This is a genomic window from Emticicia sp. SJ17W-69 (assembly GCF_051209875.1).
Lineage (GTDB): Bacteria > Bacteroidota > Bacteroidia > Cytophagales > Spirosomataceae > Emticicia.
Genome location: NZ_JBNTQY010000001.1, coordinates 5,740,857 through 5,798,527 on the forward strand (window position 1 = coordinate 5,740,857; position 57,671 = coordinate 5,798,527).

39 protein-coding genes and 1 tRNA gene (2 of these 40 cut by a window edge) are annotated in these 57,671 nt (G+C 33.7%); 14 read left to right on the forward strand and 26 right to left on the reverse strand.

Features of this window, described 5'->3' with window-relative positions; translation table 11 throughout:
- Nucleotides 1-785, reverse strand: partial view of an MATE family efflux transporter gene (locus ACQUQZ_RS23565; protein WP_435357573.1) — the 5' portion only. Its footprint begins 583 nt before the window's first position; 785 of the gene's 1,368 nt are visible here — the first part of the coding sequence; its start codon is at nt 783-785; its stop codon lies beyond the left edge, outside the window.
- A gap of 190 nt (nt 786-975) precedes the next feature.
- Here ACQUQZ_RS23565 and ACQUQZ_RS23570 point away from each other — a divergent pair, with 190 nt between their 5' ends.
- On the forward strand, nt 976-1,758 hold the full coding sequence (locus ACQUQZ_RS23570) for a hypothetical protein (protein ID WP_435357574.1): 783 nt from the start codon (nt 976-978) through the stop codon (nt 1,756-1,758).
- A 91-nt stretch (nt 1,759-1,849) separates the two neighbouring features.
- Here the strand turns inward: ACQUQZ_RS23570 and pyk are convergent, their stop codons facing one another.
- The gene (gene pyk, locus ACQUQZ_RS23575; protein ID WP_435357575.1) at nt 1,850-3,298 is read right to left on the reverse strand and encodes a pyruvate kinase; all 1,449 of its coding nucleotides are present in this window, start codon (nt 3,296-3,298) and stop codon (nt 1,850-1,852) included.
- Between the two features lie 447 nt (nt 3,299-3,745).
- Between pyk and ACQUQZ_RS23580 the strand changes: the two genes are divergently transcribed.
- Both ACQUQZ_RS23580 and secA read left to right on the forward strand, forming a co-directional pair.
- Entirely contained in the window at nt 3,746-4,888 is a 1,143-nt protein-coding gene (locus tag ACQUQZ_RS23580; protein WP_435357576.1) for a 2-isopropylmalate synthase, read from the forward strand.
- Nucleotides 4,889-5,245: 357 nt separating this feature from the next.
- Nucleotides 5,246-8,569, forward strand: a complete 3,324-nt coding sequence (secA, locus tag ACQUQZ_RS23585) for a preprotein translocase subunit SecA (RefSeq protein WP_435357577.1) — start codon at nt 5,246-5,248, stop codon at nt 8,567-8,569.
- Between the two features lie 62 nt (nt 8,570-8,631).
- On the opposite strand, the gene ACQUQZ_RS23590 is transcribed toward secA, so the two are convergent.
- From ACQUQZ_RS23590 to ACQUQZ_RS23600, 3 genes are all read right to left on the reverse strand, one after another.
- Nucleotides 8,632-11,499, reverse strand: coding sequence for a PVC-type heme-binding CxxCH protein (locus ACQUQZ_RS23590; protein ID WP_435357578.1), 2,868 nt, complete (start codon nt 11,497-11,499; stop codon nt 8,632-8,634).
- 77 nt (nt 11,500-11,576) lie between these two features.
- Nucleotides 11,577-12,623 (reverse strand): energy transducer TonB, encoded by a 1,047-nt coding sequence (locus ACQUQZ_RS23595; protein ID WP_435357579.1) that lies wholly within the window; start codon nt 12,621-12,623, stop codon nt 11,577-11,579.
- 91 nt (nt 12,624-12,714) lie between these two features.
- Nucleotides 12,715-12,791: transfer RNA gene (locus ACQUQZ_RS23600), tRNA-His, on the reverse strand.
- 90 nt (nt 12,792-12,881) lie between these two features.
- Here ACQUQZ_RS23600 and recG point away from each other — a divergent pair.
- The 4 genes from recG to ACQUQZ_RS23620 all read left to right on the forward strand — a co-directional run bounded on the left by recG (nt 12,882) and on the right by ACQUQZ_RS23620 (nt 16,304).
- Nucleotides 12,882-14,987 carry an ATP-dependent DNA helicase RecG gene (recG, locus tag ACQUQZ_RS23605; protein ID WP_435357580.1) on the forward strand — a complete coding sequence of 702 codons (2,106 nt, stop codon included), beginning with the start codon at nt 12,882-12,884 and terminating at the stop codon, nt 14,985-14,987.
- A 92-nt stretch (nt 14,988-15,079) separates the two neighbouring features.
- Nucleotides 15,080-15,403 (forward strand): nucleotidyltransferase domain-containing protein, encoded by a 324-nt coding sequence (locus ACQUQZ_RS23610; protein ID WP_435357581.1) that lies wholly within the window; start codon nt 15,080-15,082, stop codon nt 15,401-15,403.
- A complete protein-coding gene (locus tag ACQUQZ_RS23615; protein WP_435357582.1) occupies nt 15,400-15,801 on the forward strand; it encodes a HEPN domain-containing protein in 402 nt (133 codons plus the stop codon). Before ACQUQZ_RS23610 ends, ACQUQZ_RS23615 begins: the two co-directional genes overlap by 4 nt.
- A gap of 245 nt (nt 15,802-16,046) precedes the next feature.
- Nucleotides 16,047-16,304, forward strand: a complete 258-nt coding sequence (locus tag ACQUQZ_RS23620) for a SemiSWEET transporter (protein ID WP_435357583.1) — start codon at nt 16,047-16,049, stop codon at nt 16,302-16,304.
- 63 nt (nt 16,305-16,367) lie between these two features.
- Here the strand turns inward: ACQUQZ_RS23620 and ACQUQZ_RS23625 are convergent, their stop codons facing one another.
- From ACQUQZ_RS23625 to ACQUQZ_RS23650, 6 genes are all read right to left on the reverse strand, one after another.
- Nucleotides 16,368-17,315, reverse strand: coding sequence for a glycosyltransferase family 2 protein (locus ACQUQZ_RS23625; RefSeq protein ID WP_435357584.1), 948 nt, complete (start codon nt 17,313-17,315; stop codon nt 16,368-16,370).
- A gap of 264 nt (nt 17,316-17,579) precedes the next feature.
- A complete protein-coding gene (locus ACQUQZ_RS23630; RefSeq protein ID WP_435357585.1) occupies nt 17,580-18,908 on the reverse strand; it encodes an NAD(P)/FAD-dependent oxidoreductase in 1,329 nt (442 codons plus the stop codon).
- A gap of 66 nt (nt 18,909-18,974) precedes the next feature.
- A complete protein-coding gene (locus ACQUQZ_RS23635) occupies nt 18,975-20,768 on the reverse strand; it encodes a hypothetical protein (RefSeq protein WP_435357586.1) in 1,794 nt (597 codons plus the stop codon).
- Between the two features lie 21 nt (nt 20,769-20,789).
- Entirely contained in the window at nt 20,790-21,713 is a 924-nt protein-coding gene (locus tag ACQUQZ_RS23640) for a glycosyltransferase (RefSeq protein ID WP_435357587.1), read from the reverse strand.
- A gap of 56 nt (nt 21,714-21,769) precedes the next feature.
- Nucleotides 21,770-22,600, reverse strand: a complete 831-nt coding sequence (locus ACQUQZ_RS23645) for a glycosyltransferase (protein ID WP_435357588.1) — start codon at nt 22,598-22,600, stop codon at nt 21,770-21,772.
- 90 nt (nt 22,601-22,690) lie between these two features.
- Complete coding sequence (locus tag ACQUQZ_RS23650) at nt 22,691-23,722, reverse strand: glycosyltransferase family 2 protein (RefSeq protein ID WP_435357589.1); 1,032 nt, start codon at nt 23,720-23,722, stop codon at nt 22,691-22,693.
- Between the two features lie 191 nt (nt 23,723-23,913).
- On the opposite strand from ACQUQZ_RS23650, the gene ACQUQZ_RS23655 reads away from it, so the two are divergent.
- The 3 genes from ACQUQZ_RS23655 (at nt 23,914) to metG (ending at nt 28,647) form a co-directional block, all read left to right on the forward strand.
- A complete protein-coding gene (locus ACQUQZ_RS23655; RefSeq protein ID WP_435357590.1) occupies nt 23,914-25,623 on the forward strand; it encodes an AMP-binding protein in 1,710 nt (569 codons plus the stop codon).
- Between the two features lie 158 nt (nt 25,624-25,781).
- Complete coding sequence (locus ACQUQZ_RS23660; RefSeq protein ID WP_435357591.1) at nt 25,782-26,384, forward strand: Uma2 family endonuclease; 603 nt, start codon at nt 25,782-25,784, stop codon at nt 26,382-26,384.
- A 217-nt stretch (nt 26,385-26,601) separates the two neighbouring features.
- Nucleotides 26,602-28,647, forward strand: coding sequence for a methionine--tRNA ligase (gene metG, locus ACQUQZ_RS23665; RefSeq protein ID WP_435357592.1), 2,046 nt, complete (start codon nt 26,602-26,604; stop codon nt 28,645-28,647).
- An 86-nt stretch (nt 28,648-28,733) separates the two neighbouring features.
- On the opposite strand, the gene gcvT is transcribed toward metG, so the two are convergent.
- The 3 genes from gcvT to ACQUQZ_RS23680 form a co-directional block, all read right to left on the reverse strand.
- The gene (gene gcvT / locus ACQUQZ_RS23670) at nt 28,734-29,834 is read right to left on the reverse strand and encodes a glycine cleavage system aminomethyltransferase GcvT (RefSeq protein ID WP_435357593.1); all 1,101 of its coding nucleotides are present in this window, start codon (nt 29,832-29,834) and stop codon (nt 28,734-28,736) included.
- 99 nt (nt 29,835-29,933) lie between these two features.
- Nucleotides 29,934-31,385, reverse strand: coding sequence for a UDP-N-acetylmuramoyl-L-alanyl-D-glutamate--2,6-diaminopimelate ligase (locus ACQUQZ_RS23675; protein ID WP_435357594.1), 1,452 nt, complete (start codon nt 31,383-31,385; stop codon nt 29,934-29,936).
- 79 nt (nt 31,386-31,464) lie between these two features.
- Nucleotides 31,465-33,135 (reverse strand): family 78 glycoside hydrolase catalytic domain, encoded by a 1,671-nt coding sequence (locus ACQUQZ_RS23680; protein ID WP_435357595.1) that lies wholly within the window; start codon nt 33,133-33,135, stop codon nt 31,465-31,467.
- 269 nt (nt 33,136-33,404) lie between these two features.
- On the opposite strand from ACQUQZ_RS23680, the gene ACQUQZ_RS23685 reads away from it, so the two are divergent.
- Together ACQUQZ_RS23685 and ACQUQZ_RS23690 are read left to right on the forward strand one after the other, a co-directional pair.
- Nucleotides 33,405-35,762, forward strand: coding sequence for a TonB-dependent receptor (locus ACQUQZ_RS23685; protein ID WP_435357596.1), 2,358 nt, complete (start codon nt 33,405-33,407; stop codon nt 35,760-35,762).
- Between the two features lie 44 nt (nt 35,763-35,806).
- Nucleotides 35,807-36,709 (forward strand): DUF4249 domain-containing protein, encoded by a 903-nt coding sequence (locus ACQUQZ_RS23690; RefSeq protein WP_435357597.1) that lies wholly within the window; start codon nt 35,807-35,809, stop codon nt 36,707-36,709.
- Between the two features lie 25 nt (nt 36,710-36,734).
- Here the strand turns inward: ACQUQZ_RS23690 and ACQUQZ_RS23695 are convergent, their stop codons facing one another.
- From ACQUQZ_RS23695 to ACQUQZ_RS23735, 9 genes are all read right to left on the reverse strand, one after another.
- Nucleotides 36,735-37,712: a radical SAM protein gene (locus tag ACQUQZ_RS23695; RefSeq protein ID WP_435357598.1), complete on the reverse strand. Its 978-nt coding sequence runs from the start codon at nt 37,710-37,712 to the stop codon at nt 36,735-36,737.
- A 74-nt stretch (nt 37,713-37,786) separates the two neighbouring features.
- Entirely contained in the window at nt 37,787-38,629 is an 843-nt protein-coding gene (gene accD, locus ACQUQZ_RS23700; RefSeq protein ID WP_435357599.1) for an acetyl-CoA carboxylase, carboxyltransferase subunit beta, read from the reverse strand.
- A gap of 145 nt (nt 38,630-38,774) precedes the next feature.
- Nucleotides 38,775-40,055 carry a hypothetical protein gene (locus ACQUQZ_RS23705; protein ID WP_435357600.1) on the reverse strand — a complete coding sequence of 427 codons (1,281 nt, stop codon included), beginning with the start codon at nt 40,053-40,055 and terminating at the stop codon, nt 38,775-38,777.
- A gap of 147 nt (nt 40,056-40,202) precedes the next feature.
- Nucleotides 40,203-42,005 (reverse strand): tetratricopeptide repeat protein, encoded by a 1,803-nt coding sequence (locus tag ACQUQZ_RS23710; RefSeq protein WP_435357601.1) that lies wholly within the window; start codon nt 42,003-42,005, stop codon nt 40,203-40,205.
- Between the two features lie 477 nt (nt 42,006-42,482).
- Nucleotides 42,483-44,102, reverse strand: a complete 1,620-nt coding sequence (locus ACQUQZ_RS23715; protein ID WP_435357602.1) for an Ig-like domain-containing domain — start codon at nt 44,100-44,102, stop codon at nt 42,483-42,485.
- Between the two features lie 73 nt (nt 44,103-44,175).
- A complete protein-coding gene (gene mnmG, locus ACQUQZ_RS23720; protein ID WP_435357603.1) occupies nt 44,176-46,038 on the reverse strand; it encodes a tRNA uridine-5-carboxymethylaminomethyl(34) synthesis enzyme MnmG in 1,863 nt (620 codons plus the stop codon).
- Nucleotides 46,039-46,301: 263 nt separating this feature from the next.
- A complete protein-coding gene (locus tag ACQUQZ_RS23725) occupies nt 46,302-49,058 on the reverse strand; it encodes a DUF4175 family protein (protein WP_435357604.1) in 2,757 nt (918 codons plus the stop codon).
- 623 nt (nt 49,059-49,681) lie between these two features.
- The gene (locus ACQUQZ_RS23730; RefSeq protein WP_435357605.1) at nt 49,682-50,443 is read right to left on the reverse strand and encodes an exodeoxyribonuclease III; all 762 of its coding nucleotides are present in this window, start codon (nt 50,441-50,443) and stop codon (nt 49,682-49,684) included.
- Between the two features lie 51 nt (nt 50,444-50,494).
- Nucleotides 50,495-50,854: a hypothetical protein gene (locus ACQUQZ_RS23735; protein ID WP_435357606.1), complete on the reverse strand. Its 360-nt coding sequence runs from the start codon at nt 50,852-50,854 to the stop codon at nt 50,495-50,497.
- A gap of 37 nt (nt 50,855-50,891) precedes the next feature.
- Here ACQUQZ_RS23735 and ACQUQZ_RS23740 point away from each other — a divergent pair, with 37 nt between their 5' ends.
- On the forward strand, nt 50,892-51,578 hold the full coding sequence (locus ACQUQZ_RS23740) for a ComF family protein (RefSeq protein ID WP_435357607.1): 687 nt from the start codon (nt 50,892-50,894) through the stop codon (nt 51,576-51,578).
- Between the two features lie 52 nt (nt 51,579-51,630).
- On the opposite strand, the gene ACQUQZ_RS23745 is transcribed toward ACQUQZ_RS23740, so the two are convergent.
- From ACQUQZ_RS23745 to ACQUQZ_RS23755, 3 genes are all read right to left on the reverse strand, one after another.
- A complete protein-coding gene (locus tag ACQUQZ_RS23745; RefSeq protein WP_435357608.1) occupies nt 51,631-52,926 on the reverse strand; it encodes an SUMF1/EgtB/PvdO family nonheme iron enzyme in 1,296 nt (431 codons plus the stop codon).
- 93 nt (nt 52,927-53,019) lie between these two features.
- The gene (gene mfd, locus ACQUQZ_RS23750) at nt 53,020-56,370 is read right to left on the reverse strand and encodes a transcription-repair coupling factor (RefSeq protein ID WP_435357609.1); all 3,351 of its coding nucleotides are present in this window, start codon (nt 56,368-56,370) and stop codon (nt 53,020-53,022) included.
- A 224-nt stretch (nt 56,371-56,594) separates the two neighbouring features.
- On the reverse strand, nt 56,595-57,485 hold the full coding sequence (locus ACQUQZ_RS23755) for a PPK2 family polyphosphate kinase (RefSeq protein ID WP_435357610.1): 891 nt from the start codon (nt 57,483-57,485) through the stop codon (nt 56,595-56,597).
- Between the two features lie 71 nt (nt 57,486-57,556).
- On the opposite strand from ACQUQZ_RS23755, the gene msrA reads away from it, so the two are divergent.
- On the forward strand, nt 57,557-57,671 hold the 5' end (the start) of the coding sequence (msrA, locus tag ACQUQZ_RS23760; protein ID WP_435357611.1) for a peptide-methionine (S)-S-oxide reductase MsrA. Its footprint extends 557 nt past the window's final position; the window shows 115 of its 672 coding nt (coding positions 1-115); it begins with the start codon at nt 57,557-57,559; the stop codon falls past the right edge of the window.

Genomic DNA, 57,671 nt, shown 5'->3' on the forward strand with positions numbered 1-57,671 from the left:
AATGAAAAAGCGGCAATTTCAAAGAAAAATTGTAAGCCACTTGGTACACCTATTTTGAGTATATTTACCACTAAGTCTTTGGTTTTCAAGGAGTTGTATTTACTTTTTAGGTATTTTGAAAATGTCTTATTTTTGTAAAGATACATCAACATTGCAAGCATCATCAGAATTCGAGTAATGAGCGTCGAAGCTGCCGAACCATCTAAGCCTAATTTTGGAAATCCTAAATAGCCATTAATCAAAAGAATATTAAACACTAAATTCATAATTAGGCCCATTACTGTAATCATCATCGCTACATAAGTGCGAGAAAGTCCATCTGAAAGCTGTTTTGCAGCGGCAAAAACAAACATAAAAACATTTGAAACAATAATAATTGCCATAAAAGATGGTGCTTGGCGATTAATTTCAGCTGATTGTTGAAAAACATCAAAGAAATATATACAGATGAAGCCTATCAAACCTAAAATGAACCCAAATAACAATGATACCTTCATTCCTGCCCTAAAAAGTCGATTAATTTCAGGAATATTACGCTCTGCTTTTGCCTTAGAAATCAATGGTGCAACAATCGAAAGCCCTCCTATTCCAATAGAAGAAATCAGAAAAGCAATAGAATTAGCAATTCCCGATGCTCCCAGTCCAATTTTTCCAATATATCGCCCCACCATTATATTATCAGTAACACCCATCAAAATAACACCCAATTGTGCCACGACAATCGGGAGAGCAAGCGAAAATGTTTTCTTGATTTCGTCTTCGTAAACCTTTGAAAAAATAGGCATTCTATGTTTCGTGTTTTTTATTTGTGATTTTGCCTCACAAAGGTCTTAAATTTTAATTAGAAAATGTTATCATCGCTATTCCTATTTAAACTATTGGTGATAAAAGCCCTATTCGATTCCGTAAATCTTGTAAATCATTTTAATCATAGTCGAAGATTTTTAACTTTGCTACACATTTACACTATTTTCTATGAAAAAACACCTTTTCTCTATTATTATTATTGGATTTATACTTGCTGCCTGTGATTCTACTATCAAAGAAAAAACACCAACGAATCTTTACGGACATTGGTTAAATAAAGAGTATTTGGAAGCGTTGCAAAACAGTCATTCTCCTCAACAAGTGGCCGAAAACTTGTCTTTTTATGCGACAGAGTTAGTTTTTGACCCAAAAAATGGTGATTCTATATTCGTTTTTAATGGACAAGTGGAGTTTTCAAATTTACCGATTAAACGAGCTGGTGATACCCTTCGTTTAAAACTAAACAATGATGAGCAAACCGAAATTATTTATTCGCCAATTGATAAAACCTTGTTTTTTACCGATAAGGCACTAAACAGAGTTTTCAGATTTGTTCGTGTTGATAGCAGCTTGATTGATAAAAGTTATACACCACAAGTGGCATTCCCTTCTGCTATTAACAAAGTTCTTTTTGAAGGTAATTGGGACATGTTTGAAAATCTTTCTACACAAAAAAACATTGTTTTTGATAAATTTGGTAATCTTAAAGGTTGGGATAAATACCAAAATTACACTGTTTGTGTCAACGGAGATTGTGCTGCTAATGAAGATGGAGATGTTATTTTCTTTGGAAATAAAGAAAAATCAGATCAATATGGATTTCGATCAAAAGGAGATTCAATTACAGTTTTTGAATTGAAACAAATAAATGACGCTGACGAAAAACCCGTCTATCATCATGGTTCTCCTTTAGTGCTTTTAGTGCGGAAACCTTCAGTATCTAAAAAGTGATTAAAAAATAAAAAGACTTTTTCTTACGAGAAAAAGTCTTTTTTATGATAGTAATATGAGTTTTTTACTCCCCTTTAGGGGCTGGGGGCTTTTAAACCCTACTCAATTTAATAGTATTGGTTCTATTATTTCTTTGTAGTGGCAAGCTTAGTGTATTAATAAATAAATCACCGCTCTGAAGTTCGCCTTTTTCTACCAAAAAGTCTTTAATTGTATCAACCACTTCCTCTACGTTCTTACCTTTTATTTCATCAATGATAAATACTTGTACACCAGAATAAAGGCTCAATTGTGTTGCTAGTTGTTTATTTCCTGTAAAAATAAACAAACTTGCTTTTGGACGGTGATGAGATAATCTAAAAGCTGTATAACCAGAGTTTGTAATACCAATAATGGCTTTTACTTTCAAGTCACGAGCCAAACGACAAGCAGTCATTACTACATTATCATTTTCTTTTTCATGTGACTTGTAACTATCTTCTGTTACACGTGTATGATGGCGGAAGTATAGTTTTTTCTCATCAGCCAATTCTTCAACTTTCACGATTGTATTAACCATCGTTTCAACAGCCAAAATTGGGTATTTACCCGAAGCACTTTCTGCACTTAGCATTACAGCGTCAGCACCGTCAAGTACTGCATTAGCTACATCGCCCACTTCCGCACGTGTCGGGCGAGGGCTATCAATCATACTTTCAAGCATTTGTGTTGCCACAATAACAGGTTTAGCTGCTAAATTTGACATTTCAACTAAACGCTTTTGAATCATTGGTACATCTTCTGAAGGAAGTTCAACGCCCAAATCTCCACGAGCTACCATAATTGCATCACTGGCATTTACGATTGCTTCCATGTTGATAATGGCCTCTGGCTTTTCTACCTTGGCGATTACTTTGGCGAGTTTACCTTGCTCTTTGATATATTTTTGAATTTCTTGAATTTCTTCGGGAGTACGAACAAATGACAACGCAACCCAATCTACATCATTTTCCAAGCCAAATTTCAAATCTTCCCAGTCTTTATCTGTAACAGATGGCTGTGAAATATTTGTATTTGGTAAATTTACACCTTTCTTTTGTTTTAAAAGTCCGCCATAAACTACTTCCGTGATGACGTCAGTGCCATCTTTGCCTATAACTTTTACTTCTAACTTACCATCATCCATCAAAATGCGTTCGCCAACTTGAACGTCATTATACATTCCTTTATAAGGCGTGCTTACTCTTTCAGCATTTCCGACAATATCATCACTTGCAAATCTTAATATATTACCTGCAAAAATTTCAACGCCATCGTTGCCACTTTCCATTAAGCCTATTCTAATTTTTGGGCCTTGTAAATCTTGTAAAATGGCACACTGATAACCATATTCCTCATTAATTTTACGAATACGATTAATTCTGATTTGGTGGTCGGCGTGTGTCCCATGCGAAAAGTTTAATCGAAAAACATTCACACCAGCTTTTGCTAATGCTAATAACATTTCTTCACTTTCGGACGCTGGACCGACTGTTGCTACAATTTTGGTTTTTCTTTGCATACCTGAAATAAAAATTTTCTTGGGCTTAGGAATCACGCAAAAATACTAAAATTTATGAGAATTGCCGAATAAAGTATTTTGATCATGCAAATTTTTATTAACAATTTTTGTTTTACTCATACCTAAGATACTGATATACAATACTTTATAGGGTATTTTTTTGAATTTTTACACATATACCAATATCACTACTTTTTTAAATAAATGAAAAAAAAATTAAGAACTTTTTGCCTAAAAAAAATATTCTGCTAAATTTGTACCCTTGTAAAATAACAAAACCATTGAAACATTCGTCAATCGCAATTTCACTTCTCCTGCTACTCAACCCTTTGGTGTGAGAAATGGAGATTTTGTATATACAAAAGCCCTTTCTTGCCTTGCTAAGAAAGGGCTTTTTAGTGAAACTAGCATGACACAATACTCACTTAACTATAAATCTCATTCAAAATGAGCCAAAAAATTTATGTTTTCGATACCACCTTACGAGATGGTGAGCAAGTTCCAGGTTGTCAATTGACAACCGAAGAAAAAGTAATGATTGCCAGAGAACTCGAAAAACTCGGTGTTGATATTATTGAAGCTGGTTTTCCGATTTCAAGCCCTGGCGATTTTCGCTCAGTTGTTGAAGTTTCAAAAGCTGTTACAGAGCCAACCGTTTGTGCATTGTCACGTGCTATCAAAGGCGATATTGATTCGGCGGGTGAAGCTCTCAAATTTGCCAAACGCCCACGTATTCATACAGGTATTGGTGCATCTGATATTCATATCAAACATAAATTTAATAGTAATCGAGAAGCCATTATTGAGCAAGCTATTGATGCTGTAAAACATGCACGAAACTTGGTTGATGACGTAGAGTTTTATGCAGAAGATGCTGGCCGTGCCGATTTAGAGTTTTTAGCTCGATTGACCGAAAATGTTATTAAAGCAGGAGCAACTGTTGTGAATTTACCTGATACAACTGGTTACGTTTTACCAAATGAAATGTTTGACAGGATTTCATATTTAATGAATAATGTGCCAAATGTCGATAAAGCGATTCTTTCGATGCACAATCATAATGATTTAGGTATGGCCACTGCTAATACAATTGCAGGTATCAGAGCAGGAGCAAGACAAGTAGAGGTTACAATCAATGGTATTGGAGAGCGTGCAGGAAATACTTCTTTGGAAGAAGTAGCGATGATTTTGAAAGTACACAAATCACTTGGCTATCATACAGATATTGAAAGTACACGCTTATTTCCGATGAGCAATTTGGTTTCTCAAACCATGCGTATGCAAGTGCAAGCAAATAAAGCAATTGTTGGAAGAAATGCTTTTGCTCACTCGTCAGGTATTCACCAAGATGGTTTCTTGAAACATACAGATACTTATGAGATTATTAGTCCACAAGAAGTAGGTGTGCCAAAATCTTCGATTGTTTTAACCGCAAGAAGTGGTCGCCATGCGTTAAAACATCGCCTCGAAATGCTTGGCTTTAAACTCGAAAAGCCTATTTTAGATGATACCTACAAACGTTTCTTGACATTAGCCGATGAAATCAAAGAGGTAAACGACAAAGATTTAGTGAAGTTGATGCGAGCGTAATGAATTAAGAATTAAAAATAATGAATTAAGAATGATGGCGTTTTCATGCTTTTACTCTTAATTCATTATTTTTTTATAGTTTTTTGAGCTTTTCTATAAAATTTTCCACCAAAAACAATCCGTTTTTTCTACAAAAAAAGCCTTTCATCAAATCTTCTATTTGACTTTAAGTAATATTCCCGCACATTTGTTGTTATTAAACTACCATAAAAGATTAAATTTGTGGTCTTAAAAATAAAAATACTTGATAATCAGTTACTAAAAAATTGACAAATTGTCAGGTTTTATCTATTTGGTGAGGTATTTGATAAAAGAAAGATTCATTAAAATCAAGAATTAACGAACAAAACATATAAAATGCTTAATTTTTTAACAAAAGGAATTACACAGATTTTTGGAACAAAGTCTGAAAAAGATAATAAGGAGCTACAACCTTACGTAAAACTCACTAATGATGAGTTTGCTAAACTTGCTAACCTTTCACACGACGAGTTTAGAGCAAAAACTAAAGAACTCCAAGATTATATTGCACAAAGGCTGTCACATATTGATAATCAAATTGATACCTTGAGAGCAGGAATTGACGAAAATCCTGATATGCAAGTCGATGAAAAAGAGATTGCCTTTAAACAAATTGACGCTCTCAAACTTGAGAGAAATAAAGAATTAGAGGTTGTTTTATTAGAAATTCTTCCAAAAGCTTTTGCGATTGTTAAAGAAACCGCTCGTCGTTTTTCTGAAAACTCATCTATCACCGTTACAGCCACTCACCTCGACCGTGAGTTAGCGATGAAAAAATCTCATATTACCATTGAGGGCGATAAAGCCATTTGGCAAAACCAATGGGTGGCCGCAGGAAACCTGATGACTTGGAACATGGTTCATTACGATGTTCAAATCATTGGTGGTGCTGCCTTGCACAAAGGCAAGATTTCTGAAATGGCTACGGGTGAAGGTAAAACCTTGGTGGCAACTTTCCCAGCCTTCTTAAATGCTTTGGCAGGAAAAGGCGTACATATTGTAACTGTTAATGATTATTTGGCTCGTCGTGACTCTGAGTGGATGGGGCCAATTTTTGAGTTTAATGGCATTACTTGTGAGTGTATTGATAAATACCCTGCCAATACCGCTGCTCGCCGTGAGGCATATCGTGCAGGTATCAGCTATGGTACAAATAATGAGTTTGGTTTCGATTACCTTCGTGATAACATGGTGAATGACCCTGAAGAACTCGTGCAACGTGAACACCATTACGCAATGGTCGATGAGGTTGACTCAGTTTTGATTGATGATGCTCGTACTCCTTTGATTATTAGTGGACCAATGGCTCGTACTGGCGATGAAGAATTGTTTTTATCATTAAAGCCACGTATTCAACGCATTGTTGAGGTACAAAAAACACTGACAAATGGTTATTTGAACGAAGCTAAAAAATTAATCGCCGCAGGAAATAAAAAAGATGGTGGATTGGCTTTATTCCGTGCGTTCAGAGGTTTACCTAAAAATAAGCCTTTGATTAAATATCTTTCGGAGTTTGGAATGAAAGCGATTTTGCAAGAAACAGAGGCTATCTATTTGGCAGAAAATCAAAAATTAATGCCAGAAGCCGATGCACCGCTTTATTTTACGATTGATGAAAAAAATAACTCAATTGAACTTACTGATAAAGGTATTGACTTCTTGACAGGTGAAAGTGAAGACCATAGTTTCTTTGTTATGCCTGATTTAGGTGTTGATTTAGCAGCAATTGCCAAATCAACAGCATTGAATGAGCAGGAGAAAATTGTCAAGAAAGATGAATTGATTCGTGATTATTCAACTAAAGCCGAACGAATTCACGCAGTAAACCAACTTTTGAAGGCTTATACTTTGTTTGAAAAAGACGTTGAATACGTTGTAATGGACAACAAAGTATTGATTGTAGATGAGCAAACTGGTCGTATCATGGACGGCCGTCGTTGGTCAGATGGTTTACACCAAGCTGTTGAAGCAAAAGAGAACGTTAAAGTAGAAGATTCGACACAAACGTATGCTACTATTACACTTCAAAACTATTTCCGTATGTACCATAAATTAGCTGGTATGACGGGTACTGCTGAAACTGAAGCTGGTGAGTTCTGGAAAATCTATAAGTTAGACGTTGTGACGATTCCAACAAATAGAAACATTATTAGAAATGACCAAGAAGATAAGGTTTATAAGACTGTTCGTGAAAAATATAATGCTGTTGTTGACGAAATCACAGAATTGGTAAGTATTGGTCGCCCAGTGTTGGTTGGTACAACTTCGGTTGAAAATTCAGAAATTTTGAGTAGAATGCTTACGCTTCGCAAAGTTCAACATCAAGTTTTGAATGCGAAACAACATGCTCGTGAGGCAGACATCGTTGCTGAAGCAGGAAAATCAGGTACTGTAACAATTGCAACCAACATGGCTGGTCGTGGAACTGACATTAAACTAACAGAAGAAAGTAAATCTGCTGGTGGTTTAGCAATTATTGGTACTGAACGTCACGATTCTCGTCGTGTTGACCGTCAGTTGCGTGGTCGTGCTGGTCGTCAAGGAGACCCTGGTACTTCGCAATTCTTTGTTTCACTTGAAGACCAATTGATGCGTTTGTTTGGTTCTGACCGTATTGCTTCTGTCATGGACAAAATGGGCATGGAAGAAGGCGAGGTGATTCAACACTCAATGATTACGAACTCTATCGAAAGAGCTCAAAAGAAAGTGGAAGAGAATAACTTTGGTACTCGTAAACGTTTGATTGAATATGATGATGTAATGAATATCCAACGTGATACCATTTACAAACGTCGTAAAAATGCTCTTTTTGGAGACCGTTTATCGCTTGATATTGCCAATATCATGTACGATACTTGTAGTGATATTGTGATGAATGCCGAAGGTAATTATGATGAGTTTGAGTTGCGTTGTTTGCAAAAATTAGCGATTCAACCCGAAATTACTCGTGGCGAATTCTCAAAAGGAAATCCAAAACTAATAGATAGGCTTTATCAACAAGCAGAACGAGCATATAAGGCCAAAAATGACGAGATTCGTAAGAATATGGTGCCTGTTTTGGCAAATGTACTGAAAGACCGTCGTGCTTTGGTTGATGAGCCTTTTATTGCAATTATTGGTGATGGTAATCAAAATATTGGCTTGTACTGCAATTTGAAAGCTGCTGTTGAAAGTGATGGCCGTGAGTTGATAAAAGAAATTGAGAAGCATATTTCGTTGAGCGTAATTGACCAAGAATGGAAAGAACATCTTCGTGATATGGATGACTTAAAACAATCGGTACAAAATGCTTCTTACGAACAAAAAGACCCATTGTTAATTTATAAATTTGAAGCCGTTGAGTTATTCAAGAACTTCTTGAACAAAGTAAATGCTGATACCGTTGGCTTCTTGATGAAAGCAGGCGTAGTAGAGATGCGTTTCCAACAATTAGCTCCACCAAAAACAGAAACGCCAAAATTACAAACTAATAAAGCGGCCGAGGAAGGTGGAAGCACAGAGTCGTCTGCGGCAAGATTAAATCCTTTACGTAATGTAAAAATTGCTGACCGCAACCAACGTGTAAGCGTACAATACAAAGACGGAACCGTGAAACGTGACGTAAAATACAAACACGTAGAAGATGATGTCATTGCAGGAAAAGCCGTTTTGGTTGAGTAAATCTCAATTATTTGATAGACAACAAAAAATCCTCGTCAATGGCGAGGATTTTTTGTTGTCTATTATTGGAAACTCAATAAATAACTACTCAAATCTGAAAGCTCTTGTTCTTTTAGTCCCATAGAAGTTGGGTCGGGCATTAGTGATTTCTCCATTTTTTCTTTTTTCAGAATATCGGCTACTTTTACCACGTGTTTTTCGCCTGCAGCATCTTTTATTATGAGATTTTTTCCATTATCACCAATCAGAAACCCCATGTAATATTTCCCTTGTTTGGTTTTGATGGTATATGTTTCAAAACCAAAAACCATGTTTGCCGAAGGGTTGATGATAGCATCTAAGAGGCTTAATTTATCAAATTTTTTATGAATATTGGTCAAATCTGGACCTATTTCATTACCGTTTTCGCCATGTTTATGGCAAGTAGCACAGTATGTAGTGAAAGTTATTTCCCCTTTTTTTACATTTCCTTCCATGCGATTAATAAAGTCTAATTTTAAAGGAGTGCCACTTCTTGGAAAAAACTGACTTGCCAAAATTCGCACTTTTTGCTCAGGATTATTTAAAATAATCTCGCTTATTTCTTTTGCAATTTTATCGTTAATTTGGTAACCAGCTTTCAAATCAACCAAAATATTACCCCCATCTGGGTCTTTTGCCATTTCTTTGGCAATTGTTATTTTTTCTTGTTCAGGCGTGTTTTTATTGATTAGCTTTTCTTTCAAACTCAACATTTTTTTCATGCCCGATGAAACGATTTCTGTCGAAATACTTTCCCAATTCATCAAATCTGCCCATTCGTTGGTTTTTCTGAAGTTTAGCCACCAAACTGCTTGCGTAGAAACATCTTTCTTTGGCGATTTAGATAATTCTATCATCGTTAAAACAGCTTTTTTATCTTTGATAAAAGCCAATGCCGTCAGCGATTTTGAACGACTTTTTTCACTTGATGAATGAATAACATTTGCCTTTAAATCTTCAATCGCTGTGCTTGGGTGCAAACGCCAAGCAATATTTGCTAAACGCTCATCATTGGCGTTTTTGAAGATTGTTTTTGCCAATTCATATACTTGCTCTTCTTTGCGATCGGCGGCCGTTCCAATTGCTTCTAAATACCAATCATCATTGCCATCGTATTTTTGTAATATTTTCGTTATCGTTTTTTCAGCATTCTCGAAAGGAATATCTCGCAATGCAATCGCTACTTCTCGACGAATAGCAGAATTTTGATCAGATGCCATTTTTTCACACAAAAAAACAACACTATTTTGCCCTCGTAAAGCTCTAAAAGCTACCAAACGTATATCTTCATCATTCGAATGTAGTAGATTTTCAACAAATGATTTTCCTTCATCGCCAAGTTGAGCTAAAAGCCAAATAGCTCTTGCTCTATGAAATGGGTTTTCTGACGAAAGTAATACTTTCAAGACAGGAATAGACTTTTGCCCGCCCAAAAATAAAGCCTCAAAGCCTAAATAACGCACATTTTGTGCAGGATTCTTTAAGGCTTCTATTTGTCCTTCTATGCTTGAAACATCAATTTTAGGCGTTACTAATTTTTTCCCTTTAGGTGTAAGTCTATATATTCTTCCATAACCTTTTTTGTCGTGCATGGCGTGTCCACCAACAATTGGATCGTACCAATCGGCTATGAAGATAGAGCCGTCGGTACTTGCACAGACATCCGATGGACGAAACCATTTTCGAGTATCTTTTCCTATTTCGTACCATTCATATTTCTCACTTGATTTTAAACCTTGTGAACTCACCAAATCATTGCGATTGAGCTCAAACCCTGCTCCTTTTTTTGTAGGAAAATAATTAAAGATTACATTCCTACCTGCCTCCGCACTAAGTAACATTCCTCGGTATTTTTCACCAAACGCATCGCCTTCATAAACATGGAAACCTGTGGGCGAACCCGCACCCGTATTATCACAAGCAGGCATAACACCAGGATCTTCTTGATGCCAAGAGGCTGTAAATATATCTTGATTAGGACGACGGTCGGCTTGCCAAGTTCGAGTACCGTCTGATGAAAAATAGCCTGCGTTTCCATTTTCCATCAAAAAACTTGTACGACAAGCTATCACTTGGTCATCATTATCATTTTGCCACATATTTCCGTAGGAATCCATCGCTACTTCGTAAGAATTTCGGAAATTATGCCCCAAAACTTTCAAACCTTTACCATCTTTTCCTATTTTTAAAGCCATCCCTCCTACCCACACACGTCCATCATCAGAAAATTGATTACCGTGATTTTCTTTGTTGTAAGGTGTTCCGCCAGTGTAAATACTTCCCGAACGAAGAGTAAAACCAGCTTTATCTCTTACATGATGAGGACCCGCATTTCCAACATTGAAGAAAAATTGTCCGTCAGGAGTCATCACACCTGAATGCAGCGAATGGTCGTGGTCTTTTCCGCCAAAACCAGTCAGAAAAATTTCTTTCTTATCTGCTTTATCATCACCATTTTCGTCAGTAAAAACATATAAATTGGGAGCTGCCGAAACATAGACTTTATTACCCACCACAGCGATGCCAAGCGGTGAAATCATTTCTTTGTCTTCTGCAAAAACCGTTGATTTGTCTGCTTTGCCATCTTGGTCAGTATCTTCTAAAATCATTACTCGCTCACCTTTTTCATGGTTTAGACGAGTTTCGGGTTTATTATTAAAATCTCGATAATTAACTGCTTCTGTCACCCACACTCTTCCACGTGCATCGACATCAATATTGGTTGGATTATAAAACATTGGAGATTCTGCCCATAATGAAATTTCCATATCATCGGGGCAATACAATTTATTAGAGTCTGCTTCTGAGAAGAAACCATTATTTGTGGAAGCAACATTTAAGGGCTTTTGTAGAGCAGTAAGTACCATTGAGATAACAAAAGCCGCTCCAATTAGTAGATTTTTTTTCATAAAACCTGATTATAAAAGTAAACCCACCTTGTCCAGAAGAACAAAGTGGGTTTCATTAAGATTTGTGTTACGATGTTTCATTTATTTTGTTGAGGTTCTTTCTTCGAATCGCAAAACTTCTTCCAAAGTTTTGTGCCTTTGGCTTGTTCTAAATGTTTTAGTTGAAGTAAATCCACACACATTTTTTGCGTATCCTTCGTGAGAGCATAGACTGCCGCACGAGCGTAGTAAGCATCTATATTTCGTGGGTCCAAATCAAGGCTTTTGGTAAGATTTTTTATTGCCGCTGCATATCTTTTCTGCTCTACATTCATATTTCCCTGCAATAAATAATAATTCGACTCATTAGCATCTATTGTATCTTTAGATGCTTCTGTTTTTCTTTTAGCAGCATTTTTTTCAGACCAACCCATGTCAAAACCCATTTTTATTTCTGCATTTACTGGTTTTCCTTCCCATATTGCTGGAAGCCATTTTCCGTTGCTTGTTTTGATGGCTTCTATGAGTTTGTTATTATATTTCTCATCTGTACTATTCAAAATCTCAATACCTTTTATTTCGCCCAACTTGGTTATAATAAATCGGGCATAAAAATCTCCCACTTTATAGGCAGGAAAATAAAAGTTATCAGAAATAAATTGAGCAGCAGATTTTTCATTATCTATAAAAAACGGTTCAAGATAGTTTCTCTTTGAAATAAAAATAGTATCCTGACCTTTTGTTCGATATTTTTCTGGAAAATAACCTAAATTATGAATGCGTGCTGGTATCAAAGAGATTTTAACCTTTGATGGTGGTGCGAGAGGGTCCTTGGTTATTTCTTGAACAACTAATTTTACATCATTTATTTCTAAAATTTGAATAAATGTCGACCTGCCAACCTGAATGGTATCACCTATTATTTGGTAAGAACTTTTCCCCGATTTGCCATCAATAGTGATTAGAAAATCGCCATTTTCTGAAAAAACATAACGCAGTTGCATATTTTTCACTTCCTCCAATAAAATGGGACTACCATCTTTTAGGCGAATTTCGTCTTTAACCCACTCTCCTATTAGTTTTTCTTTGAGTGTTTGAGCGTAAATTTGTGTTGTGAGTAATAAAAGAAGAAGAGTCTTGCCCATTTTTTGCGAATATATTATGTTGGGCGAAATATAGCAAAAAATGCAAAAACAAAAAAGTCTATCTTCAGAAGAAGACAGACTTTATGAATTTTGGGGAGGTAGATGGGGCTCGAACCCACGACCCTCGGTACCACAAACCGATGCTCTAACCGACTGAGCTACAACCTCCATTTCCGATTTGGAATGCAAATGTAGCTGTTTTTCTTTGACATTCAAAAAAAAATTGCTCAAATTTACCAAATCCACTAAATATCTGACATGAACGAGCGTAGAACATCTTTTTTTGACACCAAAATTGAATTTTTGAAGGGTGTTGGGCCTTCAAAGGCTGAGATTCTCAATAAAGAATTGGGTATCTTTACTTTTGGTGACTTAATAGAATATTATCCTTTTCGCCACGAAGACCGCACACAATTTCATCTTATTAGCGAACTACACGAAGGTTTGAATGGTGCCCAAATCAAAGGTCGGCTACGATCATGGGAAAAAATTGGTGAGGGAGCAAAAGCTCGATTAGTTGGTCAATTTACCGACGGCACTGGCATCATGGAATTAACTTGGTTTCAAGGAATTCCTTGGATGGAGAAAAACCTTCGACTGCAAGGTGATTATGTCATTTATGGTAAGCCAAGCTTGTTTGGCAGTAAATGGCAAATCATGCACCCTGAAATGGATATCCTTACTCCTGAAAATGAGCGTGGGGGATATTTTCAACCTGTTTATTCTCTCACCGATAAACTTCGCAAAAAATATATTGATAGCAAGCAAATTAGTCGTTGGATGCGAACTTTGCTTGAATCGGCAGTGGTAAATATCCACGAAACATTGCCCCCTCCTTTGGTTCAAAAGTTTCGCCTAATCTCTAAGCAAGAAGCCATTTATCATATTCATTTACCAATCAATCAAGAAGCACTTAGGCAAGCTAACCGAAGATTAAAATTTGAAGAATTATTTTATAATCAATTTCGTCTAATCAAACAAAAGTTGATTAGAAAGCAAGATTATGCAGGACAAGTTTTTGATAAAACACAATTATTGACAGAGTTTTATCAAAAACACTTACCTTTTGATTTGACCAATGCCCAAAAAAAAGTAATTCGTGAGATTTTTCAAGATATGCGTTCTGGTAAGCAAATGAATCGCTTATTGCAAGGTGATGTGGGTAGTGGTAAAACAATTGTGGCTTTTATCACGATGCTTTTGGCAATGGATAATGATGCCCAAGCTTGTTTAATGGCTCCAACTGAGATTCTATCTGACCAACATTACACTGGACTTAAAAAGTTTGCAGATTTGATTGGTATCAAAATTGTCGAATTAACAGGTTCGGTTGGTAAAAAACAACGCAGAATCATTGATGCGGGCTTGCTTGATGGGAGTATCAATATTATTGTTGGTACGCACGCTTTGATTGAAGACCATGTACAATTTAAGAACTTAGGTTTATGTGTTATTGATGAACAACACCGTTTTGGCGTTGCTCAACGAGCAAAATTATGGGAGAAAAACCAAAATTTCAGGCCACACATTTTAGTCATGACTGCCACGCCGATTCCTCGAACTTTGGCGATGACTCTTTATGGAGATTTAGATATTTCTATCATTGATGAACTTCCAGCAGGTAGAAAACCTATTAAAACACTACACAAGTATGACGCTGACCGCCTCAGAGTTTTTGAGTTTTTGAGAAGTGAAATACAAAAAGGGCGACAAGTTTATATTGTTTATCCTTTGATTGAAGAATCCGAAACTTTGTCTTTTAAAAACTTGATGGATGGTTATGAAAGTATTTCGAGGGCATTTCCTGAATATGCTTTGAGTATTGTGCATGGAAAAATGGGTTGGAAAGAAAAAGACTACGAAATGCAACGTTTCAAAAATAAAGAAACGCAGATTTTGGTTGCCACGACTGTTATTGAGGTAGGCGTTGATGTGCCAAATGCCTCAGTGATGTTGATAGAAAGTGCCAATCGCTTTGGGCTTTCGCAATTACACCAATTGCGTGGACGTGTGGGGCGTGGAGCAGAGCAATCATATTGCATATTAATGACTGATCATAAATTAGGCAAGGATACTCGCCTTAGAATTGATACAATGGTGAGAACAAACAACGGTTTTGAGATTTCTGAAGTTGATTTATCGCTTCGTGGGCCAGGAGATATGGCAGGAACGCAACAAAGCGGAATGCTTGACCTAAAAGTGGCTGATCTGGCAAAAGATGGTGAGATTTTGAAATATGCTCGTGAAGCTGTAATGGAGATTTTGGACAATGACCCTGAGTTAGAATCAGCTGATAATCAACCGATTAGACAGCATATTAATACTTTGAGAAGTAATGAAACGAATTGGAGTAGGATTAGTTGAGTTTAATCGGTGGTTTCGGCTTCGTTCAACCACATATTCACAATTTTCTCTTTGAATATTTTATTTGTATTTTTGTAAAAACATTCTGCACTATGCTTCCAATCGTTCAACAAATTGCAACAGAGTTTAAGGCAGAGCTTGAAAAACTCTATGGTGATGAATTAGCTGATTTGATTTTGTTTGGCTCTCATGCTCGTGGTGATTTTCATGACGAATCTGACATTGATTTTGCAGTTGTTCTGAAAAATCCTGCTACAACATCTACTTCTGAAATAATGAAGGTTTCAGACGTAGGTAATGATTTGAGTATTAAATATGGTCAATTTATTACTTATATTGGAATGCCCGAATTCAAACTAAAACAATCTAATCTAAGTATATATCAAGAAATAAGAAAAGATGGTATCAGAATATGAACAATCTCTACGAATCTCACCTTTGGCTTGAACGTGCCGAAGATACCCTTCATGCTTCTGATATTAATTTAAAGAACGATCTTCTTTTAGCTTCAGTTAATCGGGCTTACTATGCAATGTTTTACTATGCTATAGCCTTGCTTCGCTCAGAAAATATTATTACCAAATCCCATTCAGGAACATTCAGTAAATTCAGTGAATTATTTATCAAAACTAATCGTATTTCCATCCAATATTCTTCTAATTTTCGTAAAGCATTTGAATACAGACAATCTGTTGATTATGATATTGAGGCTCATGTTTCCGAGGGTGAATGTGAATTGCTTCTCGAAAATGCTCGTGAATTTTATTCGTTTACCAAAATTTATCTTGAAAAACTAAGCTCTAATACCATATAATCAACCGATTAGACAGCATATTAATAGTTTGAGAAGTAATGAAACGAATTGGCGTAGAATTAGTTAAGCTTAATCGGTGGTTTCGGCTTCGTTCAAACATTGATTTTCAGTCTTTGAACAATATATTCTGGTTTCTAAAAAGTATCACTTTTTGTACTATTTAAAGTTTCACCTGTGATTATTGAGTAAAATGAACTAATTGATATAATTTTTCCATTATTTTAGCGAAACCAAATTAAAATAATATGGAAACATTAGGTTATGTAGCGGGCATTTTGACAACATTAGCATTTGTGCCGCAAGTTTTACAGATTTATAAAACCAAGTCCGTCAAAGATGTGTCTTTGTCGATGTTCTTGATTTTTACAGCAGGCGTAATTATGTGGTTAGTGTATGGAATCAAAGTTCATGCTTTTCCTGTCATTGCTGCCAACGCCATCACTTTGATTTTATCATTGGTGATTTTATTCTTCAAATTTAAGTACAGAAAAACTTCGCTTTGAGTTTTTTATTTCGCTGGTTGAGCAAAGCCCCAGTGGAACTACCGAAACCGACGAAATAAAAAACTATTTCTTTTTTTCGATAACTTCATCAATCACAAAGAACGGTCGTTTTTTTACTTCAATATAAATACGACTAATGTATTCGCCAATAATGCCAAGCATTGTCAGCATCACTCCTCCTAAAAAAAACATTCCAACTGCCAACGAAGCCAAGCCCGGTGTTTCTTCGGGCGTATGCCCAAAAACTTTGAAGCCAAATAAACGGTGAACTAAAAAGAAAATACCGACAATCAAAGAAGGAATAGCAATGGTTATACCTAAATAGGTAGAAAGTCGCAATGGAAAACTCGAAAAGCCAAATAAGCCATCAAGTGCCAATTGCACTAATTTTTTGAAAGTATATTTTACTTCTCCTGCGGCACGTTCGGCACGCTCATAAGTTACACCGATTTGCTTAAAACCTGCATAAGCACGCATACCACGTATGAAGCGAATCTGCTCAGGCATATCATGTACAAGTACATTCACCACTTTTCTATCCATCACACAAAAATCTCCAGAATCAAGAGGAATTTCAATATCGGAAATAGCAGCCATGATTCTATAAAAACTCGAATACGCCATTTTCTTGAAAAAACCTTCTTTTCGCTTTGTTCGGACTGCATAAACTACTTCATAACCTTCTCGCCACTTATCCAAAAAACGATATAATTCTTCTGGTGGATCTTGTAAATCGCCATCCATGATTATAATTGCATCACCTTTTGCTTCTTGGATGCCTGCCGAAATAGCTGGCTGATGCCCAAAGTTTCTCGAAAGTTTGATAACCCTCACATGTGCATCTTTCTCTGCCATTACTCGCATCATTGTCAATGAGCTATCACGAGAGCCATCATCTATCAAAACGATTTCGTAATCTTCATTCCATGAAGGAGCAGCATTTGTAAGACGAGTATAAAGATTTTGGAGGTTTTCTTCTTCGTTATAAATCGGGATAACAATCGAAATCATTTGGTTTGCTAAGTAGTCGATGGTCAAAAGTTGCTATATTATTAAAACAACTATGCTCATTTTATGAGTGAATATTATTTTCTTGGGTGCAAAGATATGCTTTTTGAAGCAGAAAAGGAATTTGAGCGGGGTAAGAAAGCAAAAAAGTCTCGACTGTTACAGAGTCAAGACTTTTGCTGAATTAATGCGTATGATGTATAAACGCCGATAGTATATAAAAAGTTTTACGTTCGAAAAATTATTCAACTATTTTTCAAAATATTATCAAAACCCAATTTGGGCTGAAAGTGATGCTCCAAAAGGTACAAAATCAGCATTAATTCCCATTACTTTGCAAGCTTCGGCAGCCACTCTGATTGAGTTGTTTGTGCTTCGTTCATCAGGATAGATATGCACCATGTTTGCTAAATAAAGATTTTCGGTAGATGTTTTACAAGAAGTTACTTTTTCAGAAAAATTCAAATCACAAACCGTTGCGGCAGTATTTGTTTTGAAAACATAAACATTTTTAATCCAATCTTCTGAAAACGCTGGATTTATTTTCTTTAATGGTGGAATCATCACTGCTTTTATTTCATCTTCTGTCATTGTAGCTAATGCTTCACTCATGGCAAAATAACGTGAGAGATAAACGATGTGCGAGCCATTGTACTCTTCTTTAGGAATAAAGTTAGTATGCTCAATCACTCCACCAAACGGATAGCCTTCGTCAGCAACATTCATCCAATAAATATGGCTAAATGATTTTTTCAATTCCAAAATCGTACAAACTGCTCCAAAGTACTCTACTCCGTTGGCATCTAATGGACAGTTCTTGATTTTATCAAAATAAAGTGATGGAATTGTCAAAAGAAATTTACCACCATCAATTGTCAAGTTTTTAGTGATAATTCCTTCTACTTTACCATTCGTTATCTTAAATTCTTCAATTGGTTCATTTTTGATTAACTCCACCCCCATTTCTTGCAAACGAATAATCAACACATCCATCATGGTTTTCCAACTGCCATTGATATAACCAAGGCGTTCGTCGCCACCTTTGCGGGAATTGAGGCGTTGTGCCATTCGACCAATCATCCACGCCAAAGGAACTTTGTTGGCATAAGGTCCAAATTTAATATTGAGCATTGGCTTCCAAAGGGCATCTGTAATATCCTTTCCTGCCCAACGATAAAACCAATCTAAAGTTGAAACCCCTTCGTTTTCTCGCCATTTTGCCAGTTTTCCAAGAAAAAGACTGGTAAAACCAAAACGAGCTTTCCCGATAATTCCAACAGGTTTAAACTTTAATAAATCAAGGGGCGTATTAAAATCATAGATTTTTCCATTTCTGAAAACACCCATGGTAGTTTTTTTGTAGAAAGCTTTGTCCGAAATCTTCAAATCTTCAAGCAACCACCTAAGTTCGGCATCTTGTGTAAAAAAATGGTGGTAATAATGCTCCAGTTGATTTCTGCCTATTTCAAAAGTATTGAGTAGTCCGCCAAACTTATCGCTTCCTTCTATAACTGTTACTTTTACCCCTTGCTTGGCTGCAATGTATGCCGCCGCAAGTCCTGTCATTCCACCACCTATGATTGTTAGTTTTTCCATACGTTTAGCCCCCTAAGCGATACGTCGCACCACCCCGATGAGAGAATTTATTACAGGGTATTTTATTTATTTAATTTCTATTGTTTGTTCTTTGATTACTTTAAACTGGTTGTTTTCGAGCTTGCCGATTTGCATTATGAATTCTCCGATTGGCAAATCTGGTTTTGCTACTTGTATATCAATTCTATTATTATAGAATCTTTGTGTAGTAAGAAATGTAGTAAACTTATTGGCTTGTGTTTCTAAAGGAAAAGCCAAGCGATTTTTTTCATTAGTGAAAATGGCATAATAGCCATCATATCTTGTATTGAAAGGCACAAAAGCATTTTCTATTTCAATATGAAAAGTATTCAATTCTTCCGTAATCTTTAATCGTTCTTTTGTATCTGTTGAAACTTGATTTTCGTAGAGAGCTTTATTTAATGTATCTATTTCGGCAGGTGGTGTATAATTTTTGAAATGAACTCTACTAACCCACAAAATATCATTGACATATTTCATTACTCCTGGCACAAAACCTGCATAATTATAGGGCGGAATTGGTAATTTTTGATAACTATTGATGGGTGCATGATCATCAGGGTTTCTTGAATTAGCAAAAGCATAGAAATAATAGCGTCCGTTATTTTTCCAGTTTAATATGGTTGTTCCGAAAAATTTGCGACGGTTTTCTACATCATCCCAACTTTCATAATATGAAAACGCATTAAACAAAAGAGTAATAACTATTGATATTTGAAGATACTTTTTCCACTGATTTTTATTCAAAACATTGAAAGTACTTAAATAAATAATAATAAATAAGATGATAGAAACTGTTTTGTAGCGACTTGCGAATGCTTGTTCCAAACCCTGACTTGCTCGTGAAGCAGCAAATGCAGCTCCACTCAATCCTACAAAAATAAACGCAGCCAAGAGGAAAAGATTAAATTTGGGATATTTTAATATATTTTGATATAATATACTTGGCTGTTTTTCACTTTTCCACCAAAAATAGATAAAGGTAAACAATTGATATACTACCCATAAAATTAGCAAAACGCCCATTACAATCGCAACTGTATATTTTAGGTTTGTGTCATAAAACTGAACAGTACTATCAATCGGTGAGCCAAAGAAAGCAAAAAAGTCGCCTAAAATAATATGAGGGTATTTTGTGAAGTTTATCATCACATCAGGACGAATACCTGGTTTTTTGAAATCAATGAAGTACAATAGAAAAGAAAGACCAAGAATACTAAAATATTGGATTTTCTCGCTGTGTATTCGTGTATATAAAACTAATGGAATAGCAGCTAAAAATGCAAACATTCCATTACCATTGGTAAACATTGCCAAGAAAAAAAGCAGGTTGGCTAAGTAAAAAGCCCATTTTTGCTTGTAAAAAAGTAACAAAGCAAATCCCCAAAGGCCAAAAATGATAACAGTATTAGGTTGTAAAGAAGTAATTGCCCAAAAAATATTTTCGACTGGTTGAATATTGAAAATGATAAAGATGATGGGAATTAAGTAAGCTAATTTTACATCAATTTCTCGCAAAACTCGGTGAAATACAAAAGGAAGTATCAACAAATAAGATACGCCCATAAGCATCAATGTCTTGTAATTTACTTCGCCAAAAACCTGGTAACAAAATAAGGTGCTGAGACGAACATACAAAATACGGTGTTCGCACATCTGAGAAAACAAAAGAGTCATTTTGTCAGAAATTGTTTCTTGTTGCATCCAGCTTGCTAAAAAGCCTTCGATTCCATGCCAATCGTCATTCCAACCAATATTGAAGGCATTTTGAAAAACAAATACATAAAAGCCAATAATTGGCAATAAAATTAACAAATATGTAATCAGTTTTTTATTCATGCTTTGTTTTGAAGTATGGTTTTATATTTTTTCGACCGACTGAATATAATCTTGAAAATGTACCGCAGGAAGAAAATTGAAATTTACACGGTAAGAAAGTACAGTAAATACTAATATCAATGTGCTAAGAAATGCTTGCATCAAGATTCCAAAAAAGAGAAGTAATCCCCAAAATGGGAAACTAAATTTAAAAAGAAAAACTACTGAAATTCCTAAGATTGCCATCAAAATAAGCAATGAAACCGCTATTAATAATCTTACAGAAACAGTATCTATGTACACAGCAACAGCACTAAGTCCATGAATGACCAATGAGGTATAATTCATTTTTGATTTTCCTGTGTATCTATCTCCCCTTTCCAAGCCGACTGATTTATACAATAATCGTGAACGAATAACACCACCAGGATAATGATTCCATATATCAGAAATATGAGCAACTTTATCTAATAGTATTTTTGGAATCACTGAATAATTACCGAAGTTGATTACTTTTCCTGTTAGAAAAACAAAAATAAATTTATATACTTTATAAAAAATTTTGAAGAAAAAGCTTTCTTTTCGTTTGGTTCGACGAGCGAAAACAATTTCGTTTGCTTTGCTTTTAATTGCCTCATCTAATAAAATGAGTAAATGTTCGGGTTTATCTTCTCCATCAACGTCCATTACCACAACCAAATCTTGTTCCGAATTTTTATTCAGATAAGACAAACCAATGGCTATTGACTTTTGATGTCCTAAATTTTTATTGAGATGAACTATTTCAATGGGATGATTTTTTAACCTATTTTTATCAACTTCCAAACTTGAACAATCGTCCACAACTACGATTTTATAATCTGAGTATTGGGTAGGAGAAAGTACCGTTCGAATTTCTTCAACGAGTTTATACAAACAATCCCAGTCATTAAAAAGTGGTGTAACTATTGCGATTTTGTAAGACATAAAAACCCCCAACCTCTGAAGAGGAGTTAATTCTAATAATTATTTATTTTGCAAATTTAAGAAAAATTACCGTCAAGTTCTTGAATTTGTTTATCATAAGCATTTAAAGTTTGCCTAATTGTAGCATCATATCTAAAACCTAACCATTCATTTACCTCCTCAAACATCTGCTTCCGATTTTTTAAAAAATACAAATTCGTTGATGACTGTACATTACTCAAGCCGCCTCGATGTTTTCGATAAACGCCCATAGCTTCAGGCAAATAGTGGATTTTTCCTGTTGCTGCCAATTGAATCACCAAAGCCCAATCACCTGATGCCGCTCGACTATGCCAATCGACAAATTCTTTTTCACGAAAAATATTTCTGTAAAGCGTTGCCGCAGTGGCAATAAACCACCTGTCCTCTAAAATATCTACAATACTTGACTCTATTTTTTGGTCTTTATCATTGAAAAGATGCTCGGGCGAACCATCTTCGTAAATCACCTGCATATTATGGTGACAAATGCTATAATCAAGATTGGCTTCCATGAAATCTACTTGTTTTTGCAGTTTCAATGGGTCTGTCCAATAATCATCACCTTCGCAAAGTGCTACATAATCACCTTTACAAGCTTTCAAGAGTCCTAAAACGTTGTTTCTTCCCCCAAATTCCTTTGGCTCTTTTGGTCCTTGATTTTTTGTGTGTAAAAAAGCTTGAAAGATATTGGGGTACTTATCAACATATTCCTGAATAATCTGTTGATTATTGTCCGTTGAAGCATCATCACCTATAACGATTTCAAATTCAAAATCTGTCTTTTGCATCAAAGCTCCATCAAGGGTCTGACGAATATATTTCTCGTGATTATAGGTTGGTACACAAACACTAACTTTTGGTGGCATCTTTTCTAATTTGGAAATATGTTAATTTGACGATTTGAAAATGAAATATTTAACATAATTTCCAAATTCTCAAATCTCCAAATTCTCAAATTAATTATTCTTAATTCGATGTGGTAAAAGAGCGAAAAAACTATAAATATTACTCAACCATTTCGGAAAAATATATTCTCTGATAATTTCTTTTTGTATCTCTCTACTGGGTTTTGCTAATCTCAAATATTGAATTGCAACTGGCATTTGTTTAAAATATTTTCCAACAAACTGGTGGCTATCAAGCATCATTCGATAATAACGTGCAATATTTTTATTAAGTGTTGTTTGAAATTTATAGTTTAATTCTTGGTCAATTCCTCGATACATACCAATACGATTTTGTAAAAATTCAGCATCTTTGTATCCATCAGTAAAACTCATACCACTATTACGATTTTTTCGGTAAACAGACATGACTTCATTCATATATTTGAATTTCGCCCCCCCTTTTCCCAATAAAATATAACGAGGAATATCTCCACTTTTTGATTCATGAAACCACTGAGGATAGTGTTTGATTACACCGTTACGAAATAATATCGCCGAAGTAGCAATAAACCAAACTTCATCCTCACCTATAAAATCCTCAACTGTAACGATTGCCTTTTGGTCGGGCGGATTGACAAATTGATTTGGATGTGAATCATCGTCAAAAATAATTTCTGCATTATGAAAGCACGCTACAAAATCTTGATTTTGGTCTAAAAAATCAGCCATCTTTTGGAGTTTTTGATTAGATGTCCAATAATCGTCCCCATCCATTGGAGCAATGTATTTACCTTTAGCTTCAGCCAAAGCCGCTAAAGTATTATTTTTCCCAAATCCTCCAAGGTTTTTCTCATGCAGCATTGGAACAATAATATCTGGGTATTTTGCATAATATTCCTTAATAATTGCAGCCGTCGAATCTGGCGAAGCATCATCTCCGACAATTACCTCAAACTTAAAGTTCACTTCTTGTGAAAGAATCGAATCAAGTGTTTTACGAATAAACTTTTCGTGGTTATACGTCAACACCATGACACTGACTTTAATATCTTTATATGCTTCTTCTACAGGAAATGGAGTAGCCGATTGTTCTTTTTTCAAGGAATTAAAATATTTTCTATTTGATATTGTTGTAACCAATCATCCGACAAAATTACATCTAAAAAACTTTTTAGGAGCGAAAATCCGCAAAACATTGTTTATTCCAACAATTTATTTCATTTCTAATACGTTCAAACCAAGAAATCGTCTTATTTTTACATCGAAAAATACAAACAAACTATAAAACCATCATGCCTGTTACCACTGAAACTTATCCTTGGCGGAAATTCTATCCGCAGGGGGTTCCCTACGAAATAAATCCAGAGGCCTATCCATCTCTTTTAGAATTGATGGATGAAGGTTTTGAAAAATTCAGCCATAAGTCTGCCTACGCTTGTATGGGTAAAGAAATCACTTATGCACAATTAAATACCCTCTCTCGTAATTTTGCCGCATATTTGCAAAGTATTGGAATGGAAAAAGGCGACCGAATTGCAATCCAAATGCCTAACGTACTGCAATATCCTGTGGCCATGTTTGGTGCTTTGCGTGCTGGATTGACGGTTGTCAATACAAATCCGCTTTATACACCTCGGGAAATGGAGCATCAATTCAAAGATTCAGGGGCAAAAGCAATTGTTATTGTAGAAAATTTTGCTTCGAGCCTTGAAAAAATCATTACAAATACAAATATTAAGCATGTTTTTGTCACACAATTAGGTGATATGCTTGGCTTTCCAAAAAAACAAATTGTTAATTTTGTTGTAAAAAGTGTCAAGAAAATGGTTCCAGATTTCAACTTGCCTTCAGCTGTATCTTTTACTGATGCGGTGAAAAAAGGAGCAAGTCTGACATGGACAAAACCAAGTGTAAAACTTACGGATTTAGCTTTTATTCAATATACCGGCGGAACGACTGGTGTCTCGAAAGGAGCATCGCTTACTCACAGAAATATTATTGCTAACCTTGAAGCCAACAACGCTTGGCAGGGTGTTTTGACAAATAAAATTTCTGATGAAAAAATTGTGATGGTAGCTGCTTTACCTCTTTACCATATTTATGCTTTAACAGTAAATGCTTTGACCGCTCTAAAAATAGGAACGATGAATTTGCTCATCACCAATCCTCGTGATTTAGATGCATTTATAAAAGATCTGAAGAAATATCCTCCCCATATTTTTACAGGTGTCAATACTTTGTATAATGGTTTGCTCAATCACCCGAAAATCGGAGAAGTTGATTTCAGTAATTTGATTATTACTTCAGCGGGCGGAATGGCTTTACAAGGTGTTGTAGCCAATCGTTGGAAAGAATTAACAGGAAATCTTCCAACTGAAGGTTATGGCTTATCTGAAACGTCACCTGTGCTTACATCTAATCCTTTGGTTGGAGAAAATAGGGTTGGTACAATTGGTATTCCTTGGCCAAGTACAGAGATAAAAATCTTAAAAGATGATGAAACTTGGGCAGATATTGGTGAACCTGGCGAAATTGTTGCTTTCGGCCCGCAAGTAATGGCGGGGTACTACAATCGTCCTGACGAAACAGCCAAAGTAACTTTTATTGATAACGACAAAAAATCATGGTTCAGAACTGGTGATGTGGGTGTCATGAGTGCCGATGGATACTTTAAGATTGTCGATAGAAAGAAAGATATGATTTTGGTGTCGGGCTTTAATGTTTATCCAAATGAAATTGAAGATGTGGTGGCTACTTGCCCTGGCGTTTTGGAAGTTGCTTGCATTGGCGTAGCAGATGCAAAGTCAACCGAAGCCGTAAAGATTTTCGTTGTAAAAAAAGACCAAAATTTAACTTCTGAACAAATTCAGTCTTATTGCCGAGAAAACCTAACTGGTTATAAGTGTCCTAAACACATTGAGTTTCGCACCGAATTACCAAAAACAAATGTTGGTAAGATTTTGCGTCGAACTTTGAAAGAAGAGGAAATGGCGAAGAAATAGATTTTAGAAACGAGATTCGAGACAAAAGTTTTTTATCAAAAAAGCCCTCATTTTGTTATTAAATGAGGGCTTTTTGTTGAATTTATCCATCAATTTTTCTTAGAATTGCCTATTTAATATCAAAAATCTGGTTATTTTTGTATATAAATATTTAGAAAATGACTAAAGAAGTAAGTCCAAAGTTGATTTTGCACAAACCTACTCGTAAATATACCCTTGAAGCATATTTACGAAAAGAAGCAAACTCTATCCACAAACATGAATTTATAAACGGCGAAATAATCAAAATGCCAAACGCAAGAGGACCACACAATTTAATAGCGATGAATATTGCTGTTGATATGACTTACGCAACCGAGAACATAGGAAAAAACTTCCTTTTTTATGGTTCCGACCAAAAAATTTATTTTCCAAGTCTTGATGAAGGCGTGTATGCAGATTCTTTAGCTGTTTCTGAAAAACCATTATATTGGGATAACGACGATTTATTATTGATAAATCCTATTTTAGTTGTGGAAGTATTATCGAAAAGCACGCAAAAATATGACCGCACAGGAAAATTTGACAAATACAAAACCCTTGAATCCTTTAAAGAATATGTAATGATTCGTCAAAATGAGTGCTACGCAGAAGTTTGGTACAGAGAACGCCCTGGTCTTTGGCATGAAACGATTGTAACAGATATTGAAGGAAAATTACCTCTCCAATCGCTCGGCGTTGAAATTTCGATGAAGCGTATTTATAAGAATGTGAGTTTTTGAGAATAAAAAAATGTTCTAGTTCTTGAAAAAGATTATTTTGTAGGAACAGAAAATTAAATAAAAATTTTAAAAGTAATTCTCTTTTTCCCAGTTCGACCCAATCCTTCTCAATGTATCAACAAAAACCCCTCAAAAACAAAAACTTTTGAGGGGTTTTTCGTTTCTATGTAGCAATACCTTAACTTTGCACACTTAATTTTTTGAATACAAAGAAGATATGATCGAAACTCCGCAAAAATACACCGTTACCGCCGCTTTGATTTATGCCAATGGCCCCATTCATATTGGGCATTTGGCTGGCTGTTATATTCCTGCAGATATTTATGTCCGTTATCTCCGTTCTAAAGGGGCTGATGTGGCATTTATCAGTGGTACTGACGAACACGGCGTGCCGATTACCGTAAAAGCCCGTAAAGAAGGAAAAACGCCTCAACAAGTCGTTGATTTTTACTACGAACAAATCAAAAATTCATTTGCTGATTTTGGTATTTCATTCGATATTTATTCTCGTACTTCCAATCAAACGCATCATAAAAACTCACAAGAGATTTTTACGACTTTGTACAACAAAGGCTATTTTGATGAAGAAACCAGCGAACAATATTTTGATGAAGTGGCTCAACAATTTTTGGCAGATAGATATATCGTTGGTGAATGTCCTGTTTGTGCAAATCCAAATGCTTATGGCGACCAATGTGAAAAATGTGGTTCGACACTTTCACCAACTGAATTGAAAAATCCTCGTTCGACACTTTCTGGTTCAAAACCAATCATGAAAAGTACCAAAAACTGGTATTTGCCACTTGATCGTATGCAGCCCGAAATCGAAAAGTATGTGAATAACCACAAAGAATGGAAATCTAATGTTTTTGGTCAATGTCAGTCTTGGCTAAAAGATGGACTTAGACCTCGTGCCATGACTCGTGATTTGGACTGGGGAATCAGCGTGCCTTTACCTGATACAGAAGGTAAGGTTTTGTATGTTTGGTTTGATGCACCAATTGGCTACATTACATTTACCCAAGAGTGGGCAGCTCAAACTGGCAAAAACTGGGAAGATTACTGGAAAAATGACACCACTAAGTTGGTGCATTTTATCGGTAAAGATAATATTGTTTTCCACTGTATTATCTTCCCTGCGATGTTGATGGCAGAAGGAAGCTATATTTTGGCTGATAATGTGCCTGCCAATGAATTTATGAATTTGGAAGGTGATAAAATTTCGACTTCAAGAAATTGGGCAGTTTGGTTGCATGAATATTTGGAAGAATTCCCAAATAAGCAAGATGTATTGCGTTATGCTCTTTCGGCAAATATGCCCGAATCGAAAGACAATGATTTTACTTGGAAAGATTTTCAAACTAAGAATAACAGTGAGTTAGTTGCCATTTACGGAAACTTTGTCAATCGTGCGGTTGTGCTTACACATAAATTTTACGGTGGAAAAGTTCCTGCACAAGGCGAATTGACTGACTATGACAAAGAAACGATTGCAACCTTAGCGGATTTTCCAAAGAAAATTGGCGATTCAATTGAAAACTATCGTTTCCGTGAAGGTTTGGCAAATATGATGGATTTGGCACGTTTAGGTAATAAATATTTGGCCGAAACTGAGCCGTGGAAAGTAATCAAAGAAAATCCTGCTCGTGTTGAAACAATCATGAATATCGCTTTACAGATTGCTGCCAACTTGGCGATTTTGTCAGAGCCATTCTTGCCATTTACGGCAGAGAAATTAAGAAAACAATTAGGTTTGACTGAAACAACTTGGGCAGAAACTGGAGGAGCAGACTTATTGCCTGTTGGCACATTGATTGGCGAATCAAGTCTATTATTTGAAAAAATTGAAGATGATGCCATTGAAAAGCAAGTAAAAAAATTACAAGAATCAAAACGAATGAATGAATTAGAAAATGTGAAAGTGCCTGCTTTGAAGGAAACTATTCAATACGATGATTTTGCCAAATTAGATATTCGCATCGGCACAATCTTAGAAGCGGAGAAACTTCCCAAAAGTGATAAATTATTGAAGTTTTTAGTAGATGATGGTTTTGAAAAACGCACTATTTTGAGTGGAATAGCAAAGCATTTTTCACCAGAAGAAATGATTGGGAAACAAGTTACATTCTTGGCAAATCTTGCTCCTAGAAAAATGATGGGGATAGAATCAAATGGTATGATTTTGATGGCAGAAAACCGTGATGGTAGTTTGGCACTTCTCCAACCCCATAAAGAGGTTTGGAATGGAGGCCCTGTTAGTTAAAACATTGAGCGAATGAATGAATGATTTTGTGAATGAGTGATTATTATAGTTTAAAAAATCACTCATTCGCTCAATTACTAAATTTTTCAAACACCACCTTTCACAAAAGGCAATTTCGTAACTACGCCTTTCAGTAATTTCTCTCTTACTTTGATATAAACTTCTGTTCCGACTTTGGCGAATGCTGTTGGAACATGTCCCATTGCAATTCCTTTTTGTAAAGTTGGCGATTGTGTTCCAGAAGTAACTTCTCCTAACTTGTTTCCTTCGGCATCACAAATTTCATAATGACTGCGAGGAATAGCTCGGTCAATCATTTCAATTCCAACCAATTTACGCTTTAATCCTGCTTCTTTCTGAGCTTTTAGATTTTCTGAATTGATGAAGTTTTTAGTAAACTTCGTCACCCAACCTAAACCTGCTTCCAAAGGCGAATCAGTATCATTCAATTCATGACCGTAGAGACAATAGCCCATTTCTAAACGCAGTGTATCTCTTGCACCTAAACCAATGGGTTTGATATCAAACTCTGCTCCTACTTCAAAAATTGCATTCCACATTTTTTCGGCGTCATTGTTCCAAACATAAATTTCAAAACCACCTGCACCTGTATAGCCTGTTGCCGAAATTATTACATCATCAATACCTGCCAATGTTCCTGCTTTGTAAGTATAATAGTCCATTGAAGCCAAATCTATATCTGTTAGCTTTTGAAGTGTTGGTAATGCCTTTGGTCCTTGAACGGCAAACAAGCATAACTTATCTGATATATTTTCAAGTTCGACGCCAAACGTATTATTTTGGTTAATCCAATTCCAATCTTTTTCGATATTGGAAGCATTTACTACTAAATAATATTCGTTTTCGTTCCAGCGATAAACCAATAAATCATCTACTACCCCACCCTCATTATTCGGAAAATAAGCATATTGAACTTTTCCATCAAACAGCACGGAAACATCATTTGATACAACATGTTGTAAAAACTCAGTTGCTCGCTCGCCTTTTACCACAAATTCACCCATGTGAGAAACATCAAAAACACCTACACCGTTTCTTACGCAATTGTGTTCTTCAATATCTGATGAATAACGAACTGGCATCATAAAGCCACCAAATGGCACCATTTTCCCACCCAATTTTTCATGTAAATCATTCAGTGGTATTCTTTTGTTTTCTGCTTCCATTAAAATTTGATATTTATTGATGAAAAAAATGTTTTTTTATTAAAAATTCTAAAAGATTGAAATGTGAGACTTGTTAAAGGTGTCCCACATCTTTTTATTTTACTCTCCAAAAGCCTCTCTCAAAACTTCTTTATCATCGAAATGATGTTTTACTCCTTTGATGTCTTGGTAGGTTTCATGGCCTTTTCCTGCTACTAAAATAATATCTTCAGGTTTTGCCATTTGTACGGCAGCTAAAATTGCTTCGTGGCGGTCTTCAATGGTTTCTGTTTTTTTGAAATGAATCGCAGGAACACCTTTTTGCATTTGAGCTAAAATATCCATCGGATCTTCATTTCTTGGATTATCTGAAGTTAAAATCACTTTGTCACTAAACTTACATGCTATTTCCGCCATGATTGGTCTCTTGGCTGCATCACGATTTCCTCCACAACCAACAACAGTTATGATTTGTTGACTACCTTCTCTTAAATCAACTATTGTTTCTAAGACATTTTTCAAAGCATCAGGCGTGTGTGCATAGTCAACAATTCCAACAATATTATTTTTGGATACAATTTGTTCAAAACGTCCTGCGGGAGGTTTAATGTCTGAAAGTTGCATCAAAACTTCATCTGAATCTTCTCCTAATAAAACTGCTGCTCCATAAACTCCTAACAAATTATACGCATTAAAAGAACCTATTAATTTAAACCAAACCTCTTTGTTATCAATTTCCATTTGAAGTCCAAAAAGTCCTGATGCTAACACTTTTCCTTTGTATGTACCAATGTTTTTAAGTGAGTAGGTTTCTTTTCTTGCTGCTGTGTTTTGCAACATGACTTTCCCTACTTTATCGTCTGTATTTACTAAAGCAAAAGCTGTGGCCGGCAATTGATCGAAAAAACCTTTTTTTGCTTTTAAATAATTATCAAATGTTCCATGAAAATCAAGATGGTCATGTGTTAAATTGGTAAAAATCCCTCCTACAAATTGTAAGCCTCTGATACGTTCTTGCACCACTGCATGCGAGCTTACTTCCATAAAGCAGTAAGTTACACCTTTTTGCACCATTTCCGCCAGCAGTTCGTTTACTTTTACTGAGTCAGGTGTTGTATGGGTTGATGGGATAATTTCGTCATCAATCTGATTTTGAACAGTTGAAAGTAACCCACATCGGTAACCTAATTTTCTAAACAATCTGAATAATAATGTTGCTATTGATGTTTTTCCATTTGTACCTGTTACTCCAACTAATTTTAGTTTATTTGATGGGTGCTGGTAGAAATTAGCAGCAGCAAATCCCATTGCTTTTGCAGAGTTTTCAACTTGCAAATAAGTAACTTCGTCTTTTAATGATTCAGGAAGGTGTTCGCATAAAATAGCATTTGCTCCTTTTTCTATGGCTGTTGCTATAAAATTATGACCATCTACTTGTGTGCCACCTATTGCTACAAAAAGACTTCCTTCTTGTACTTGTCGAGAATCAAAAACGATGTTTGTTATTTCTATGTCTGTCTTTCCTGCAACTGTTTGGAGAGACATTTTGTAAAGGATTTCGCTTAATATCATTGTTTTTTACTTTAAGCCTTAAGCGTTACACTTTAGGCTTTTTTTTAAATATTATAGAATTGCATATTGCTTAAAGTTCTTATTCAACCACAAAATCATAATTCCCACTAAAAACTTCAAAAATTGCTTTGTCTTTTTCAGTTTTAATGTAGTTTATTCCTTCAATTTTGACAGGCTTTTTCTTAACAATAAATGGTTTGCCACTTTCTTTTATATTATTGATTGTTTTTCCTGCTTGTAATGGTAATTGTATTTGTACAGAAGCATTTGCTGGAATGCTCAATTTTAGATTAAACTTATTTCCTTGTAAAGCCCATTGGCTGGTGATTTGTCCATAATTCGACTCATACGTTTTTGACTCTGCAATCAAAGTTGGTATGATTACAAGTCTGGGTTCATTTAAGTTAGGTTCTTTTATAATTTTTTTTGCATAAATTTTTGTTAAAATTTCTTCTGAATAAGCTACATTTTCAACAAAAGGCGTATTCTCATAAATTACTTTTGCTATCAAAGTATTTTCATCTGGCTTTTTGGGTAATCCTTCTACTTCAACATATCTAAATCCATGATAGGTAAATTTAGGTTCCCATTTTTCAACACCATAACCTTTCAAAATATATTTATCGGTTGGTTTAATTCCTTTTTGGTCTGCCAAGCCTTTTTCGGTCAATGTTTCTGCATATTTTAGTTCAACTTCTTTTGTTGCTTTACCTTCTGTTTGTAAATAGGTGAAACCAACAATATTTTGGCCAAAATCAAAAATGTAACGACCTTTTCTTGGTTCGTTTATTTTTACTGCTTTGATTTCCTTGATTATTTGTGCCTGTGGAGTGATCAATGGCTTCAATTCTAATTTGTTTTCAACGTCATCCATAATAGCTGCATTTTCCCAATCTTTTCCATATTCCAGCTGTGCATTGTAAACTTCGCCTCCATATATTGAATTTGAAACAATTGGTGAAAGTCGAGTTTTCCAGCTTCCATCTGAAATCACTGTTTGGCGTGAACCATCATAAAACTCAAGTTCCATTTGAAATAACAAGCGACAAAGATTCTTATTACTCATCCAAGCATTTCCTAATGTAACTGTTATGAAATTTATACCTATCGTTAAATCATCATTCGAGATTTCATAAATTTGGTATGGGATCGTTTTCATGGCATTTGTAAAACCTGGCGTTAGAATATCCTGACCTACTTTTTTTCCATTAAAAATTAAATGATAAGCACCCACACCTGTTACATAAATTCTGGCTCTTGTGGCACGTTTACCCAAATTAAACTCTTTCTGTAGCTCCACTGATTTACCCTCCGTCCCATTTTTACCAATCCAATGAGCAGACCAATCTTCTTTTTTTAGCAAAGCCATCTCCCACCAAGTTGATTCGCTGTAAGGTGTTGGTTTATTTTTCTCATTCCAAATCTTTACTTTCCAAAAATATCGCTTGCGTGATTCCAAAGGTTTTCCAGCATAATCCACGCCTAATGATTGGTCAGATTTTATCATGCCCGAATTCCAAATATTTCCATTGTCTTTTTTAAGGTCTGCTTCATTATCTGCTACTAAAATCTGATAAGCTGTTTGTTTAGTTCCTCTTGTAACAGACTTGATTTGCCATGAAAGGCGTGGTTTTGTTATTTCCATTCCAAAAGGTTTTTCTTCATATTCACAACGGAGTTTTTCAACTGTCTGTGCTTTAGTATTCATTAAAACTAAAATTGTGAAAAAAGAAAGAAGGATTTTTTTCATAAAATTCTATTTGGTTTCAGGTACAAATTTACCGTTTTATTATTTTTTCGGCAATTTCTTAAAATATTCTCTATTAATTATGCTATTAATGTGTATTTGTTCGATAATACACACCTTTTCCCTTTTATCCCTCAAAACTTCTGCTTCGTCAAACAAAACTTTCCATTCTTTTCAGTCGTTACTACATTTGAAGCTAAACTTCGTTTTGTATTATAAATTTTATATAAACTATTCATTATCAACTATTATTTCTACAAAAAATCCAATTTATGAAAAAAGTATCTCTATTATTTTTTACTCTTCTTTTCACGTGGAATGTTTCTGCACAAGAAAAATTTACAGTTAGTGGCTACATCAAAGATGTCTCAAATGGTGAAGGTTTGATTGGCGTGTCAATCTATGTCCAAGAAGTAAAATCTGGTACCCAAACCAACCCTTATGGCTTTTATTCTTTGACGCTTCCAAAAGGAACGTATAATTTGGTTTTAACTTATGTCGGTTTTGAAAAAATTACTAAAAAGGTAGATTTGAGTCAAGATGTAAAATTAGATGTCGAGTTAAAAGATGATTCTAAACTTTTACAAGAAGTAGTAATTACAACTAAAAAAGCAGATGATAATGTCAAGAATATTGAAATGTCTGTCAATAAAATTGATATTAAAACCATGCAAAAAATGCCTGCTTTGCTTGGTGAAGTTGATATTATTAAAAGTATTCAGTTTTTGCCTGGCGTAACTTCCGTTGGTGAAGGAGCTTCTGGTTTCAATGTTCGTGGCGGTGGAATTGACCAAAATTTAGTTTTGCTTGACGAAGCTCCCGTTTATAATTCTTCTCACCTTTTTGGTTTTTTCTCTGTTTTCAACCCTGATGCTGTAAAAGATGTAAAATTGATTAAAGGTGGAATTCCTTCGCAGTATGGTGGTAGAGTATCTTCTATACTTGATGTTCGTATGAAAGAAGGTAATGCAAAAAAACCACAATTTTCTGGAGGTATTGGTAGTATATTCTCCAGATTTACTTACGAAAGACCTTTCTTAAAAGATAAAGGTTCTTTTATCGTCGCACTTCGTCGCTCTTATATTGATATTTTAGCAAAACCATTTTTGAATTCTGATTTAAAAGGGACAAGCTTTTACTTTTATGACTTTACAGCAAAAGCTAATTTTAGAGCCAATGAAAAGAATACTTTCTTTCTTTCAGGTTATTTTGGTCGTGATACTTTCGGTGCCGACTTTGGCTTTAATTGGGGAAATGCCACTACAAGTTTCCGCTGGAATCATGTTTTCAATAATAAGCTTTTCTTGAATAACACTGTCTTTTATAGCAATTACGACTATGCTTTACAGTCTGACCTAAAGGAAAAAAATAACCAAGATGCTTTTCGCTGGAAATCTAATATTATCACTTATAGCATCAAACCTGACTTTACTTATTATCCAAATACTAACAATACCGTCACTTTTGGTGGACAATTAACTTATTATACTTTTAATCCTGGTCAAGCTGTTGCTATTTCTGGTGGTGTTGAACGAGCGATTGGGCTTGATGATAAATTTGCTGTTGAAAGTGCTATTTATATCGGAAATGAGCAAAAAATCAATTCAAAAATTTCGTTACAATATGGTTTACGTTATTCGCTTTATAATTATTTAGGTAAAGGGAAAGCATTGGAGTTAAGTGCTGCAACAACTGACGGTGAGCGTAGAAGTGTAACCAAAACAACTCTTTTTGATTGGGGAAAAAGTATTCAACAATATGGTAATTTTGAACCTCGTTTTGCTGCCAATTTTGGACTTGGACAAGATAATTCGATTAAGTTGAGTTATAATCGTTTGGCTCAATATTTACATTTACTATCAAATACAACAGCCTCCTCTCCTCTTGATGTTTGGACTCCAAGTAGTAATAATATCAAACCTCAATTAGCTGACCAACTTGCTTTAGGATATTTCCATAATTTCAATGATAATCTTTTTGAAACTTCTGTTGAGCTCTATTACAAAAAACTTTACAATCAAATTGATTATGTAAGAAATGCCGATTTGTTACTAAATCCAGCAGTAGAAGCTGATTTACTTTTTGGAAAAGGTAGAGCTTATGGTATTGAATTTTATGTAAAAAAGGCTAAAGGAAAATTCAATGGTTGGGTTAGTTATACTTTGGCTCGTACCGAAAGAAAAATTGAAGGCTTAAATCAAAATCAATGGTTTCCCAGTAGAATTGATAAAACACATAATTTGGCTATTGTTGGAATTTATGATTTGAACAAACGTTGGACTTTTTCCACAAACTTTACACTTAGTACAGGTACACCTGCGAGTTTCCCAACTAATAAGTTTATTTGGCAAGATTATGCACTTCCTCATAATTATTATGATACTCGAAATGCCTATCGAATTCCTGCTTCTCATCGTTTAGATTTGGCCGCTACTCGACAAACCAAATACGCCTTTTTTAAACATGGCACTGGCGAATGGGTATTTTCTATCTATAATGTTTATAATCGTCGAAATCCTTTTTCAGTTTTTGTGCGTCAAAATGAAACTGACCCCACTAAAACTGAAGCAGTACGTTATGCAGTTTTTGGTTCAATTATTCCTGCGGTAACTTATAACTTTAAATTTTGATTAGTAATTCTATTTTCTAAATTGACCTTTTATTTTAAAAATCAATGAAAAATACACTTTCAATACTTATAATACTTTTTATATCGGTTTCTTTATTTTCCTGTACAGACGTTATTGAAATTGATGTAAAAGATGGCGTTTCTCAATTATCAGTTGATGCTTTGATCAATAATAAAAGTGAAACTCAAACTATCAAATTAACACTTACACAAGGCTATTTTGATAATTCACCAATCAAGCCAGCTTTAGGAGCTAATGTAATTTTGTTCGACCAAGATAGCGTTGCCTATCAATTTAAAGATTTAAAAAACACTGGTGTTTATTCTTATGATGGCAAAGCTAATCCCTTAAATAAAATAGGTAAGCAATATGCTCTATATATTAATTATGCTGGTGAAGAATATGTTTCGCTTTCAAAATTGAATCGTGTGCCAAAGATTGATTCAATTAGTTATGAAGTTGATAAACTACCTGTAAAGCCTGAAAATGGTCCACAAGAAGGTTTTTTGCCACAATTTTATGCCAAAGATTTTGATGGAGAAGGAGACTGCTACTGGATAAAGTCCGCTAAGAATAATAAATATTTTTCTAAGGCTACCGAAATTACAGTTGCTTATGATGCTGGTTTTAGCCCTGGTTCAAAGAGTGATGGGCTTTTGTTTATTTTACCTATTCGTACTTCTGTTGGTCGTGAACTTTATTCCGACAAAGACACTCTAAAAGTTGATGTTTATTCAACTACCCCAGAACAGTTTTATTACTTACAATTTGTTTCTCAGGTTTCACAAGATGGAAGTCTTTTTTCGACTCCCCTATCTAACATTCCTACCAACATCATCAACAGAAATGAAAAATCTATTAAAAAAGCTGTTGGTTTTTTTGGTATGTCGGCTGTAAGTTCGATGGAAACTATTATTGATAAAAGTAAGGCAAAGCCAAAGAAATAATATATAATAAAAAAATTACTGCATTTTAAAATAGTTGCTTCCAAGTTCCTTTCATGTAATTATACTTTAAGGTACTTGGAAGTGCTTTCCAAAAATATTTATTTACTTCTACGGCAAATGATGGCTGCATATAGCAGTTTATTACACAACCTTCACACTCTTTCAATTTCCCTTCTAAGGCAACAACTTCTTGTACTTCTTTTGAATGATATAATTCAGCAAGGTTTCCCTTAATTTCAAAATCTTTTGTTCCAAGATGATAGCAAGGAAGTACCAATTTATTTTCTGGAGAAATCACTATTGTTGTTGAAGCTGCTTTACAAACTGGATTTTCAACATGATTTCCCCCATTTTGACGAAGAGAAATAAACGCTTCATTCAAATAAACATTTTTTTGTTTTCCCCACCACAAAAGTTTCTTTAAACTCTCATCCGAAAGGTTTTCTCCAGTATCTACTTCATTATAATTAAATACTGGATTTAAAATTAACACCAAATTATTGGGTTGTGTAATTTCATTCCACACTCTTTCTATTTTATCCACATTTTGTTCAAAAACTGTGAACATTATATCTGGTCGTTCTCCTATTTTTTTCGCAATTTGTATAGAATCAAGTAATTTATCGAAACACTTTACCCCTCTCGATAAATTATGTTCTTCTTCGTTTGGTGAGTCCAGCGAGAAGTGCAGCATATCAATTTTTCCTTTTAAACGATCAGCATACTTTGGATAAAGGAGTGTATTTGTAGTGACAGTTGTGAGTAGTCCAGCTTTTTTCGTTTCTTCTAAAAGCACATCTAATTCACGGTGAAGTAGAGGCTCTCCACCTGTGAAATCAATGACTTTAACACCTAATTTTTTGAGGTCTTTAAGGTTTTCTCGAAAGTTAACGAGTGTAATGTAAGGTGATGGTTTTTCCCAAATATCACAAAAGCTACACGTTGCATTGCAACGATATGTTATGTAGTAATTACAAAGTACTGGTTTTTTTATTAGCCTCATTTTTAATCTTGATTTTTGGAATTTACAGGATTTTCAGATTGACAAATTGACCTATAAATTTCTGTCAATCATGATTATTTTAACATTTGTAATAAACTTGCTAACTTATCTTTTAAATCTTTTCTATCAACAATAAAATCCAGAAAACCGTGTTCTAATACAAACTCAGCAGTTTGAAAACCTTTTGGTAATTCTTTTCCAATTGTTTCTTTGATTACTCTTGGACCTGCAAAACCTATCAATGCTTCAGGTTCCGATATGTTAAAATCTCCGAGCATCGCATACGATGCTGTTACTCCACCTGTTGTTGGGTCAGTTAATAAAGATATGTAAGGTATATTTGCTTCTGCCAATTGAGCCAAACGAGCTGATGTTTTAGCCATTTGCATTAAAGAAAAACCAGCTTCCATCATTCTCGCTCCTCCTGATTTTGATATCATCAGAAATGGTATTTTTTCTTTTAAAGCATATTCTATTCCACGTGCAATTTTTTCTCCAACCACTGACCCCATTGAACCGCCTATAAAGCTAAAGTCCATACAAGTGATTACAATATCAATATCTGACATTTTTCCATAGGCTGTTCTAGCGGCATCTTTTAAACCTGATTTTTTTTCAGTTGACCTAATTCTATCAACATAAGATTTTGTGTCAGTAAATTTGAGAGGGTCTCCAGAATGTAAGTTTGCATCTAATTCTGTGTATTCACCTTCATCAAAAAGTATTTGAAAATATGCTTCTGAACCTATTTTTTCGTGGTAGTTGCAATTTATACAAGTGAAAGCATTCAGTTTATGCTCACGAGTGTGCATTGCTTTTTTACAATTCGGACACTGATACCAAAGCCCATCAGGAGCTTCACGTTTCATTTCCGTAGGTGTTTGAATTCCTTTATCTGTTCTCTTAAACCAAGACATATATTGTTATTGTATTTTAAGGGAACAAAGGTAAATAATCTTAGGCGTTGATTTGTGGTCTGTTACTCAAAAAATTTATTTATTTATATAATAAAACAAAAAAGTCTTCGAATTATTCAAAGACTTTTTTGTTTTTGTTTTACTTTTAATTTGATGTTCTTATTTTTTTATCTGGTAAATAACCTTTTTTTTCTATATCATTTATGTAAAATGTATCTTCTCTTCTTCCATCTGGATATATTCTCATTGCTTTTCCATGTTTCATATTATTTTCAACTCTTGCGACTAATCTAATATTATTATTGAATATAAAATAGCCTTTTTCATCATTCATTAGCCCATTTTTATACTTTCCCACATACTTATCCCCATTTTTGTAGAAAAATGATCCATTACCTTCATATTTTCCATTTTTGAAGTTTCCTACATATTTTTTTTCTCCATCAGCATAAAATTCTACACCTCTTCCCTCTCTTTTACTATTTCTCCATTCACCTTCATACTTTTCTTCAGTTTTTGGATTAATCATTTTTCCAAAGCCATTTCCACAATCTCCTTCAAAACACCCCCCTTTTTTCGTACTTTCTTCAGAATTTTCAACTTTTGTAGTATTACTAATAATTACTTCAGGCTTCTTCGGAATGTTTTCTGAGTTATCAACAGACTTTTCCACTTTATCCACATCTCCTTGATTATTTGGACTTTGTGGGAGTGTTCTTGGTTGCTGCTGAGGTATTGGTTGTGGGTTTGTTTTTGTAGGATATTCTTGATGTCCTTCTTGGCTTTTTGTTTGTGTAAAAATACTACCGTCATTTTTCTTAACATTTGGATATAAATCTTGTGCATTATCATATCCTTTTTTTATTGCTGCTAATCTCTTTGGTCTTGCAGGATGTGTACCGCCATCATAATCTGAAGTAAGTTTATATATTGCTGCTTGTGCTTCTTTTAGCGTTGCTCCCATTTGGTACATTACAAATCCAGAGAATTCGTCAGCCTCTAATTCCTTTGCCGGATCGCTTCCACCTTCAATGATTGTATGTCCTTGTAAATGGTGCCCAATTTCATGAGCTAATATACTTAATGCCCCCCAATCTGATTTTGATAAATCATTGGCTTTTTTCATAAAGGAGCCATCATATACAATCAAACGAGTTTGTCCTTGAATTGCTGCAAAGCAATTATCTGTATTTGGACATTCCATTACATAAAAGTTTCTTTTTAATCCACTTCTTCTAACAATTTCATCAACAGCTTTTTCAGCTACTTCTTTCGACCTAAAGCTAAATTGACTACAAAATGCCTTTTCATTTATTTTCTGTCCATAATAGTTATAGCCAAAAGACTTAACGCGTTCTTCTTGTGCATGAGCTACTATTAATAATGTTGATAACACTGTGGACAGTGTGCATAACTTAAAATTCATGGAAATGAAAGTTTAAATATGATTTGATAATTATTATACGAGGAAAGTTCTTTTCAATGGCAGAGATTGGTTTTCTTAACAAGTTTTTAACAAAAAAGCCTCAAATGTAGAAAGGTTTGAGGCTTTTTAATATAATGTCTAAAACAATTAATTTATTGTATCGCCACGTAAATTTCTAAATCTTTTACGAGCCTCTGCTCCGTAAATACTTCCTGGAAATTTTTGCAATATTTCTCGATATAATTCCATGGCTTTATCTTTTTGGCCTAATTTTTCGTCATAAATTTTTGCTTCTAAAAATAAAGCATCATCTGCCAAAATATCAAAATTATAGTTTTTTCTAAGAATTTCTAAATCATTCAAAGCTTTATTTGGCTCATTTATTTTCATATTTGTATTTGCTCTTAGCCATAAAATATCATCGGCCAAACTATGTGTTTTGTATTTCTCAAATAGGAAATCAAGTGCAGCAATAGCTTCTGAGTTTTTATTTTGAAAGAGTAATAAGTCAATATTCGCATATTCTTTCATCGCAACCTCAGAGGTATCTAAGCCCGTATTATCTTGAATTAATAAGCTCAATTGCATCGCATCATTTGCGATTTCACGAGTCGTTGCTTTTTTCAAAATATCAAGAATCTCTTTTGATAAGTCAAATTCTCCATTGTAATAATGCAGCTTTGCATTTTTTAATTTTGCTTCTTGTCCTAATTGGTCCTCCTTTTGTGATTTTTCAACTTGTGAATAAAGTAGAGTTGCTTCCCACGGTTCGTTTTTCAAAACATAAATGTCACCTAAATCTAATTTACATTTATCTCTAAAATAATTGTCTGCAGTTGAAATTTTGATTGCTGTTTCCAAAATAGTTATGGCAGTATCTCTCTCATTTAAGTAAAAAGCATAAAGCTGTGCTGTATTTCTTAATGCTTCCATTGTTTTAATATTCTGACCTAATTCTACAAACAGACTTTTATAATCTTTTATTAAAGTTCTAATTTCAGTAAGATTTACAGGATACGTCGTTTTCACAACTTCTTCTTTACAAAAAATTGCATTTCTACGTGCATACGGATAATATTGTCCTTGTGGATATTCTTTCATTACATACTCATACATTTGAATTGCATTTCTGAAATCTTTATTTACAAGAGCTGTTTGTGCTAACTCAAAAACTTTTTGTCCATCTTGCTTTAATCTTCTATCCACAGCACGTGTTTGAACAAATGCCTTATAAAACTCTTTCTGCTGAATCAAATGCCAAATCAACAGGTCAGTGTAGTATTGTTCGTTAGGAAACTTCTGTACCTTGCTATAAAGGGCCTTTTCGAGCATGTCTATCTCTGGTTCTGTTTTGAGATTGTCTTGAAAGGTTGCTTTTACATAATCTTGATTGCCTTCTGTCAATCCATACTTTAACATTTCATCAATCATAGGTTCTTTTTGACCATTGTATAAATATGCTCTTGCCAGAAAAAGTGCGAACTTATTTTCATCTTTAAAAATTTCACGTCCTTTTTTTAATAATTGTATCACTTGTTCTGTTTTGGTATTTCTATACAGGAAGTCTTGTAATTCGTAAATTGTACCTTCCGACTTAGCCGCTATATCAATGAGCTGGTTCATCTCTTTTTGTGATTCATCAACTCTGCCCGTTAATTCAAGTAAATTGGCATAATCAGCTCGATAAGTAATATTCGATTCATTACTTTTGATTTGTCTTTTCAGAAATTTTTCTGCCTCATCATAATCTTTGAGTTTAATCAAACATTGTAAATAATTTTGATGTACCAAACCTGCATTGGCCTTTTTATCCTTCACAATTTTTTGAAATAAATCTTTGGCTTTTTCAAATTCACCTTGTTTGAAATATTCATTTGCCAACTCAACATCTTGGGCTTTGGCAATTACTCCAATCACCAACATTAGACAAATCATTAAATAACGTTTCATATTTTCTTAAATAAAAAAGAATAAAAATATATATTTTAATTATTGTTATTCATTATTAAGCCTGTTGATAAGTGAATAACTTTTGTTTGTTGAAAATTACGAAATAATAATGTATATAACTAAGTACTTTTTCCACAGTTTTATTTTACTATTCCACAGTTATTTTCTTGATAATCAATTCTAATACTACTTATTGACAAATCTACTTTTTATTTTTTGTTGATTAAAGCCTACTATTTCCACACCATGTGTCCACGTTAATCCACTTGGTGTGGATTGCTTATAAAGGGTAGTTTTTCCGTGATTTCCACCATTCATTTATTCTTTCCACTATTGTTTTGAATTATTCACTTCCTATTCCACATACTATTTAATGATTATACATTGAAATCCACATGATTGTCCACAAAATTTATTGTACATTTTTAATTTTGAATTGACCTTTTCTTTACTACAAGTATTATGCTAATTTTTTTGTTATTCTAATTTTATATTAATACCTCTCAATTCAAAATTACTTTTGATTTTTATTGGCTCTTTTGAAAAATAAATCGTTTCAGGAAGTATATCTTTTTCTACATTTCCGAAATCCCATTGACCATTTGCATTACTATCAATAATTATCCTTATTAAATAAATACCTGGTTTAACATTTTTAAATAAATATTTTTCATTTGATTTTTCTTCAGCTTCTACCTTGTATGTTTCGTCAATTAATTGAATTATTTTATTTTCATTTTTCTCTCCTTCTATCTTTCCTTCTATAATTCCATAGTTTTCTTCTTTTAATATTTGATTTTTTAATATATATTTTTCACTTGAATCACCTTTTACATTTATAAATGCACCATTTTGAAATTCGATTTTTACTTCTCTTAATGCTGTTACTTTTTTATTTATTGTTAAAACTGTTTTATATTTATTCCAATTAAAATTGCTTTCATCAACTGATTCTACTTTGATTGTATCACTTACTACTTTAATTTTTTTTATATCGAATTGTGATATTGGATTATTAAAACTTATTACATACTTAATATCTTGTTCCACGTCCTCTCCCATTTTTGGTTTGGTCTGAAAACTTTGATACTCTTTTGTTATCTTTCTTCTCTTTTCAGGATCTCTAAATTTTATCTTTTGAATATGTGTTAATATATTATTTGCCGAATCTTGTACTGTAATATTTACCTTTATGGTATCTGTCTTTTGTGGAAAATTATAGAATTTTAATTCTTTTCCTTCTCCAAAATATGGAATACTGTCTTTTATATTGTCAAATCTTACATCAAAAGATTTTATATTTTTATCATATAATACTGTAAAGTCTTCTGCTCTTTGTAGTGTTTTTTGATTTTTTGGTTTTTCATTATTTGCAGGAAATAATAAGAGTTTTATATCCTTAATATTTTTATATAACTTAATAGTATCTTTTACAATTGCAATTGACTCTGTTTTACTATCATATTTTAGATTATTATTTTTATCTGTGAAAGCATAAATGCGATAATTTCCTGCCTTTATATTTTCAAATTTAAAGTTTCCACTTGAATCTGTTTTTAGAAAGTAATTTGGTTTTGTCTTTTTTAAATCAAGAGAATCTTGCACTCTATATATTGCGACATGTGCATCTAATATTGGTTGATTTGTTAAAAGGCTTTTTACATTTCCTTCTAATTTTAACGAGTCAATATTACTACCAGTACTAAATACTATTTTTAGATTTCGAGACTCATTTCGCTCGTTTAGGTCTTTTATTCCTTTTCTAAAATTAAATGTATAGGTTGTGCTATCTTTAAATGGTTTATCAAATTTTAGAATTAAACTGTTTGATTTTTGTTTTACATTATATGTTCCTTCTGGTTCTGGAACAATTAATAACTCTTGGCGAAGACTTGTAGCATCTATCAATTCATCAAATACTAATTCAAAATCTTTTCCTTTATAATTTTTTTGTTCATTTGGTGGATTTGATTTTACAAGCTTTGGTGCTATTTCGTCTTTTTTTCCTCCAGTTGGTGGAACAAATTGTGCACAACTTATACATAAAATATATGTTGTTAAAATTGTGAAATTTTTTTTTATGGTATTTTTATTCATCTGAATTTTTATTTTACATCAAAAATAAAACCCTCAACTATACGTCGAGGGTAATTAAGAAATTTTAATATTTTTATCTTCCTAAGTGAATCATCACTGCTGAAATATCTGCTGGCGATACGCCACTTATACGAGAAGCTTGTCCCAATGTTTGCGGTTTTATCTTCTTTAATTTTTGTCTTGCTTCTATTGAAACTGAAGTTAATATATCATAATTAAAGTTTGGGTTTATTTTTAAATCTTCTAATCTTGACATTTTTTGAACCATTAATAATTCCTTTTCTATATAACTCTCATATTTTACATGAATCACTGCTTGTTCTATTATTTCATCATCAAAGTTATTTAAGTATTCTTTTATTTCTCCTCCTAAAGCTTTAATATTTTCTATCTCTATTTCTGGTCTTTTTAATATATTATAAATAGATGTTTTTTCTCTAATCTGCGACGAACCGATATTTTCCATATAGGCATTTGCATCATCAGGTGTTATTTTTCTTGTTTTTATTTCTTTTACGATTTTATCTGAGTTTTCTTTTTTTATAAGCATTCTTTCTAAGCGACTTTCAGATGCTAATCCTATATTGTAACCAGATTGTGTCAATCTTATATCTGCATTGTCTTGTCTTAATAATGTGCGGAATTCTGCTCGAGATGTAAACATTCTATACGGTTCGTCGGTACCTTTATTAACTAAATCATCAATTAATACTCCAATATATGCTTCGTTTCTTTTAAGAATAAATTCATCCTTTTCATGTACTTTATTATGTGCATTTATTCCTGCCATTAATCCTTGACATGCTGCTTCTTCATATCCTGTGGTTCCATTTATTTGGCCAGCAAAATAAAGATTTTCAATAAGATGTGTTTCTAAAGTAAGTTTCAATTGAGTTGGTGGAAAAAAATCGTATTCAATTGCATAACCTGGACGAAACATTTTTACATTTTCAAATCCTTGTATTTGTTTTAATGCTTCGTACTGAATTTCTTCTGGAAGTGAGGTTGAAAAACCATTTATATACATTTCAACTGTATTCCATCCTTCAGGCTCTACGAATATTTGATGCCTGTCTTTATCTGCAAATCGGTTAATTTTATCCTCAACTGATGGGCAGTACCTTGGCCCTAATCCTTTGATTCTTCCACTAAACATTGGTGACTTATCAAATCCTTTTCTCAGTGTGTTATGTACTTTTTCATTCGTATAAGTTACATAACAACTTCTTTGTTTTGTTAGCTTTGGTGTATTTGTATATGAAAATTTTTCGGGATATTCATCTCCTTTCTGCTCTTCCATAATATCCCAATTCAGCGAACGTCCATCAACTCTTGGTGGTGTTCCTGTTTTCATTCTTCCCGATTCAAACCCTAAACTCACTAACTGCTCTGTTATTCCTGTTGCTGCTTTTTCTCCAGTTCGGCCACCACCAAAGTTTTTCTCGCCAATGTGTATCTTTCCATTTAAAAATGTGCCATTTGTTAGTACAACAGATTTTCCTTCTATTTCAATTCCCATAGCTGTACGTACTCCCACTACCCTATTGTTCTTTATTAGCAATCCTTCTATCATCTCTTGCCAAAAGTCTAAGTTTGGGATTCTTTCCATCGTATCTCTCCATTCTTGTGCAAACATCATTCTATCACTTTGGCATCTTGGACTCCACATGGCTGGTCCTTTTGAGCGATTTAGCATTCTAAACTGAATCATTGTTTTATCACTTATAATTCCTGATTGCCCGCCCAAAGCGTCAATTTCACGAACAATTTGTCCCTTTGCTACTCCACCCATTGCAGGATTACAAGACATTTGTGCTATCGTGTGCATATTCATCGTTACGAGTAAAACCGATGAACCCATGTTGGCTGCTGCTGCTGCTGCTTCACATCCAGCATGTCCAGCACCAACTACTATTACATCATATTTTTTAAACATTGTGTTTTTTATTTATGTTTCCACGTGAAACATTTTATGATTTTTTCAAAACATTAAAAGTGTTGTTTCACGTGAAACGTAGATTTTTTAATAATAATAATCGGATGAATTTATACCGATTATAAGGGGTTATATTTTTTAAAAATAAAAACAAAATATATTGAATAAAAGAATCCTAAAAACAAAGATATAAAACATCATTTGTATAGAAACAAAAAAGGGACGCATTTAGTGCGTCCCTGCAAATTTACTAAGAAATATGATTACTTAATTTTTCTAAAATAATTATCAGTTTGTTTCTTATAGAATGGCGTATAATTAGGCGGAACTGTTCGAATTAATTCCACTTGTTTTTGTTTTTCCTGTAAAAATTTATCCATGGAAGGAGGAGCTTGACGATTATATTGTTGAGCTGCTTTTGATTGACGTGTAGGATCCTCCTCTTGTTGTTGAACTGCTTTTTCTGCTTCGAGTAATCGTGTTTGTAATTCTTTAGAACGTCTTAATAATTCAGGGTTTATTCTTTTATTAACTAAATCTGTCTCGTTCTCATCCATTTTTTTCTCTAAGTCTTTTAATTCATTACCTAATTTTTTTCCGAGCTCAGTACCTTTTAAATCTTCTTGCATCTTTTGAATCTGCTTACGTAACTGAGCTTGTTCTTGAGCAAGTTTAGCTGCTTCTTCAGACAGACCCCTGCCGCCTTGTCCAGACTTACCCATTTTTTCCATACGCTTACCTAATTCATCTTGTTTTTCACCCATTGACATAGGTGAAGGTTTTTGACCTTTCTTGCCTTTCTTACCAGCTCCAGGCATTGCATTGGCCATCATTTGTTGCATTTGACTAAATGTATCACTTAGCATTAATGCAAGATTATTAATAGAAGTCATTGCAAATTGTTGTTTTGCTGACGCAACATTTAATTTCCTTTCTTTGATAAACTTTACACTTTCATCCATAGAGTTACGCATTGTGGTGACTTCTTTGGTAACAAAAGACTGGATCTGTAAAACTCGCTTTGCTAAAGAATAAAGACTATCTTCAATCATTTTTGCATCGTCTTGTAGTTTCAATTGTTCTTGAGACAATTTTATAAACCTTGGGTCAGATACAGTCATGTTTCGGAAGTCTTTCATTAAGTTTTCTTGGTCAAATGAAAGTTTAACCAAGTTTTCAAGAATGGCACGTAAAGCATCCATATCTTCATCCATTTCTTTCATTTCTTGGCTTTGCATTGATTCTTTCATTTGATTGGCCATCTGCTTCATTTTCTTGGCAGCTTTCTTTTGATTCTTAGCAGCAGAATCATTTTGTTTTTGTTCGAGTTGCTTTTCAGCATTTTCTTGGTCATTGGAAATATCCTCTTGTTCTTCTTTTTGGTCATCAAGTTCTTTCTTTAATTCTTTTGAAAGTTTCTCAATTTCCTTCATTTGCTCTTTTTTATCATCAAACTCTTTAGAAAGCTTTTCTTGTTCATTTTTCAAGTCTTCGTTCTTTTTGTCCTTTTCTTGTTGATTTTGATCTTTACTTTTATCATTATCTTTATTTTTTTCATTTTCTAATTTTTGAGTTTCATCACCTAATTTATCTTGTTTCTCAGCTAATTTTTCAAGTTCATCAGCTGTCTTTTCTACTTTTTGTTGCAATTGAAGTTGTTTAAAAAGTTTAAGTGTGCGATCGATATCTTTATCAATATTACGCTCTTGATTTTTAAGTTTTTCAAGTTGCTCAACAGTTTTTTCATCAAGACCTTTTTCCATCATCTTTTTAAGTTCGTCATACATTTTGTTTGTTTCATCATTCATCAATTCCTCCATCAGCTTTTTGAGTTGTTCCATTTTTTGTTGAAGTTCGGGAGATTGTTGTTGAAAACGATTGGTCTTTTCTTGCATCTTTTCAAATTGTTCTTGAATGGCTTTCATCTCATTCATCAACTCCTCACGTTTTTTAAGCAATTCTTCTAATTGTTTCTTTTCTTGAAAATCGAGGTCTTTTTTGCTTTTTAATTTATTTTCAAGAGTATTCAGGTCAGCTTTTAGTTTCTTCGATTTTTCATTGAGCTTTTCAAGCATATTTTCGGTCTTCTCAGTGGCTTTTTCAATCTCAGCATCATAACTCTTAGCAGAAGGTAAAGCAAAGGTCATAACGGGCGTTTTTGTGCTTTTAGAGCCATTTACACCATCATTATCCCAAACCTGTAAAAAGTATTCAACTTTATCTCCTGGATTAAGCTTAAAATCACTTAAGGGTAATTGATAATAAAAGCTTTGAGAACTTTGAGATTTGTTAAAAGCAACATCCATCGAAGCGTAACCTTGACTTTGATTATTATCTTGAATCGGTTTATAAAAAAGTTTGAATTGAGCCAAACCATAGTCATCGCTAATATTTCCACCTAAAACAATATAATTAAATAAAGTAGTATCACGAATTTGCTCTAATTGGATTTGTGGATATTTGTCGGGAATAACATTAATATAAAAATCAATATTTTCACGATTACTACTAAAAGAGTTTTTTAGTAAGATTTTGTAAGAAGTGGCGTTTTTTAAACGACGATTATAAGAAAAGTTATCTCCAAAACCATCCTTAGCTAATTGATTTGGTTCGTTTTCAAAATTTAAATATAATGAGTCAGTGTTTGTTGCACGAAAATTCCATTTAATATTAGTACCCTCAGGAACAACAAGATTGCCTACATTATTGAAGTTCTCACCTGTTTTATTTAAATATGATGGATAATTCAATTCAACATCAAAAGAAAGAAGATTAGGACGACTGATCATTTCTAATTCAAATTCATTTGATTTGAAACCAGAAGCTAAAAAATGAAAATCAACTGCATTTTGTACTTTAGCAAAAGTAAAATTATAATGTTTATTATCAACAGAATTCATTTTAAACTTGCGATCATTAGCAACCAAATAAACTGCTTCTGGAACTGCGTTACCAATTAAAGATAAATTAAGAACAAAGTCTTCATTTTTAACGGCTTGTAAGTTTTCATTAGTAATCATGAATTTAAAAGGAGCTTCTTCTGCAAAGTCTTTTTGAAAATAAACTATCCTTTCAGTACTACTTTTGAAAAACTTTGGAGAAACAGCAGCAATTAATAATACTAAAACCAATGGAGGTAAAGTATATTTAAGATATTTCTTATTCTCTCCTATTTTTATAGCATCAGCAAAACGAACAAATCGTAATTCTTGAGTTTTTTGATTAATGCTTGCTTGTAAAAGTGAATTTTCAGTGTCTGAAACTTGGGCTAATTGTAAGGTATTTAAAAGCCTATCCCCTATTTCCGGAAAAAATTTACCAATTTCGTTTGCAGCTTTTTCATAAGTAAGTGGCTCATTGAAATGAAATAAGTAAAGCAAAGGTTTGATAACCCAAAAAATGAATGAATAAATAACTAAGGCAAGAAACCCAAAAAATAAAAAACCACGAATAGAAGAGTTAAATCGACCGAAATACTCTACTGTACTCACAACAAGAAAGGCTGAGAGAATTAAAGCTAATGTAAATAAAGAACCTTTGATGAGAAGGTTTTTATAATACTTACGCTTATAATCGTCTATTTGAGTGAAAATAGCTTTTACGGAATTAGACATGATAATATGAATTTTATAAACTAATTAAATTAAAACAAACAAATTTCAACTGGGCAATGATCGGAAAACATTAATTCCGAATGAATGTGAGAACTTTTTAGACGACTAATAATTGTATTTGATACAAAATGATAATCAATACGCCAACCAAGATTTTTTTGTCTTGCCCCTGCTCTATATGACCACCAAGTATAATGATGTGGATCTTGATTAAAAAAACGGAAACCATCAATGTAACCAATATCAATAAATTTGCCAACCCATGCACGCTCTTCAGGTAAAAAGCCTGATGAATTTGCATTACTCTTGGGGTTATGGATGTCAATATCCCGATGACAGATGTTTACATCACCGCAGATAATAAGATTTGGGAATTTTTTTTGAAGGCTTTCAATATAAACGAAAAAATCATTTAAGAATTTCATTTTAAAATCTTGACGCTCATCACCAGAAGAACCAGATGGAAAGTATGTACACATCAAAGAAAAATCTTCAAAATCTACACGTATAACTCTTCCTTCAGCATCATATAAAGAATTACCCATGCCATATTCGACGTTAACAGGCTTTACTTTGCTTAAAATAGCTACACCACTATAACCTTTTTTTTGTGCAGGATACCAAAAACAATGAAAACCCATTTCTTCAAAGAAAGGACTTACTAATACTGTTTCAGAAAGTTTTATTTCTTGCAGACAAATCACTTCAGGCTGTGTGTTTTTTAGCCAATTTAAAAAACCTTTACTGATAGCAGAGCGAATACCATTTACGTTATAAGTGATTATTTTCATAAAATTGTTTTGAATCAAAAATATTAATAAAAATAAGTAAATTAATTAAGATTAGATATGTAAGCCAACCTCGATTCTAAAATATTCTAATACAAAATGTTTTAAAAGTTTTTCTTGAGCAAGCATATCAAAATGTGGTAATGGTTGAACCAATTTCCAATGAGGCCACCCTTCACTATCATTACCTTCATGTTTATAATATCCACCATAGCTAAGAACTTTACAAATTGCAATGTGCATTAAATCTTGTTTTTGCTCTTTTGTAAAAAACTTTTTACCTTGGCCTAACTCTTGGACACCAATAATGAATAAAACGCCATTAAGGTCAGTTGGCTTTTTTCCAAGCGTATTTTTTAAAAAGTTTTGTAGTGTTTGCCACTTTTCTTTTAAATTGATTTCTTCTTCGGTCATAATATGTAAATTTATATACAAACTTAATACAAAGCGTATGAATTGGTTCAAGCATTTGTTGGATATAATCTACCCACGCTCATGTGAAGCGTGCGGAGAAAGCCTTTTAGGTGGAGAAAATCTTATTTGTATCAATTGTTTAGTAAATCTACCTCGAACTAATTCTCATATTATTCAAAGAGAAAGTATTTCAAAAAAATTCTGGGGTAAAATACCAGTATCTAATACTTTATCATTTTTAAAATTTTCTAAAAAAGGTAAAGTTCAACAATTACTTCATGGATTAAAGTATGGAAATAAGCCAGAACTTGGTAAAAGTTTAGGACAACTCTATGGAACAGATTTAAAAGAAGTTGAATTAGAAAAAAAAATAGATATATTGATAGGAGTACCGCTACACCCTACAAAACTGCAACAAAGGGGCTATAATCAAGCTGATTGTATTGCAGAAGGACTTTCATTAGCAATGGGGATTCCAATGGAAAAAAGTGCTGTAATACGAATAACACATACAAATTCACAAACTAAAAAAACACGATTTGAAAGATTTCAAAATGTAGAGAATATTTTTAAAATAGTAGATGTGGAAAAGATTAAAGGTAAAAGAATAGCGATTGTTGATGATGTTTTAACTACAGGTTCGACAATCGAATCTCTTGCAATAGCTTTGTTAAATGAAGGCTGTAAAGAGATTTCAGTTGTTACAATAGCATCGGCTGTATAAAAAAAATCTCCTCTTGTGGGAGGAGATTTTCTTTATATGTGAAAAATGAATATTATAATTTACGCTTTCCTTTAGGTCCGATAGCAATCATAGCACAACGGAAACCAATTGTTGCAGTGGAAGAATCTTGATCTAAAGCACGACGAGTACCAGGTGATAACCAATAAGCAACATCGTTCCAAGAACCACCTTTATAAACTCTAAGGTTATTGTCAATTAATGAATTAAAGTTTTTCTTATCATACATTTTTTCTTCATCTAGGAAGTCATTACGACGAATTGGGTTCAAATCATTAACATCTTGAAATGAGTTTGGACGATAAAGGTCATAAACCCATTCATTTACATTACCACCCATATTATATAAACCAAAATCATTTGCAGGGAATAAATAAACCTCAGTTGTAATAATTCCACCATCATTTTGGTGTCCAGCAATACCCGCATAATCACCACGGCCACGTTTAAAATTAGCTAACATAGTACCTTTTTGCTTGCCTTTATTCTTACGCATTGAAGAACCATCCCAAGGGTAAATACGTTGATTTGATTGATTTTCGTCCATATATTGTGTCCCAATCATAGCTTTTGCTGCATATTCCCATTCTGCCTCAGTCGGTAGACGATAACTTGGAAGAACATTACCAGATTCAATGGCTAAACGACCACCAGTTTTAACCGAAGGAGCTTCAGCAACGGGTTCAGCACCTTTTTTCTTTTTACCAAAAGAAGAAGCACCTCCTTTTTTGGTTTTGCCTTTATCTCCAAATCTGCTAGCCATTTCATTATTAACAGCAGCAGTACGCCATTTACAGTAGTCTGAAGCTTGAACCCAAGAAACACCAACAACAGGATACATTCTAAAACCAGGATAACGAAGATACTGTTCTGTGAATTGGTCATTGAAAGAAAGCTTATTCATCCAAACAGTAGTATCAGGAAGTGCTGTTTCATAAAATTCTTGAGAAGAGTCTTTTTGAATAGCATGAAGATACTCTAACCAGTGAAGATTGGTGATTTCAGTTTCATCCATGTAAAAAGAAGAAACAGTAACTGTTCTTTCTAAGTTATCACGAGAAAAAGTAACATCCTCTTCTACTGTACCCATCGTGAAACGACCACCTTCAATGAATACAAGATTTGGGCCAGCAGGTTGACCTTTAAAATCCTTCACTTGTAAACCCTCTGGCTCTTTTCCTTTCTTAGTTTTTTTGCCATAAGCAATACCCGTTGCTGTACTTTTGCGACCGGGATTGATACTTGAGGCTTTCTTTTTGCTCGAACAACCACTTAGAATTAGCGTTAGAGCTAATGCAACCGTAGTCGAACTAAAAAGTAGTTTTTTCATTTTCGGAATGATTTTTGTTAATAAATTCGATTTGCAAAAATAGGTTAATTCAATATATATTTCAGTAATATTCTGAAAATCAATTAGTTGAGATTAATGATTATTTTCAACGATACCGCTTAATAAGAGGTCTAAATCATCAATTGAGAGTACATTTTCTACAGTGAGTAGTAATTTTGTCTTAATTTCTTTTAAAGAACATCTTTTAGGGTTCTTCTTAATATAATCAAGAATTTTGCCAAACTTATCGGTCTGAAAATATTCAGTACGCTCTTGTGAAACGAAGTATCCTTTGAGTATATTGTTTTTTAATGTTAATTTTTCAAATCCAATTTGTTCAGCTTTCCAACGAATACGAACAATTTTAAACAGATTTCGTACCTCAATAGGTAAGGGCCCAAATCTGTCGATGATTGATTTTTGAAAATCATTTAGTTCGTCCTCTTTTTCAATATTATCTAATTGATTGTAAAGCGATAGTCTTTCCGAAATATTAGTAACATATTTTTCAGGAATAATGATTTGTAAATCAGTTTCAATTTGACAATCAGGAAGTCTTAAATCAACACTCGCAGTTAAATCTTTAGTGAACAAATCTCTGAATTCACTTTCTTTTAATTCTTGAACAGCTTCATCGAGTATTTTATGATAGGTTTCATAACCTAAATCGTTGATAAATCCACTTTGTTCTGCACCAAGTAAATTTCCTGCCCCACGAATATCTAAATCTCGCATAGAAACCTTAAATCCATCTCCTAAATCAGAAAATTCTTCAAGTGTTTGCAGGCGTTTTCGAGCATCTTTTGAAAGTACTGAAACGGGTGGGGTAAGTAAGTAACAAAAAGCTTTACGATTGGAACGCCCTACCCTACCCCTCATTTGATGCAAATCAGACATACCAAAATTTTGAGCTTGATTGATAATAATTGTATTGGCATTTGAAATATCTAAGCCAGATTCAATAATGTTTGTTGAAACCAGAATATCATATTCGCCTTCAATAAATTTCATCATAACCTTTTCTAATTTATCTCCATCCATTTGTCCATGAGCTACACCAATTTTTGCATCAGGAACTAATCGAAGAATAATATTAGCAATAGATTCAATGTCATTGACACGATTATGAACAAAGAAAACTTGCCCACCTCTTTTTAGTTCATAACTGATGGCATCTCTAATAAATTCTTCTTTAAAGACATGCACTTCTGTTGTTACTGGTTGTCTATTTGGTGGTGGAGTAGAAATGATAGAAAGGTCTCTGGCACCTAATAATGAAAAATGAAGGGTACGGGGAATAGGGGTTGCTGTTAGTGTTAAAACATCAACATTATGCTTAATTTCCTTTAAACGATCTTTCGATTTTACACCAAATTTTTGTTCTTCATCAATAATTAAAAGCCCTAAATCTTTAAAAACAATGTCTTTGTTTAATATGCGATGAGTACCAATCAGAATATCAGTTTTACCGTCTTTGATATTTTTTAAAGTCTGACTAATTTCTTTAGCAGTACGAAAACGACTAATCTCCTCAACATTTACTGGAAGTTTGGCAAGGCGTTCTGCAAAAGTTTTGTGATGTTGCATTGCCAAAATGGTTGTGGGAACTAGAACAGCCACTTGTTTGCTATCGGCGACAGCTTTAAAGGCAGCTCGAATAGCAATTTCTGTTTTTCCAAAACCAACATCACCACATACAAGTCTATCCATAGGATATGGTTTTTCCATATCTTCCTTTACATCATTTGTTGCTTTTGCTTGATCAGGTGTATCTTCATAAAGAAATGAAGATTCAAGTTCGGCCTGCATAAAGCCATCTTTTGAAAAAAGGAAACCTGGAGATAAACGACGTTTGGCATAAAGTGAAATTAATTCTTTAGCAATATCTTTTACTTGTCGTTTTACTTTTGACTTCTTGGTTTCCCATTCACCTGATCCTAATTTACTCATGGTAGGCGGGCTTCCTTCTTTTCCAGAGTACTTAGCTATTTTATGAAGTGAATGAATATTAACCAGTAAAATATCGTTATCACGGTATATTAAACGAACCGCTTCTTGTTCTTTATCACCTACAATAATTTTCTCCAAACCAACAAATCTACCAATACCATAATCGATATGAGTAACAAAATCACCCGTTTGCAAAGACCTTAATTCTTTTAAAGTCAAAGCCTTCGATTTACTAAATTTATCTCTAACTTTTGAACGATGATAGCGGTCAAAAACTTGATGGTCGGTATAGCAGGCTACTTTGGTTAATTCATCAATAAACCCCCCTCGAAGAGAAATTTGTAATGGTTGGAATTTTGTGAATGGATCAATCTCTTCAAAAATTGAATGGAGACGATTGAGTTGTTTTAAAGAATCAGAACTAATAATGGTGACAATATTCTTTGACTGATTATCCTTAACATTATCAATTAGCTTTTTAAAATCTTTGTTAAATGAAGGTTGACTTTTTGAAGGAAAAACTAATTTTTCAGCATCTTTAAAATAAGATTTAGTACCAAATTCGATGATATTAAACTTCTTAATTTCATTTAAAAAAACTCTTCTGGTTTCAAATAGCTCCTCAGGGTCTAGAATAATCTTTATTCCACCGCTATTTGTTAATATTTTTTGGAACTGTTGTTCAACTTGTTCAAAACAGGCTTCAATACTTTGAAGGGAAAAATCTACGTCTTTTACCCAAATAGTACTTGTATTACGAATAAAATTAAAAAAGCTTTCTCTCTTTTCTTGAATTAATTTACTCTGGACATCTGGAATAATATTAATTTGATTGACAGATTGTAGTGAAAGTTGGGATTCAGGATTGAACATTCTAATGCTATCAATCTCATTTCCAAAAAGTTCAATTCTACAAGGATACTCCGAAGCATAAGAAAAAATATCAACAATTCCTCCTCTGATTGAAAACTGCCCAGGCTCATACACAAAATCAGCTTTGTCAAAATCATAAGAAATAAGAAGCTCGCTAATAAAATTAATGTCAAACTTCTCCCCTACTTTAATTTGAAGTGTATTTGCAATCAAAGATTTTTTATTAATAACTTTTTCAGAGAGTGCTTCTGGATAAGTTACGATGAGAAGATTTGTTTTATCATTATTAAGTTGATTTAATACTTCAGAGCGTTGAAGAATATTTGCATTATCAATCTCTTCATATTGATAAGGCTTTTTATAGGACATTGGAAAAAGATAAACATTTTCCTCTCCTAATAAATTTTGCAAATCATTGTAAAAAAATGCAGCATCCTCTTTGTCATTTAAAATAAAAATGTTGTGTTGAGGATTTAAACGATAATTTACAGATGCAATAATTGCATCTAAACTACCCGAAAGTCCTTTTAATTGAATATTCTTTTTTACATTAATTTCATCCACGAGTGTTCTGATAAAACTATCTTCTTCGTAGATTTTTAGTAGTTCGTGTGCTTCCACTTTCTCAGATTTTTATAAAAACAAAAGGGACGCAAGAGTTTTCTCTGCGTCCTAAATAATAATACAAAGATAAAAAATAACGCTGTAACTTGAATAATATAACAATAAATGTTTAGATTAAAATAAAAATATGAGAATAGTATCAAAAGTAGTAAATGATTGATAATAATTACAAAAAAACCAAAAATTTCGCAATAAAATTTATATTAAGTTTTATTACGAAGTTACAAACTTTCTTGTTCTCGTATAACTTTTATCAATTTTTTAAGTTCTTGCTGACGAGAAACATCAGATTCAGGATAATCCATATCAAACTTCTCAAGATGATCAATAATTATTTGTGCCACTATTAATCTCATATTTTTTTTATCATCGGCAGGAATAATATACCAAGGGCATTTTTCAGAAGCAGTAGCATTGATTGCATCTTCGTAAGCAGCTTGATAATGATTCCAGAATTCTCTTTCTTTCACATCCTGCTCTTGGAACTTCCAATTTTTTGTTGGGTCTTCGATTCGTTCAATGAGTCTATTTGCCTGTTCTGTTTTAGAAACATTCAGAAAAAACTTGATAGTTGGAATACCATTTCTGAAAAGGTATTTTTCTAAGTTTGAAATATCTTCATAACGATGTTTCCAAACCTTTCCTAAATCATCAATATTTTCAGCAGGAAGCTTTTGAGAGTTGATTAAAATTTCAGGATGAACTTTAACAACCAAAACTTCTTCGTAATATGAACGATTGAATACGGTTATTGTTCCACGTTCAGGCAATTGAAGATTCGTTCTCCAAAGAAAATCATGGTCAAGTTCTGATTCAGTTGGACGTTTGAAAGAATAGAACCTCATGCCCTGAGGATTTACACCTGAGAAAACTGCTTTCAATGTTCCATCTTTTCCAGCAGCATCAGGGGCTTGGAAAACAACCAAAAGGCCATATCGATTATGAGCAAACATTTTATCTTGCAAATCATCCATTTTTTTTTGCATCTCGCTCAAAGAAACCTCATAATCTTCTTTATCAGCATAATAATCCTTAACTTTGGTTGCTGCATTTACAATAGAAAATTTGCCTTTACCATCAAATAAAAAATCGTCAGTATTAATTTTTTTCATTGCTTGAAATCTTTTTAGAAATAAAAAACGTTATTAAAAAATGAAGAAACTCAATCTATAAATTGTTGAAAATGAAATTTAAAAATGTATTCTTTATCGGCATTGTATTGATGAGCTTAGCTTCCAATGCACAAGATAGTCAAAACAAACTAAAAAAGATGAATCAAGAAAATGTTAATGTAAAAG

Excerpts from the sequence above, each read along its gene's own strand:
- ACQUQZ_RS23715 (WP_435357602.1), bottom strand. The coding sequence starts at position 44,102 with ATGAATAAAAATACCATAAAAAAAAATTTCACAATTTTAACAACATAT.
- ACQUQZ_RS23610 (WP_435357581.1), top strand. The coding sequence starts at position 15,080 with ATGCTTCCAATCGTTCAACAAATTGCAACAGAGTTTAAGGCAGAGCTT.
- accD (WP_435357599.1), bottom strand. The coding sequence starts at position 38,629 with ATGTCTTGGTTTAAGAGAACAGATAAAGGAATTCAAACACCTACGGAA.
- ACQUQZ_RS23630 (WP_435357585.1), bottom strand. The coding sequence starts at position 18,908 with ATGGAAAAACTAACAATCATAGGTGGTGGAATGACAGGACTTGCGGCG.
- pyk (WP_435357575.1), bottom strand. The coding sequence starts at position 3,298 with ATGCAAAGAAAAACCAAAATTGTAGCAACAGTCGGTCCAGCGTCCGAA.
- ACQUQZ_RS23615 (WP_435357582.1), top strand. The coding sequence starts at position 15,400 with ATGAACAATCTCTACGAATCTCACCTTTGGCTTGAACGTGCCGAAGAT.
- ACQUQZ_RS23620 (WP_435357583.1), top strand. The coding sequence starts at position 16,047 with ATGGAAACATTAGGTTATGTAGCGGGCATTTTGACAACATTAGCATTT.
- ACQUQZ_RS23625 (WP_435357584.1), bottom strand. The coding sequence starts at position 17,315 with ATGATTTCGATTGTTATCCCGATTTATAACGAAGAAGAAAACCTCCAA.
- ACQUQZ_RS23675 (WP_435357594.1), bottom strand. The coding sequence starts at position 31,385 with ATGATATTAAGCGAAATCCTTTACAAAATGTCTCTCCAAACAGTTGCA.
- ACQUQZ_RS23730 (WP_435357605.1), bottom strand. The coding sequence starts at position 50,443 with ATGAAAATAATCACTTATAACGTAAATGGTATTCGCTCTGCTATCAGT.
- ACQUQZ_RS23705 (WP_435357600.1), bottom strand. The coding sequence starts at position 40,055 with ATGAATTTTAAGTTATGCACACTGTCCACAGTGTTATCAACATTATTA.
- ACQUQZ_RS23635 (WP_435357586.1), bottom strand. The coding sequence starts at position 20,768 with ATGAATAAAAAACTGATTACATATTTGTTAATTTTATTGCCAATTATT.
- ACQUQZ_RS23680 (WP_435357595.1), bottom strand. The coding sequence starts at position 33,135 with ATGAAAAAAATCCTTCTTTCTTTTTTCACAATTTTAGTTTTAATGAAT.
- ACQUQZ_RS23745 (WP_435357608.1), bottom strand. The coding sequence starts at position 52,926 with ATGAAAAAACTACTTTTTAGTTCGACTACGGTTGCATTAGCTCTAACG.
- ACQUQZ_RS23755 (WP_435357610.1), bottom strand. The coding sequence starts at position 57,485 with ATGAAAAAAATTAATACTGACGATTTTTTATTTGATGGTAAAGGCAAA.
- ACQUQZ_RS23595 (WP_435357579.1), bottom strand. The coding sequence starts at position 12,623 with ATGGGCAAGACTCTTCTTCTTTTATTACTCACAACACAAATTTACGCT.
- metG (WP_435357592.1), top strand. The coding sequence starts at position 26,602 with ATGATCGAAACTCCGCAAAAATACACCGTTACCGCCGCTTTGATTTAT.
- ACQUQZ_RS23590 (WP_435357578.1), bottom strand. The coding sequence starts at position 11,499 with ATGAAAAAAAATCTACTAATTGGAGCGGCTTTTGTTATCTCAATGGTA.
- ACQUQZ_RS23695 (WP_435357598.1), bottom strand. The coding sequence starts at position 37,712 with ATGAGGCTAATAAAAAAACCAGTACTTTGTAATTACTACATAACATAT.
- ACQUQZ_RS23735 (WP_435357606.1), bottom strand. The coding sequence starts at position 50,854 with ATGACCGAAGAAGAAATCAATTTAAAAGAAAAGTGGCAAACACTACAA.
- recG (WP_435357580.1), top strand. The coding sequence starts at position 12,882 with ATGAACGAGCGTAGAACATCTTTTTTTGACACCAAAATTGAATTTTTG.
- ACQUQZ_RS23570 (WP_435357574.1), top strand. The coding sequence starts at position 976 with ATGAAAAAACACCTTTTCTCTATTATTATTATTGGATTTATACTTGCT.
- mnmG (WP_435357603.1), bottom strand. The coding sequence starts at position 46,038 with ATGTTTAAAAAATATGATGTAATAGTAGTTGGTGCTGGACATGCTGGA.
- gcvT (WP_435357593.1), bottom strand. The coding sequence starts at position 29,834 with ATGGAAGCAGAAAACAAAAGAATACCACTGAATGATTTACATGAAAAA.
- ACQUQZ_RS23645 (WP_435357588.1), bottom strand. The coding sequence starts at position 22,600 with ATGCCACCAAAAGTTAGTGTTTGTGTACCAACCTATAATCACGAGAAA.
- ACQUQZ_RS23655 (WP_435357590.1), top strand. The coding sequence starts at position 23,914 with ATGCCTGTTACCACTGAAACTTATCCTTGGCGGAAATTCTATCCGCAG.
- secA (WP_435357577.1), top strand. The coding sequence starts at position 5,246 with ATGCTTAATTTTTTAACAAAAGGAATTACACAGATTTTTGGAACAAAG.
- ACQUQZ_RS23710 (WP_435357601.1), bottom strand. The coding sequence starts at position 42,005 with ATGAAACGTTATTTAATGATTTGTCTAATGTTGGTGATTGGAGTAATT.
- ACQUQZ_RS23690 (WP_435357597.1), top strand. The coding sequence starts at position 35,807 with ATGAAAAATACACTTTCAATACTTATAATACTTTTTATATCGGTTTCT.
- ACQUQZ_RS23725 (WP_435357604.1), bottom strand. The coding sequence starts at position 49,058 with ATGATTACTAATGAAAACTTACAAGCCGTTAAAAATGAAGACTTTGTT.
- ACQUQZ_RS23740 (WP_435357607.1), top strand. The coding sequence starts at position 50,892 with ATGAATTGGTTCAAGCATTTGTTGGATATAATCTACCCACGCTCATGT.
- ACQUQZ_RS23660 (WP_435357591.1), top strand. The coding sequence starts at position 25,782 with ATGACTAAAGAAGTAAGTCCAAAGTTGATTTTGCACAAACCTACTCGT.
- ACQUQZ_RS23580 (WP_435357576.1), top strand. The coding sequence starts at position 3,746 with ATGAGCCAAAAAATTTATGTTTTCGATACCACCTTACGAGATGGTGAG.
- ACQUQZ_RS23640 (WP_435357587.1), bottom strand. The coding sequence starts at position 21,713 with ATGTCTTACAAAATCGCAATAGTTACACCACTTTTTAATGACTGGGAT.
- ACQUQZ_RS23685 (WP_435357596.1), top strand. The coding sequence starts at position 33,405 with ATGAAAAAAGTATCTCTATTATTTTTTACTCTTCTTTTCACGTGGAAT.